Genomic DNA, 56,100 nt, shown 5'->3' with positions numbered 1-56,100 from the left:
TGACCTTTCTGTTCCTGATGCGGCACGGCTACCGCTGGGCGCGCACACTGCTCACCGGCGGCGCCGCGACCACGATTGTCTACGCCGTCAACAGCCTGTTCACCGTCGACCGTCCGGGGGTGGCCGCGTTCGTCTACGCGGTGACGGCGATCGTCGGTTCGGTGCTGATCGCCGGCGGTGTGTACCTGCTGCATCGCAAGGACGCGCAGGACTTCTTCGCCCGATGAGTCGCGGGGGCAGGACGGAAGCCGCTTTCGGCGGGTCCAGTAGTCTGACCCGACCATGTCAGCAACGCCGCCAATGCCGTCGGGTCGGCCCCGCATCGTCGACGGCGCTTTCTGGTGTTGGCTCGCCGCGGCCGTCCTCCTCGTCGCCTTCGGCATGTTGATGGCGACTCAACAGTCGGCAAGCATTGCGCCGTTCTTTCGAATCGTCGGAGTGTTGTTGGCGATCGTGGGATTGGCGCATGGGTACCTCGCGGGCCGCGCGCGCAGGCAGAACGGGCGCTTCGCCAGAGCGGGCGTGGGCCTGGCCATGGCCACGGTGGCACTGCTGACGGTATTGCTGCTGTTTGGCTCTTCGCTGCTGGGCATCCTCTTCGTCGCGGTGATCATGATCCTGATGATCACCGGTTCGGTGCTGATGCAGCGCGGGCCGGCCCAGGAGTGGTTCGAGGCAGGCCGGTGAGCGAGGAAGCGACGACGCAGGAGGACGAGATCCTGTTCAGCGAACCGGGCGCGTCCAAGCTGTGGCTGCTGGCCGGGCCCGGGGCGGGCCTGGCGATGTTGGCCATTCAGATCTCGAGTGGATACGGGCCGCAGCCGTGGGTGCCGCTGATCTTCCTGGTCCTCGTCACGGGATTCCTGGCCATTCAGGTCAAGGCCGCGCGCATCCACACGTCGGTCGAACTCACCCGCGAATACCTGCGCCAGGGCGCCGAGACCATCCGCATCGTGGAGATCGTCAGGGTCTATCCGGAGGCCGAGGGCGCCGAGGCGCCGAAGTGGCAGTCGGCGCGCGCCTTGGGCGAGCTGACCGGCGTGCCTCGGGGGCGGACGGGGATCGGCCTCAAGCTCACCAGCGACCGCACCGCGCAGGCCTGGGCGCGCAGGCACCGTGAACTGCGTGCGGCGTTGACCTCGCTGGTGGAGGAGTCGACACCGTGAGCAGCAGGCTCCGCGCGATCATCGAATTGGTGCTTGCGGCTGCGGCATTGGTCGGGTCCGTGCTGAGCTGGCTGGCGGCGAAGTCGACGGCCGACGTCGCGCCCGTCATTCCCGGCGAGCCGTCCAAGACCTCGATGGTCTACGACCCGACGCTCATCACACTGTCGCTGCTGTTTCTCACCGTCGCCGGCGTGTTGATCGTGATCGGTGTGGCGCACCTGCGCCGTGGCTAGCTGGCACCCGGTCACTCGCGGCGAGTCCGGCGCCGAGGTGTTCCGAAGTGCCGACGGCCTGCGCTACGCGAAGGTCGTTGGGCCGGACCAAGTCGACGTCCTCGCCGCCGAGCGCGACCGCATCGCGTGGGCGCACGGCCGCGGACTGCCGACACCAGCCGTACTGGATTGGCGCGCAACGGAACACGGCGCACGGCTCGTCATGACGGCCGTCGCCGGAGTGCCCGCGGACCAACTCTCGCCGGATGACTTCAGCCGGGCGTGGCCATCGATCGCCGACTCGGTGCGCGCATTGCACGACATCACGGGTGAGGAATGCCCGTTCCGCCGCGACCTGGACACCATGCTCGAGTTGGCGCGCGACGTCGTGAGCCGTGACGCGGTCAACCCCGACTTCCTGCCCGACGACGACAAGGCCGTCGCCGCGGCGGCACTGCTCGAGCGTGTCGAAGCCGAAGCCGAGGCGCGTCGGCAGCAGGAGCAGCACGACCGCGTCGTCTGCCACGGTGATCTGTGCCTGCCCAATCTGCTGGTCGACGGCGGCCGGTTCAGCGGTTTCATCGACCTGGGGCGCCTCGGTGTCGCGGACCCTCATGCCGATCTCGCGCTGCTGCTCGCCAACGTCGGCGACACCTACGGCGACCTCGCCCGCGTAGCGCGAGACGTCCTCGACGCGGGATATCCGCCGTCCATCGACGACGACCGCCTGACGTTCTACCTGCGGCTCGACCCCTTGACCTGGGGTTGAGCGGCGTCGACTGTGGTGCTCGCCACATCGCGTTGGTACAAAGTGCGAAATCTGTAACACTGTCTCTCATGACCGAACTCGCCGAGAATCCGCAGCAAGCGGACGCATTGCCCTTGGGGCCGGAGTCGCTGGTGTGGCGATACTTCGGCGACAACCGGATGTACCTGATCGGGCCGCGTCCGGCGGTCCTGCAGAACATGCTCGCCGAACTGGGCCAAGGCGTGCTCGACCACTCGGTGTTCTTCTCCGATACCGCGGCCCGGGTCAAGCGGTCGATCCCGCCGATCATGATGACGGTGTACGGGTCCGAGGACGACGGTGAGGGTCACCGGGTCCGCGACTTCCACCGCGACATCAAGGGCGACATGCCGGACGGCAGCCGCTACCACGCACTGGACCCGGATACCTACTACTGGGCGCACGCCACGTTCGTCGAGCAGGTGCTGTACTTCGCCGACACGTTCGTGAAGCGTCTGACCGAGGCCGAGAAGGAACAGATCTACCTCGAATCCAAGACCTGGTACCGCCGCTACGGCGTCAGTGAACGGCCGATGCCCGCGAATTACTCGGAGTTCCAACGGTATTGGGACCGGATGATGGACGAGATCGTCGTCGCCCACCCGACCGCGAAGTACGGCGTCGGCTACGTCACCAAGGGCTTCCCGCGCCCGAAGGGCGTGTCGCCGCTGGCGTGGCGCCTGGCGGCGCCGGTGTTCAACCCGGTGGCCGCGTTCCTCACCACCGGCGGCATGCCGCCACGCGCCCGCGACCTGCTGGGGCTGCCATGGAGTCCCGGCAAGGAGAAGGCCTACCAGGCGTTCGCTGCGCTGTGGCGGACGCGTCTGGTGAACTGGGCGTGGGATCGGTTGCCGATGCGGCTGCGCTACAACACGTTCGCGCAGGCAGGCTATGCGCGCGGCTGATCCGCAGGAGAGCATCCTCGACGCGGCACTGTTCGAGTTCGAGCGGCACGGTGTGCGCCGGGTCGCCCTCGACGACGTCGCGCGGCGAGCCGGTGTCAGCCGGACCACCATCTACCGCCGCTTCGCCAACCGCGACGACCTGATGGCCGCGGTCATCGAGCGGGAGAACGCCGTCCTCTACGCGGACATCGCCGAAGAGCTGAAGCATGCAGGGCCGCAATCGAATTACTACGTCGAGGCGTTCACCGCGTCGATCCTGCGGTTCCGTCGCCACCGGGTGCTCAACCAGATGATCACCGATGAGCCGGCCATGGCGCTGGAGCTCATGCACCGGCACTACGGCGCGGTGACCGAACGGATGGCCGAGGCGCTGCGGGTGATCTTCCCCAGCGGTTTCGCCGACCGGATCGGCGCGCAGGCCGTCAACGACCTCGCCGACACGATCCTGCGCTATGCGGCAATGGTGCTGCTACTTCCCAGCACACAACCGCTGGACACCGCCGACGACATCCGTGCGTTTGCAACGAGGCACTTCCTGCCCAGCCTGCCGGCCGTCCTGCGCGCCGCGCCGGTTTAGCTGGCACTGTTTCGTAGGTCACACATTCGGGCAGCCCATCGTCATGGCTACAGAACAACAGCAAGACCAACAACAGCAGGACCGCACCCCGAAGCCGGACGTCACCGACGAGCACCTGGCCGAGGCCAAGCGGATGAAGGACAGCTACGAGGAAGAACGCCCAACGGTCACCATGCCCGGCACTGCCGGGACCGTCGCGGGCACCGCCGTCAACGACTGGCTCGACGACGACGGCAACCCGAAGTACGGCGAGGTCAGCGCCGACGGTGGCGTCAAGCGCGAGGACACGATGGGCAAGCGAGAAAAGGGCATGGTCGACGAGTAGTGGTGTGCGCGCCCGGCGTGACTCGACTCGCGTCAATTCCTAGGCTGGGCGGATGTCTTCCCTCGAGCACATCGCGCCCGCGTTCGTCGACATGGCCCACTCGATCGTCTGGGCGTCGGTCACCACCGTCGACCGCGACGGCAAGCCACGCAGCCGCATCCTGCACCCGATCTGGGAGTGGGACGGCACCGACCTGATCGGCTGGGTCGCGACGGTGCCCACGCCGCTGAAGCATGCGCATCTGCACGCCCATCCCGAGGTCGCGGTGAGCTACTGGACCACCACTCACGACACTTGCAGCGCCGAGTGCACCGCGCAGCTGTACATGGACGATGACACGCGAAAGACCGTGTGGGACAAGTTCGCCAACGGCCCCGAGCCGGTCGGCTACGACCCGCACATCATCCCGATGTGGAGCGACGGCCCCACCTCCGAGCAGTTCGCCGCACTGCGGCTGGCGCCGTACCGGCTCCGCGTGATGCCCGGCACCGTGATGACGAAGGGCGAAGGCGAGCCCCTGCGATGGCAGGCCTGAACCTCGCGTCAGCCGGTGAACGAAATGCACGTAACACTGCGGTCATCGTGCCCACCCGGCCGCGTTACAACGCGGTCCTACCCTCCGGGGGTGGTAGCCGACTCCCAGGACCTGGCATGACCGGTCCCCGCTTGAAGCAGCACACCGTACACGCGGGCGGGATGACGTATGCCTTCAACGGCCTGGTGGAGTTGATGGCCAAGGCCACGCCGCTGCGGTCCGGCGACCAACTCGCGGGCTGCGCGGCGTCCTCAGACGCCGAACGTGCGGCCGCGCAATGGGCGCTCGCCGACACGGGCCTGGACGTGTTCCTCGAGGAGATGGTGGTCCCGTACGAGGACGACGAGGTCACCCGCCTCATCATCGACACCCACGATCGCGTTGCGTTTCAACGGATTTCGCATCTGACGGTCGGCGGCCTGCGCGACTGGCTGCTCGACGTCGCCGCCGGGCCCGATCCGTTGGCCGCTGCCGCAAGTCTCGCCGGAGTCTCGCGGGCGCTCACCCCCGAAATGGCCGCTGCGGTCAGCAAGATCATGCGCAACCAGGACCTCATCGCGGTCGCCCGCGCGATGACGGTGACGTCGGCCTTCCGCACCACCGTCGGACTGCCGGGAACGCTGGCCACCCGGCTGCAGCCCAACCATCCGACCGACGACCCCCGCGGCATCGCCGCGGCGACGCTCGACGGGTTGCTGCTGGGCTGCGGCGACGCCGTCATCGGCATCAACCCTGCGACCGATTCGCCGGAGGCCACGGCCGATCTGCTGATGCTGCTCGACGACATCCGCATGCGCTACGACATCCCGGCGCAGTCGTGCGTGTTGTCACACGTCACCACCACCATCGAGTTGATCGAGCGCGGCGCCCCCGTCGATCTGGTCTTCCAGTCGGTGGCAGGCACGCAGGGCGCCAACTCGGCGTTCGGCGTCGACATCGCGCTGCTGCGCGAGGGATTGGCCGCAGGACGGTCGCTGAACCGGGGCACCGTCGGCGACAACGTGATGTACCTGGAGACGGGGCAGGGGTCGGCGCTGAGTTCCGGTGCGCACCTTGGCATGGGCGGCCTGCCCGTCGACCAGCAGACGTTGGAGACCAGGGCGTACGCGGTCGCGCGGGACCTCGAGCCGCTGCTGGTCAACACCGTCGTCGGTTTCATCGGGCCCGAATACCTCTATGACGGAAAGCAAATCGTGCGCGCGGGCCTCGAGGACCACTTCTGCGGCAAGCTCCTGGGCCTGCCGATGGGCGTCGACGTCTGCTACACCAACCACGCCGAAGCGGACCAGGACGACATGGACGTCCTGGTCACCCTGCTTGCCGCCGCAGGCGTCGCGTTCGTCATCGCCGTGCCGGGCGCCGACGACGTGATGCTGGGCTACCAGAGCCTGTCGTTTCACGACGTGCTCTACGCCCGCCAGGTGCTCGGGTTGCGGCCCGCGCCTGAGTTCGAGGCGTGGCTGCGCGGTCTCGGGATGAGCGACGCGAACGGCCGCGTGATGCCGGTCGAGGTCGACCAGTCCCCGTTGCGCGCATTGACCGGCAGGGTCGGCGCGTGACAAGCCCAGCGGCGCAAGAGTTCTGGGACCGGCTGCGGCTGACGACCCAATCGCGCATCGGCCTCGGCCGTGCCGGCAATGCCCTGCCGACCACCCGGGTGCTGGAGTTCAGCGTGGCCCACGCGGCCGCGCGCGACGCCGTGCACATCCCGCTCGACGTGGCAGCGTTCGCGGAAAGGGTTGCGGCGGTTGGCATCGGCGAGCCAGCCGTCGTCGCAAGCCAGGCCGACGGCCGCAGCGAGTATCTGCGCCGGCCCGACCTCGGCCGGTTGCCCGCGAGCCTGGAGTCGGTGCCCGCCGGCGAGGCGGACATCGGCGTGGTCCTGGCCGACGGGCTGTCACCCCGTGCCCTGACCGCGCACGGCGTCGGCCTGCTGACCGCACTGGTGGCGGTGCTGGGGGAGCGGTATTCGATCGGCGTGCCGGTCATCGCCACTCAGGCGCGTGTCGCGCTCGGCGACCACATCGGGGAGCGCATGGGTGCCCGCACGCTGCTGGTCGTCATCGGGGAACGGCCCGGGTTGTCGGTCGCCGACAGCCTCGGGATCTATCTCACCCACCTGCCGCGGCCCGGCCGCACCGACGCGGACCGCAACTGCATCTCCAACATCCACCCGCCAGAAGGCCTCGGCTACGCCGACGCCGCCCGCGTGGTGGCGAGCCTCATTGCCGGTGCGCGCCAGTTGGGCCGCTCCGGTGTCGAGCTCAAGGACACCTCGCGTGCCGACGAGCTGGCGATGCGGCCGACGCTCACCCTGGAGTGACGCGGCACCGTCAGTCGGGTTCGCCGTACTCGTCGAACCAGTAGGCGAGTTTGCCGCGGCGGCTGACGGCACGCAGCCTGCGCTCGGCTGCCGCGCGCGTCTTGCTGGTCGTCACGATGAGCAGTTCGTCGCCGACCGCGATGCGCGTATCGGGCTGCGGCACGAATGTGTGGCCATCCCGGATGATCAGCGTGATCACACTGGGATCGGGTAGGCGCAGTTCGAGCACCGAGACGTTGTGCAGCCGGGACTTCGGCAGCACCGTCATCGTCAGGAGATCGGCCTCCAAAACGTCCAACGGCGCTGACTCCACCTGGATCTCGCGGGTGGCGTCCCGCGGTATCAGTCCCAGTCGGTGGGCGATCGGCCGCAGGCTTGGCCCTTGAATCAGGGTGAACACCACCACCAGGATGAACACGATGTTGAGGAGTCGACTGCTGCCGGCGACACCTGCGACGATCGGAAACGTCGCCAACACGATCGGGACCGCGCCACGCAGGCCGGCCCACGACAGGAAGATCTGCTCCCGCCACCGAACCCGGAACCCGGCCAGCGAGGCGAAGACCGACAGCGGCCGGGCGAGCAGCAGCAACACCAGACCGATCACGATCGCCGGCACCAGTTCGTGGCGGAGTTCACTCGGGTCGACCAGCAGGCCGAGGAGGACGAACAGCCCGATCTGGGCGAGCCAGCCGAGTCCTTCCGCGAACGACCGCGTGGCGGAGCGGTGGGGCAGTCCGGAATTGGCGAGGATCAAGGCGGCCACGTACGAGGCGAGGAAGCCGCTGGCATGGACCGTCCCCGCCGCGGCGAAGGCGACCATCGCGAGGCCGAAGATCGCCAGGGGGTAGAGGCCGGAGGCGGGAAGGGCGATGCGGCGCAACGTCATTGCCCCGAGCAGCCCGCAGGCCACACCGATGGCTGCGCCGACGCCCAGCTCGTAGACCAACTCGGCGAACGCGTGCACCGGCGCCAGTTCGAGCGGCATCACGCTGAACATGAGCACGAGGATGACGGCAGGCGCATCGTTGAAGCCGGACTCCGCTTCGAGCAACCCGGCGACGCGCCGTGGCAACGGCAACACCCGCAATACCGAGAACACGGCGGCGGCGTCGGTGGAGGACACGATCGCGCCGAGCAGCAAGGCGAGTTGCCAGTCGATGCCGAGCAACAGGTTCGCCCCCGCAGCCGTCACGACCATGCTGACGCCTACGCCGAAGGTGGCTAGTACAGCGGCGGGTGCCAGCACGCTGCGCACGTCGGCGAACCGCGTCGTCAGGCCGCCTTCGACGAGGATGACGGCCAGCGCGACGGTGCCGAGATCCCGGGCCAATTGAACGTCGTCGAACTCCAGCCCCAGCCCGTCCTCGCCGAGCAGGACACCGACGCCGAGGAACAGCAGCAGGCTGGGCAACCCGACCCTGGTGGCCACCCGGGTCGCGATGATGCTGGTCAGCAGCACGACCCCACCGGCGAGCAGCGCCAGGTACAGCTGCTGCAAGCTCATTTCCCCACCGTTCGGGCGTGCGTAGGTTTGACGTGACCGGGCTCCCGAGGTCGCCGCATGGGTCAGTATGACTTCGTGTTCCGAGTCAGAAGACGGTCCGCCCGCATCTCGGCGCGTCCGGACGAGCACCGGCGGGGTGCGGAGGGCGGCGCGATGCGCATCGCCGTCGCGGGTGCTGGAGCGGTCGGCCGATCCGTCGCTCAGGAACTGCTCGACGACGGCCACAAGGTCTTGCTCATCGAGCGCAACCCGTCGCACTACGAACCTCAGTCGGTTCCCGAAGCGGATTGGCTGCTTGCCGATGCCTGCGAACTGTCCTCACTCGAGGAGGCCGGAGTGGAGACGTGCGACGTGGTGATCGCCGCGACGGGCGACGACAAGGTGAACCTCACGACGGCCATGCTGGCGAAGACCGAGTTCGCGGTGGACAGGGTGGTGGCACGCGTCAACGAATTGCGCAACGAATGGCTGTTCACCGAGGCCTGGGGCGTCGACGTCGCCGCCTCCACACCGCTCGCCATGGTCGCGGCAATCGAGGGTGCCATCGACATCGGCCACCTGGTGCGGTTGATGGGACTGAGGCAGGGCCAGGTGAACCTGGAGAAACTGACACTGCCCGACGACAGCCCGCTCGTCGGTCAGCAGGTGCGGGAGTTGGTGTTGCCGTCGAACAGCGCGCTGGCCATCGTGGTTCGGGCCGGCAAGGTCATCCTGCCGCAGCCCGACGACGTACTCGAGGCGGGCGACGAGTTGCTGTTCGTCGCAGGCGGTTCGGCCGAAGACCCGGTCCGGGGCCTCGTCAACGGTGCCACGCGCCCACGCGCCGATTGAACCGGGCCAGCCATTGCGGCAGTTGCATGGAAACCACCAGACTCGTATGTCATGGCCTACCTCAAGCCTCCATGGTTCACCCGCGCCGTCTTCAACAAGATCGCGATGGCCACCGGCATCGGCCACAGCGAGACGCTGACGGTCACCGGACGGGTCAGCAAGCAGCCGCAGCAGATTCCCGTCGTCGTCTCCGAGGTCGGCGGGGTGAAGTACCTGGTGTCCACCCGCGGCGAAACCGAGTGGGTGCGCAACGTCCGCGCCGATCCCAACGTGCTGGTCGGCAAGGTCGGATACGTCGCGGCTGAGGTACCCGTCGAGCAGCGCGCTCCGATCATTGCCGCCTACAAGCCGAAGGCGGGCAAGATCGTCGACGGCTACTGGCGCCAGTTGCCCGACGACGCCGACCACCCCGTCTTTGCGCTTAAGCCGGCGACGTAGCGTTCGGCGATGCAAGCTGGACTGACACTCGCGTGAATTGGAGCAGCCACATCGTCGAACCGCCCAACCCCCAACAAGCCGGCGACACCATGGTCGCAACGCCCGACGTCGGGGCATTGCCGCTGGTGCCGAGGAATCCGCTGTCCATCGGACAATTGCTGAAGGCGGTACGCAACCTCGACGCGGGGCAGGAGGTGTTGCGCGACGCGGGCGGCTCGATCACCCGGGTGCAATACGGACCGAAATGGTTGATTCCCCCGCTGGTGGCGGTCTTCTCACCGGACGGAATCCGCGACGTACTGGGGCGAAACGACGCCTTCTCGGAGCGATGCATCGTCCACGAGGAGGTCCAGAACGCGGCAGGGGACAGCCTCTTCGTCCTGCCCAACGAGCAATGGCGCCCACGCAAGCGGGCATTGCAACCGGTGTTCACCAAGCAGAACGTTCGCAGCTTCGGCGGCCACATGTCCCGGGCGGCCCAGACGTTCGTCGAGCACTGGCGCGACGGCGGCGACGTCGACCTCGACGTCGAGTGCCGCAGGCTGACCATGCAGTCGCTCGGCCGTTCGGTGCTGGGCATCGACCTCAACGAACGCGCGGACGTGATTGCCGAACACATGCACGTCGCGTCCTCCTATACCGCCGATCGGGCGCTACGGCCGGTGCGTGCGCCGCGGTGGTTGCCGACGCCTGCGCGGCGCCGCGCTCGGGCGGCCGTTTCGGCGATGCGCGAGGTCACCGACGACATTCTGCGGGCATGCCGGGCGGATCCGACGCGTGACGCACCCCTCGTTCATGCCTTGCTCGCGGCCACCGACCCCGAGACCGGGCAGCCGATCTCCGACGCCGACATTTCCAACGACCTGCTGATCTTCATCCTGGCGGGCCACGACACGACCGCGACGGCGCTCACGTACGCGTTGTGGGCGCTGGGACACCATCCCGAACTCCAGGATCGGGTGGCCGCAGAGGTCGCTGAGATCGGTGATCGCGAGCTGACCCCCGACGACGTGCCGCGGCTCGGCTACACGGTGCAGGTGTTCCACGAGGCGTTGCGGCTGTGCCCGCCGGCGGCGGGGGTGGGGCGGTTGGCGGTGCGCGACATCGCGGTCGGCGGCTACCGCGTTCCGGCCGGGACGCTGCTGGCCGTGGGAATCTATGCGCTGCACCGGGATCCCGCCCTGTGGGAGGACCCGCTGGTCTTCGATCCCGACCGGTTCAGCCCGGAGAACTCAGCGCGACGCGAGCGCTGGCACTTCGTCCCGTTCGCCGGCGGGGCGCGTTCGTGCATCGGTGAACACTTCGCGCGGTTGGAGACGACCCTCGCGTTGGCCACCATCATCCGGTCCATGAAGGTTCAGTCGTTGAGCGACGACTTTCCGGTCGACGTGCCGTTCACGACGGTCGCGAAGGGGCCGATCTCGGCACGCCTGACACCGCGGAGCTAGACGCCCTCGCCGGTCCCCACTACACCCTGTAGTTGACGCATGCGCCGCGGCTGGGACACTGAGGCCATGCGTGCTGACCAGACGGCGCCCGATATCGCGGGCACCGAAGCTTCGGCGCGGCTGTTCGCCGATGCGGCCGCCGTGATCCCGGGTGGGGTGAATTCGCCGGTCCGGGCCTTCGCGGCCGTCGGCGGGACACCGCGCTTCATCACCAAGGCCAGCGGCTGCTGGCTCACCGACGCCGATGACAACCGCTACGTCGACCTCGTCTGCTCGTGGGGGCCGATGATCCTGGGCCACGCCCACCCGGCGGTCGTCGAGGCCGTGCAGCGGGTGGCCGCTGACGGACTCTCGTTCGGTGCCCCGACGCCCGCGGAGACCGACCTGGCCCGCGAGATCATCGGCCGCGTCTCCGCCGTCGAGAAGATCCGGTTGGTGAACTCCGGCACCGAGGCGACCATGAGCGCGGTGCGGCTGGCTCGAGGGTTCACCGGCCGCGCGAAGCTGATCAAGTTCTCCGGCTGCTACCACGGCCACGTCGACGCGCTGCTCGCCGACGCCGGTTCGGGAGTCGCGACGCTCGGCCTGCCGTCGACGCCGGGCGTCACCGGGGCCACCGCCGCCGACACGATCGTGTTGCCGTACAACGACGTTGCCGCCGTCGAGGATGCCTTCGCCCGGTTCGGCGACGAGATCGCCTGTGTCATCACCGAAGCCAGTCCGGGGAACATGGGCGCCGTGCCGCCGCTGCCGGGTTACAACGCCGCACTGCGCCGCATCACTGCCGAGCACGGCGCGCTGCTGATCCTCGACGAGGTGATGACGGGCTTCCGGGTCAGCCGCGCCGGCTGGTACGGAATCGACCCCGTGGAAGCCGACCTCTTCACCTTCGGCAAGGTGATGAGCGGTGGTCTGCCCGCTGCCGCGTTCGGTGGTAGGGCCGAGGTAATGGACCGGCTGGCCCCGCTCGGGCCGGTGTATCAGGCGGGCACCCTGTCGGGTAACCCGGTGGCCATGGCGGCCGGGCTGGCCACGCTGCGCGCCGCCGACGACGCGGTCTACGCGACACTGAACGCCAACGCCGACAGGCTCTCGGCGCTGCTGACCGGCGCGCTGACCGAAGCCGGTGTGGCGCACCAGGTTTCCCGCGGAGCGAACATGTTCAGCGTGTTCTTCTCCGACGACCCGGTGACCGACTTCGCCTCCGCGCGGGCCACCGAGACGTGGCGCTTCCCGCCGTTCTTCCACGCTCTGCTGGCCGCGGGCATCTACCCGCCGTGCAGCGCCTTCGAGGCGTGGTTCGTCTCCGCCGCGCTCGACGACGACGCGTTCGAGCGAATCGCCGCCGCCCTACCCACCGCGGCGCGCGCTGCCGCCGCAGCCGAACGGCCCCAGATCTGATGACCGACAAGACGATCGTGCACGTGATGCGGCACGGTGAGGTGCACAACCCCGACGGCCTGCTCTACGGCCGACTCCCGGGCTATCACCTGTCGGAGCGGGGCAAGGAGCAGGCCGCGGCGGTCGCCGACTGGCTCGCCGACCGTGACATCGTCTACGTCGTCGCGTCGCCGCTGGAACGGGCGCAGGAGACGGCCGCCCCCATCGCCGCGCGCCACGACGTCCCCGTCGACACCGACCCCGAACTCATCGAGTCGATGAATGTCTTTGAGGGGCAACGTGTCTCACCAGGAGACGGCGCCCTTCGCGACCCGCGCAACTGGAAGCACCTGCGCAATCCGCGCACGCCGTCGTGGGGCGAGCCGTACACCGAGATCGCCGCGCGGATGACCGCGGCGGTGCACCGGGCGCGCGCCAAGGGCGCCGGTCACGAGGCGCTGTGCGTGAGCCACCAACTGCCCGTCGAGACGCTGCGCCGCGCGATGACCGACAAACCCCTGCACCACTTCCCGACCCGCCGGATGTGCGGCCTCGCCTCGGTGACGTCGTTCTACTTCCACGACGACGCGCTCGTCGGCTGGGGTTATGCGGAGCTGGCCGGCAAGTGAAACGGCTCGTCACCGTGGCGGTGGTGCTGGCGGCGTTGGTCGCCGGCTGCTCCACCGGTGACGACGCGGTCGCGCAGGGCGGCACCTTCGAGTTCGTCGCCCCCGGCGGCAAGACCGACATCTTCTACGACCCGCCCGACCAGCGCGGCAAACCGGGACGGATTTCCGGACCCGAGTTGACCGACCCGTCGAAGACTCTGTCTCTGGACGACTTCGCTGGCCAGGTCGTCGTCATCAACGTGTGGGGCCAGTGGTGCGGACCGTGCCGGTCCGAGATCCCCGAGCTGCAGAAGGTGTACGACGCGACGCGGTCGAAGGGGGTTGCCTTCCTCGGCATCGACGTGCGCGACAACAACCGCGACGCCGCCGTCGACTTCGTCGTCGACCGCAAGGTCGCGTTCCCGTCCATCTACGACCCGGCGATGCGGACCATGATCGCGTTCGGCGGCAAGTACCCGACCACCGTGATCCCGTCGACCGTGGTGCTGGACCGCCAACATCGCGTCGCCGCGGTGTTCCTTCGGGAACTGCTCGCCGAGGACCTCCAGCCCGTCGTGGAACGCCTCGCCGTCGAAAAGGGCACTGCCGCATGACCGGCTTCGCCGAAACCGCGGCCGCCGGGCCACTATTGGTGGCAGTGGGCATCTCGATGCTCGCCGGACTGGTCTCTTTCGCGTCCCCGTGCGTCGTGCCCCTGGTGCCCGGCTACCTGTCCTACCTGGCGGCGGTCGTCGGCGTGGACGAGGACGCCAAAACCGATGAGCCGGGAGCCGTCGCCGTCCACACGGCCCGGCTACGCGTCGCGGGCGCCGCGGCGTTGTTCGTCGCGGGTTTCACCGTGGTGTTCCTGCTGGGCACCGTGGCCGTCCTCGGCATGACCACCACGCTGCTCGCCAATGAGCTTCTGCTGCAACGCATCGGCGGTGTCGTCACGATCGTGATGGGGTTGGTGTTCGTCGGCTTCATCCCCGCGCTGCAACGCGACACCAGGTTCACGCCGCAACGGGTGTCCACCATCGGCGGCGCGCCGCTGCTCGGCGCGGTGTTCGCCCTGGGCTGGACGCCGTGCCTCGGCCCGACGCTGACCGGGGTGATCGCGGTGGCGTCGGCGACCGAGGGGGCCAACATGGCCCGCGGCATCCTGCTCGTCCTCGCCTACTGTCTCGGACTGGGAATCCCGTTCGTGCTCTTGGCCTTCGGGTCCGCGCGTGCGATGAACGGGCTGGGCTGGCTGCGCAGGCACACCAGGGCCATCCAGATCTTCGGCGGCGTGCTGTTGATCCTGGTCGGCACCGCGCTGGTGACCGGTCTGTGGGCCGACTTCATCTCCTGGGTGCGCGACGCCTTCGTCAGCGACGTGAGGCTGCCGATCTGATGCGCGTTTCCCCGGTCGCGCTGGTGCGCAACACCTGGCGCACGCTCACGTCGATGGGCACGGCGCTGGTGCTGCTGTTCCTGTTGGCGCTCGGGGCGATTCCCGGCGCCCTGCTGCCGCAGCGCAGCCTCAACGAGTCCAAGGTGCAGCAGTACATCGCCGCGCACTCGTTGATCGGCCCGTGGCTGGACCGGATCCAGGCGTTCGACGTGTTCTCCAGCTTCTGGTTCACCTCGATCTACGTGCTGCTGTTCATCTCGCTGGTCGGCTGCCTGACGCCGCGGCTGCTCGAGCACGTGCGCAGCCTGCGCGCGATGCCGGTGCCGGCGCCGCGGAACCTCGCTCGGCTGCCCAAGCACCACGAGGCCGAGGTACCCGGTGACGTCGACACCGTCGCGGCCGACGTCACGCAGCGGCTGCGGGGTTGGCGGAAGGTCACACGGCAAGAAGGCGATCATGTCGAAATCTCCGCCGAGAAGGGATATTTCCGCGAGTTCGGCAACATCGTGTTCCACTTCTCGCTGCTGGCCCTGTTGGTGGCGGTCGCCGTCGGCAAGCTGTTCGGGTACGAGGGCAACGTCATCGTCATCGCGAACGGCGGCCCCGGGTTCTGCACGGCATCCCCGGCGGCGTTCGACTCGTTCCGTGCGGGCAACACGGTGGACGGCACTTCGCTGCATCCACTCTGCCTGCGCGTCAACGACTTCGACGCGAAGTACCTGCCGAGCGGTCAGGCGCTGTCATTCGTGGCCAACGTCGACTACCAGGCCGGTGCAGACCTGAACACCGACACCTGGCGGCCGTACCGGCTGGAGGTGAACCATCCGCTGCGCCTCGGCGGCGACCGCATCTACCTGCAGGGCCGCGGTTACGCGCCCACGTTCACCGTCACCTTCCCCGACGGCAAGACCCGCACCTCGACCGTGCAGTGGCGCCCGGACGATCCGTTGACGTTGCTGTCGTCGGGCGTCATCCGCGTCGACCCGCCCGGCGGCACGTATCCCGATGCGGGGGAGCGCCGCAAGAACCAGATCGCCATTCAGGGGTTGTTCGCGCCGACCGAGCAGCTCGACGGCAAGCTGCTGTCGTCGAGCTTCCCTGCGCTCAACGACCCCGCCGTGGCGGTCGACGTCTACCGCGGTGACACCGGGCTGGACACCGGCCGACCCCAGTCGCTGTTCACGCTCGACTCGCGGCTCATCGAACAGGGCAGATTGACCAAGCAGGCCAGGGTCAACCTGAGGCAGGGTGAATCGACCCGGCTGAACGACGGCACCACGGTCCGGTTCGACGGCGCCGTGCCGTTCATCAACGTGCAGGTTTCGCACGATCCCGCGCAGGTGTGGGTGCTGGTGTCGGCGCTGACGATGATGGCCGGTCTGCTGGTGTCGCTGGTGATCCGACGGCGCCGAATCTGGGTTCGTATCACGCCTGCCGGGCCGGGTACGGTTAGCGTCGAAATGGGCGGCCTCGCGCGCACCGACAACTCCGGCTGGGGCGACGAGTTCGAGCGGATCGTCGGGCGGCTGTTGGAGGGCCGAGAGCCGCTCAAGGAAGAGAAGGGCGCTTCGTGAACACCGATCACATCGACATCGGCCTGGCGCGGTACTCGGACTGGGCGTTCACTTCGTCGGTGGTGGTGCTGGTGATCGCGCTGCTGCTGCTCGCCGTGGAACTGGCCTACAGCCGCGGCCGCCGCGTGGAGCAGCGCGAACTGGTGGCCGCGGGCGGCGGAACCATCGCCTCCGACGGACCGGGACGCGTGGTCGACGCGCCGAAGCGCCCGATCGACGAGCGCGTCGGGCGGTCCGGGCTCGCGTTGGTGTACGTCGGGATCGCCATGCTGGCGGTCTGCATCGTGCTGCGCGGCGTCGCCACCATGCGGGTGCCGTGGGGCAACATGTACGAGTTCATCAACCTGACCTGCATGTCGGGTCTGGTAGCCGCCGCCGTCGTGCTGCGCCGCCCGCAGTACCGGGCGCTGTGGGTGTTCGTGTTGGTGCCGGTGCTGATCCTGCTGACGGTGTCGGGACGCTGGCTCTACACCAATGCCGCGCCGGTGATGCCCGCACTGCAGTCGTACTGGCTGCCGATTCACGTCTCGGTGGTGAGCCTGGGTTCGGGTGTCTTCCTCGTCGGTGGCGTGGCCAGCATCATGTTCCTGGCGAAGATGTCGCCGTTGGGTGATCCGGGCCGTGAGGGCACGCTCGCCCGCATCGTGGCGCGGCTGCCCGACGCGCAGTCGCTGGATCGCATCGCGTACCGGACGACGATCTTCGCGTTCCCGGTGTTCGGTTTCGGCGTGATCTTCGGCGCGATCTGGGCCGAGGAGGCGTGGGGCCGCTACTGGGGCTGGGATCCCAAGGAGACGGTGTCGTTCATCGCCTGGGTGATCTACGCCGCCTACCTGCACTCCCGGTCGACCGCGGGCTGGCGCGACCGCAAGTCCGCCTGGATCAACGTCGCGGGCTTCATCGCGATGGTGTTCAACCTGTTCTTCATCAACCTGGTCACCGTCGGGTTGCACTCGTACGCCGGGGTGGGCTGATCTTGACTCCTGTGCCGGGCGCAGGGCCGGCGGCTGACCAGCCGCCCGGATTCCGAGCGCAGCAGCGGTTCAGGGATCCAGCGGAGACCGTGCCTCCCGAGTGGACGGCGACGACACCGCCGAACGGATTTCCGGTGGTTCGGCCCGCACCGCAGGAGCCGGTGCCGGACGTGGTCATGCCACCGCCGGCGCTCGACCTGTCCACGGTGGCGCTGCTCGGCCAGCCGAAGCGCAAGCCGTCGGCGGGTTGGCGGCGGTGGCTGTACCTGGCGACGGGCACGCTGGTCAATCTCGGCGACGGGTCCAAGGAGGTTCAGCGCAAGAGCCTCACTGCGCAGGTCAACCGGCCGCTGCGCGGCTGCTACCGGATCGCGCTGCTGTCGCTGAAGGGCGGCGTCGGCAAGACGACGATCACCGCGACGCTGGGTGCCACGTTCGCGTCGATCCGCGGCGATCGGGTGATCGCCGTCGACGCCAACCCGGACCTCGGCACGCTGAGCCAGAAGGTGCCGCTGGAGACGCCGTCGACGGTGCGCCATCTGTTGCGCGACGCCGAGGGCATCGAAAGCTACAGCGACGTCCGCAACTACACGTCGCAGGGTCCGAGCCGCCTGGAGATATTGGCGTCGGAGAGCGACCCCGCGGTGTCGGAGGCGTTCAGTTCGGACGACTACACCCGCACTCTCGAGGTACTGGAGCGCTTCTACAGTCTGGTGCTCACCGACTGCGGGACGGGCATGTTGCACTCGGCGATGTCGGCAGTGCTGAGCAAGGCCGACGTGCTGATCGTGATCAGCTCCGGCTCGGTGGACGGGGCCCGCAGCGCCTCGGCCACGTTGGATTGGCTTGACGCGCATGGCTATCAACGGTTGGTCAGCAATTCGATCGCGGTGATCAATGGTGTGCGTCCGCGGTCGGGCAAGGTCGACATGCGCAAGGTGGAGGACCACTTCTCACGGCGTTGCCGGTCGGTGCAAACGGTGCCGTTCGATCCGCATCTGGAGGAAGGCGCCGAGATCAGCCTCGACCGGCTCAAGCCGGAAACCCGCGACGCTCTGATCGAGCTCGCGGCGACGGTGGCGAACGGATTCCCGGGGTCCCGCTAAGGCGGGTCAGCGCACGTCGGGGTCTCCGTGGCCGAGGCGACGGAGAAAGTCCGGATCATCGTCGGGTCCGATCGTCCGGGTCTTCGGACGACTGTTCATGACACGCATCAAACGCCAGGCCGCGTAGCCAAGTCCGACGAGGACGACGATGAGGAGCAGATACTGCACGCAAAACCTCCTTGTCCTGAATATACGCGTCGTCGGTAGGCTCGGGCCCGTGGTTGACGAGCAGGGCAAAAGCGGGGCGACGGGGCGGCCGGGCGCGCGGATGCTGACGGATGTGGTGGTCTACGCGCTGGCGCGGCTGTTGTTGGTGGCGGTGTTGACCGCGGTGATCTTCGGTGTGGCGCATCTGGCGGGCATCGCCGAGTTCCCGTTGGTGGTGGCCCTGCTGTTCGCGATCGTCATCGCATTGCCGTTGGGTATCTGGGTGTTCGCGCCGCTGCGCAGGCGCGCCACGGCCAGCATGGCGGTGTTCGACGAACGGCGCCGCACCGACCGGGAACAGTTGCGTGCCCGGTTGCGTGGCGAAGAGCCGTCCTCGGAGTGAGCATGCGACACGCGTTCGGGGCGGACTTCACCGGCGCCGCGGGCTTCCTGAACTCCCCGACCTACGGACTGCCGCCGACGTTTCTCGTCGACGAACTCCGCACGTGCATCGACGCCTGGCAGGCGGGAACCATGAGTGCCCCGGACTTCGACGAGTCGGTGCGACGCGGCCGCGCGGCGTACGCGGCACTGGTGGGGGTGCCTGTCGAGTCGGTGGCGATGGGCGGCAGCGTGTCGGCCGTGCTGGGTCTGGTGGCGGCAGCGATTCTCGACGGCGCCCGCGTGGCCACGCTGCCCGGCGAATTCACCAGCACGACCTTCCCCTTCGCGGCGCAGGAGAAGCGCGGCGTCGTGCTGACGGAGCTGACGCCGGAGGAGTTGGTCACGACGGCCGGCGACTACGACGTGGTGGCGGTGAGCCTGGTGCAGTCCGCCAACGGTGCGGTGCTCGACGTCGAGGCGTTGCGTGCCGGGCTGGCGGGCGCCGACACGCTGACCGTGATCGACGTGACGCAGGCGGTCGGGTGGAAGCGCCTTGACCTCCGTTGGGTCGACGTCACCGCGTCGGGGGTCTACAAGTGGTTGCTTGCGCCGCGGGGAACGGCGTGGATGTCCTTGAGCGACAGGGTGTCCGGCCTGATGACGCCGCATGCGGCCAATTGGTATGCCGGTGAGGACCCGTGGTCGACGATCTACGGTTTGCCGACGCGGTTGGCCGCCGATGCTCGGCGCTTCGATGCGTCGCCGGCGTGGTTCGGGGTGCTGGGGTCGGGGCTGACGATGCCGTGGCTGGCGTCGCTGGACGCGGGTGCCGTCGAGGCGCACTGCGTGGGGCTGGCGAACCGGCTGCGCGCCGAACTCGAACTGCCGCCGAGTGATTCGGCCATCGTGTCGCTGCCCGTCCCGGATGCCGCCGACAAGTTGCAGCGTGCAGGCATTCGCGCGTCGGTGCGTGTGGGTGCGGTGCGGGTGGGCTTTCACGTGTACAACACCGACGACGATCTCGACCGGTTGCTCGACGCGCTGCGCTGAACCGTCGACTCTGCGCTGACAATCTCCATCCGCCGAATGTGAAGTTGTGTGCGAGTTTTCAGCTATATTTCGAACATATGTTCACACTCGGCGTGAAGCCTAGCTCCCGAACGCCAGCGCCGCCGCCACCGCGACCGACCACACCAACATGGTCAAGCCGGTGTCGCGCAGCACGGGAATCAGTTCCTTGCCGCCGAGGCCGCGGCGCACCGGGCCCGTCGCCCGCACTGCGAACGGCGCGGCCACCAGACCGACCGCGGCCCACGGCGTCGCCAGCATCAACACCAGGGTAAGGACGAACGCCAGCACCACCAGCGCCTGATACAGCAGGCGGGTGCGGGCATCGCCGAGTCGCACCGCGAGCGTGATCTTGCCCGATTCCTTGTCGGTCGGAATGTCGCGAAGGTTGTTGGCCACCAATACCGCTGACGACAATGCACCCGTCGCCACCGCGAGTGCGGCGCCCACCCAATCGATCCGCATCGCCTGCGTGTACTGCGTGCCGAGCACCGCGACCAGGCCGAAGAACACGAACACCGCGACCTCGCCGAGGCCCGAGTAGCCGTAGGGCTTCGAGCCTCCGGTGTAGAGCCACGCGCCTGCGATGCACGCGACGCCGACCGCGATCAGCCACGGTTGGCTCACCACCGCCAGCGCCAGCCCCGCCGCAGCACCGACGGCGAGGCTCACCACCGCCGCGGTCAGCACGGCTCGCGGAGTCGCCAGCCTCGACCCCACCAGCCGCAGCGGCCCCGCGCGCACGTCGTCGGTACCGCGGATGCCGTCGGAGTAGTCGTTGGCGAAGTTCACGCCGACGATCAACGCCAGCGAGACGGCCAACGCCAGCAGCGCCTTCCACCACACCGCAGAGTCCAGCCATGCGGCGGCTCCGGTCCCTGCGATGACGGGCGCGATGGCGTTGGGCAACGTCCGCGGGCGGGCGCCCTCTACCCACTGCGCGAAACTGGCCACGCGGTCATCGTCGCACGCGCTGTTCAGTGCCCGAAGCCCAGCAGGCTCGCGACGAGATTGATGGTGATCGCGAGCACGATCGCCCCGAGCAGGAACGAGAGCAATGCGTGGCGCAGCGCGGCCATCCGGATCGGGCGGTCGCGGATGTCGGTGTCGGAGACCTGATAGGTCATGCCGAGCGTGAAGGCCAGGTACGCGAAGTCGGCGTAGTCGGGCTCGTCGGTCTGGTGGAAGTCGATGCCGCCCTCCTCGCCGGTGTAGTAGAGCCGCGCGTAGCGCAGCATGTAGACGGTGTGCACGGTCACCCACGCCGCCACCACGCTCAGGGTGCCGACGACGGCGGCGCCGACGTCGCCGCCCGTCGATCCCGCGACGAGCAGATACCCGACGCCACCAAGGCTGGCGACGCTGGCCACCAGGAGCGCCAGATCGAGGATCCACGGGGTCGAGTCGTCCTCGGAGTATCTCGTCGCGTGTGCCCGGGTTCCCGCGGAGTCCAGACGCGCGACGATCAGCCACGTCCACGTCAGATAGACCGCGGCTCCCACGATCCATCCCGTCGCGGGTGCGGCAGGCCACCCCACCGTCGAACCGACCAGGACGGCCGCGCCGACGCCGAGCGGCACCGCAACGGCGAGTCGCACGCCGATCGGTGCGTCGGGCACTGCCACGGCGTGAGTCAAACACAGCCGTGATCGAGGCGGCCAGGCCATACCGGACAATGAACGGATGCTCGGAGTCATCGGTGGCAGCGGCTTCTACACGTTCTTTGGTCCCGACGCGCGCAGCGTCAGCCTCGACACCCCGTACGGCGCGCCCAGCGCGGCCATCACCGTGGGCACCGTCGGTAACCACGAGGTCGCGTTCCTGCCGCGCCACGGCGTCAACCACGAATTCTCGCCGCACACCGTGCCGTACCGCGCCAACATGTGGGCGCTGCGCGCCCTGGGGGTGCGGCGCATCTTCGGGCCCTGTGCGGTCGGCAGCCTGACCCCCGACTTGGGGCCGGGCGCGATGGTGGTGCCCGATCAACTCGTCGACCGCACCAGCGGCAGGGCGGACACGTACTTCGACTCCGGCGGCATCCACGTCGCTTTCGCCGACCCCTACTGTCCGACGCTTCGCGCCGCGGCCTCCGATCTGCCCGGCGTCGTCGACGGCGGCACGATGGTGGTGATCCAGGGTCCCCGGTTCTCCACCCGCGCCGAAAGCCGGTGGTTCGCGAACCAGGGCTTCACGTTGGTCAACATGACCGGGTACCCCGAGGCGGTGCTGGCCCGTGAGCTCGAGATGTGTTACGCGGCAATCGCATTGGTGACCGATCTGGATGCCGGCATCGAAGCCGGTGCGGGTGTCACGGCCGTTGACGTATTCGCGGAGTTCGAGAAGAACCTGGTGCCGTTCAAGAAGCTGGTGCACGAGGCCATCGACCAGGTCGCGGTCGAGCGCACCTGCACGCACTGTCTGGCGCACCAGGGCGTGACGCTGCCGTTCGAGCTGCCGTGAGGGTTCTCGTCACGGGCGCTGCCGGCTTCATCGGCACCCGGGTGTGTGCGGCGCTGACCGCCGCAGGGCACGACGTGGTCGCCGTCGACGCGATGCTGGCCGCCGCGCACGGTGCGACGTCCGTCCCGCCCGAGGGCGTACTCGAGGTCGACGTCCGCGACGCCTCGAGGTTGAGGACGCTGCTGCCGGGCATCGACGTGGTGTGCCATCAGGCCGCGGTGGTGGGCGCAGGCGTCGACGCGGCCGACGCGCCGTCGTACGGCAGCCACAACGACTACGGCACGACGGTCCTGTTGGCGGAGATGTTCGCCGCGGGGTGCCGACGGCTGGTGCTGGCGTCATCGATGGTGGTCTACGGCCAGGGCGCCTACGAGTGTCCGGTGCACGGCGCCGTCGACCCGCTGCCGCGTGCACGCGCCGACCTGGACGCTGGCATCTTCGAGCACCGCTGCCCGGTCGGCGGGGAGCCGCTCGAGTGGCGGTTGGTCGGCGAGGATGCGCCGCTGCGGCCGCGCAGTCTGTACGCGGCGAGCAAGACCGCGCAGGAGCACTACGCGCTGGCATGGGCCGAGGCGACGGGCGGCTCGGTGGTCGCCCTGCGCTACCACAACGTGTACGGACCGTTCATGCCGCGCGACACGCCGTATTCGGGTGTCGCGGCGATCTTCCGGTCCGCCATCGAAAGAGGCGAGGCGCCAAGGGTTTACGAGGACGGCGGGCAGATGCGTGACTTCGTGCACGTCGACGACGTCGCGGCGGCCAACGTCGCGGCGGTCGCCTACGAGGCCGAGGGTTTCGCGGCGTTCAACGTCTGTTCGGGCAGGCCGGTCTCGATCATCGAGGTCGCCAGCCGGCTGGGGGAGGTGCGCGACGGCGCCACGCCCGTCGTCACGGGCGAGTACCGCAGCGGCGACGTCCGCCACATCGTCGCCGACCCCGCGAGGGCGGCCGACGTGCTCGGCTTCCGAGCCGCCATCGACTGGCGTGACGGGCTGGCCGACTTCGCGTACGCCCCGCTGCGCGGATAGTTCAGCGGCCCAATAGGCAACCAAAAGGTTGCGTCTCACCGCAGTAGCCGCTATCGTGATAGGCAACCAGGAGGTTGCATATGAATACCGATCGAATCGAGAAGGAAGTAGTGCTGAGGGCCCCGCTGGAACGGGTCTGGCGGGCGATCAGCGATGCCGAGGAATTCGGGCAGTGGTTCGGTGTCCGCTTCGACGGGCCGTTCGTGCCCGGCGAGTCGGTCACCGGCGTGATCACCCCGACGACGGTCGACGACGACGTCGCGAAGGCGCAGGAGCCGCACGCAGGCAAGGCCGACACCTGGCAGATCGTCGCGGTGGAACCGAAACGTCGCCTCGCCTTCCGGTGGCACCCGTACGCGGTCGAGTCGGGCGTCGACTACTCGGCAGAGCCGACCACGCTGGTCGAGTTCACTCTGGACGAGGTCGCCGACGGTGTGAAGCTGAGCATCGTGGAATCCGGCTTCGACGCGATACCGGCCGAGCGTCGGGCATCGGCGTTCGAGTCCAACAGCGAGGGCTGGGCCGCACAAACCGAACTGGTGCGCAAGTACCTCGCCCTCAGCGAAAAGGTGTGAGCGGTTCGGCGGTGGTCGCCAAGGCGCCGCTGTTTGACGCCCTTGGCGACCCCAACCGCCTGCGCATCATCACCTGGCTGTGCGACGGTGGACCCCGCTCGACATCGCAAGTCACCGAAGTCATCCCGGTCAGTCGGCAGGCCGCGACCAAGCATCTGCTGTTACTGGAGGCGGTGGGTTTGGTGAGCAGTGAACGGCGCGGCAGGGAACGCATCTGGCGGGTGCAGCCCGAGCCGCTCAGCGATGCGAGTGACTACCTCGACACGCTGTCGCGGCGCTGGGACCGCGCGATCGACCGGTTGCGTGCCCATGTCGAGGACGGCTAGCGGATTCGGAGTCGATACTGGCATCCGTGAAACCAGCCATCTGTGAGCAGTTCGGCATCGACTTCCCGCTGTTCGCCTTCAGCCATTGCCGCGACGTGGTCGCCGCCGTCACCAATGCCGGCGGTTTCGGGGTGCTCGGCGCCACGGCGTACACCCCGGAGCAGCTCGACCAGGAACTGTCCTGGATCGACGACCACGTGCACGGCAAGCCGTACGGCGCCGACATCATCGTGCCTGCCAAGTTCGAGGGCAAGGGCGAGAAGTTGTCGAAGGAGGATTTGGCCGGTCGGATTCCCGACGCCCAGAAGGAGTTCGTGGCGGGGTTGCTGACCGCGCATGGCATCGAGCCGGAGGCCTCGCCGCGGCTGGGCAGTTCGATGCTGTCGGGCGATACCGGCCAAGAGCTGCTCGACGTGGCGATGAGTCACCCGATCAAGCTCATCGCGAATGCCCTTGGGGTGCCACCGGATTACATGATCGAAGCGGGTCGGGAACGCGGCATCCCGGTCGCCGCATTGGTCGGTGCCAAGGAGCATGCCGTCAAGCAGGTCGCCGCCGGCGTGGACCTGATCGTCGCGCAGGGCACCGAGGCCGGTGGGCACTGCGGCGAGGTGACGACGCTGGTGCTGATCCCCGAAGTCTTGGAGGCTTTGGCGGGGATCGGCAGCTCGGTGCCCGTGCTGGCCGCGGGCGGCATCGTCACGGGCAGGCAGATGGCCGCGGCCGTCGCGATGGGCGCCGACGGCGCCTGGACGGGTTCGGTCTGGCTGACCACCGAGGAGGCCGAGACCGCACCGCACACGGTGCAGAAGATGCTCGCGGCGACGTCACGGGACACCGTGCGGTCGGCGGGACGCACGGGCAAGCCTGCGCGCCAACTGGTTTCGGAGTGGACGGACGCCTGGCTGCCGAACGATGGCGGGCAGCGGCCGTTGCCGTTGCCGCTGCAGTCGATGCTGTGCGAGCCCGTCATCCGCCGCGTCGACGCGCTGGCCACCCAGGGGCATCCCGGAGCGCAGGCGCTGGCGACCTACTTCGTCGGCCAGGGCGTCGGGTTGATGAACAAGGTGAAGCCGGCCCGCGACGTGGTGCTCGAGTTCATCGAGGACTACCTGGCCGCTGCCGAGCGGCTGAGCGGCTCGCTGCCGGACTGAGCCGCGGTGCCGGCTGAGCCCGCCGCCTGAGCCCGTCCCATCAAGCGCGGGCTCGGACGGTCGTGGATTTGCCCGCCTATCAGCGACATTCGGGATTCTGATCTCGTCGGACGGCGAGAAGTCGCTGATAGGCGGGCAAACGGTATTCCTTCCGCGTCGGCGACGGGGTGTGGCGAGTGCGGCGCGGGGTGCGGTGGGCTCGGGGTGTGGTGGGTGCGACGCGGCGTGCCGGGTGCGACGCGGGGTGCGACGCGGCGTGCGACGGTTCCCGTTGCGGCGCCATCACGACCGCACGAGGCTAACGTCGTCGGGGTGAACGCGTGCCGGGTCACCGTGGTGCTGCCGTGTCTGAACGAGGCGGAGTCGTTGCCCGGCGTGCTGTCCGCACTCCCCGTGGGTTACACGGCCCTGGTGGTCGACAACAACAGCACCGACGACACCGCCGACGTGGCCCGGCAGTGCGGCGCCCAGGTGGTCAGCGAAACCCAACCCGGTTACGGCGCCGCCGTACACGCGGGCATCGTCACGGCGTCGACGCCGATCGTCGCGGTACTCGACGGCGACGGGTCGATGGACCCGGCAGACCTGCCCCGCCTCGTCGCCGAATTGGACCGCGGCGCCGACATGGCCGTCGGCCGACGCAGGCCCGCGCCCGGCGTGCGGTGGCCGTGGCATGCGCGGCTGGGGAACGCGGCGGTGTGCTGGCGGCTGCGCACCCGCCACGGCCTCGCCGTGCACGACATCGCGCCCATGCGCGTCGCGCGCCGCGACGCCGTCCTGGCACTGGGTGTGGCCGACCGGCGATCGGGGTATCCGCTGGAGCTACTGGTTCGGGCGGCCGCCGCGAACTGGCGGGTGGTCGAGCGCGACGTGGCCTACGGGCCACGAACCGGGGGGAAGTCCAAGGTCAGCGGCTCTCTTCGCGGCAGTTTCATTGCGGCCCTGGATTTTTGGCGGGCAATCTCGTGATCTCGGTGGCGGTGCTGGTGGTGGCCAAGGCTCCGGTGCCCGGGCTGGCGAAGACGCGCCTGGCCGCCAGCATGGGCGACGACGCCGCCGCCGACCACGCCGCCGCCGCCCTGTTGGACACGTTGGACGCCGTGGCCGCCGCCCCGGTCGCGGCTCGCGTCGTCGCACTGACCGGAGACCTCGCCGCCGCCAGTCGCAGCACCGAACTCACGGCCCGGCTCGCCGACTTCACGGTCATCGAGCAGCGCGGCGCCGACTTCGCCGACCGGTTGGCCAACGCACATGCCGACGCCGCGGCCGCCGCAGGCGGACTGCCGGTCCTGCAGATCGGGATGGACACCCCGCAGGTGACGCCCGCGCTCCTCGCCGATTGCGCGGCCACGCTGACCAAAGCCGACGCGGTCCTGGGAATGGCGTGCGACGGCGGCTGGTGGGTCCTTGGCGTCACCGATCCGGCAATGGCCGGATGCCTGCGCGACGTGCCGATGTCGACCCCGGACACCGGCGCCGTAACGCTTCGCGCGCTACGCGACACAGGGGTAGACGTGCGGCTGGTTTCCGAGTTGGCCGACGTGGACACCATCGACGACGTCGCCGTCGTCGGCCGAGCCTGCCCGCCGAGTAGCCGATTTCATCGGCTCGCCTTGGCAGAAGGAGCATGACGTGCTGGGAAGCCTCTACGACCGGGCGCTGACGGGCGAGCGATGTTGGCTGCGCCACGAAGACGGCAGCGTGCACGGCCTCCCGGTCCACAGCTGGCTGGGCCGACGGAGATCCGACCACACGTTCGACCAGGCGATGGTCGGCTTGTGCGACGGCCCCACCATCGATCTCGGCTGCGGTCCCGGACGCCTGGTCGCCCACCTGGTGGCGCGCGGAGTGCCCGCCCTGGGCATCGATCAGTCGGCCACGGCGGTGGAACTGGCCCGGCGCAGCGGCGCGCCCGCACTGCGTCGCGACGTGTTCGGCCCGTTGCCGGGCGCGGGCCGGTGGTCGACGGTGTTGTTGGCCGACGGCAACGTGGGCATCGGCGGTGATCCGTGGCGCGTAATGTTCCGGGCCGGCGAGCTGTTGCGCGCGGGCGGCCGCTGCGTCACCGAATTCGATTGTGCAACAAAGGGTGTACAGGACAGGTGGGTGCGGCTGGAGTCGGCGCAGACCGTCGGCCCGTGGTTCAGGTGGGCCACGGTGGGTGTCGACGGCGCCCGCCGGCTGGCGGGTGAGGTCGGTTTGACCATCACCGCGATGCACGTGTTCGGCAACCGGGCGCTGGCGACGTTGGCCGCCGCGTGAAGACCTCCGCGCTGCGCGGCACGCCCGTCACCGCGCGAGTCGGCGTGGCGCTCGGCGTGGCGATCACCGTCTGCTTCCTCACCGGCCTGATCAGCCACTTCATCCAGCATCCGCAGCCGTGGTTCTTCTGGCCCACCCGGCCGGTCTGGCTGTACCGCGTGACGCAGGGCCTGCACGTGATCTCCGGCATCGCGGCCATCCCGCTGCTGGTCGTCAAGCTGTGGTCGGTGTGGCCGAAACTGTTCGCCCGGCCGATCCTCGGGGGCCCGGTGCGGGCCATCGAGCGGCTGTCGATCCTGGTGCTCGTCGCCTCGATGCTGTTTCAGCTCAGCACCGGCCTGCTCAACACCGCGCAGTGGTATGTGTTCAAGTTCTTCTTCACTACGAGCCATTACGCGATGGCGTGGGTCGCCTTCGGCGCCATCCTCGTACACGTCGGCGTGAAGCTCCCGGTGATCCGGCGCGCGCTCGGCGAACCGCTCGACGACGTCGCGGCAGGCGGTCCGGTGGGCCCGAGCCGACGCACGGTGCTGGTCGGCACCGGCCTCGCGGTCGCGCTGGCGACGGTCGTCACCGCCGGGCAGACCATTCCGCTGCTACGCAAGGTGTCGGTGCTCGCGCCGCGCTCCGGCGAAGGCCCGCAAGGTGTTCCGGTGAACCGGTCGGCCGCAGCCGCTCGCGTCCTGCGCAGCGCGCGTGCGCCGGACTACCGCCTCACCGTCACGCACGGCGCGACGACGCGGACGTTCACCGTCGCCGACCTCGCCGCCATGCCGCAGGCCACCTACCGGCTGCCCATCGCGTGCGTGGAGGGGTGGAGCGCCAGTGCGGAGTGGACGGGCGTTGTGCTCGCCGACCTCGTCGCCGCCGTCGGCGCATCGCCCGATTCCGACGTGCGGATGATCTCCCTGGAGCCGCCGGGGCCGTACTCGCGCACGGTCCTGCCCGCCCGGCACGTCCGCGACTCACAGACCCTGATCGCGTTGCGGCTCAACGGCGACGTCCTCGACCTCGACCACGGCTATCCCTGCCGCTTGATCGCGCCGACGAGACCCGGTGTGTTGCAGACGAAGTGGCTGTCGCGAATCGAGGTGGTCTGATGCGCTGGCTTCTGATCGTCGTCGGCGTCGTGATCGGCGGCTACGGCGGGGTGCTGCTGTTGGACAACCCGCCCGTCATCATCATGCGGATTCTGGTGTGGGCGGTGGTTGCGGCCGTCGTGCACGACTTCGTCTTCGCCCCGGTCGGCGCGGCCATGGGGTTCACTGGTCGCCGGCTGATTCGGAGCCGATGGTGGGCACCGGTGACGGTGGCGGCATTGTGCACGGTCGTCCTGGTTCTGCTCGCCATTCCGGTGTACGCCAAGCCTGGGCTGCGGCCCGACAACCTGACGGTGCTGAACCGCGATTACCCGCTGGGCCTTTGGGTTTCGGTCACCGTGGTGTGGGCGTGCGTGCCGCTCTACTACCTGATCACCCGGCTGCTACCAGTTCGTCAGGATCAGGTGGTTGAGCGCGAGGGCGCCGACGACGTTGGCGGCCAGCCACCAGCGGTGTGAACGCGGTGGCAGCAGGGCAGCGGCGGCGGTCAGCCAGATCGTGAACGGCAGCCAGATGCGCTCGGTCTCGGCCTTGCTCAACATGCTCAGGTCGGCACACAGAATCGCCAGCAGCGCGGCGAGCACCACCAGGTGCAGTCCAGAACGCCGCTTGATCGCCGCGACGTCGAAGGCCCTGGTGACCCCGGCGACGGTGCCAAGACCGATCGCGCACACCACCGAAGCCAGGTTCGCCCACACCCAGTACTGGAACGGGCGATTGAGGGCGATGCCCTGCCAATAGCGTTCCTGCACCAGGGTATAACCGTCGAACCACCAGAACCCGGCGGCGGCGAATACGCCCACCACTGCGATCGCGACGAGTACTGCGGGGATCAACGCCCGCAGGGCCGACCGTAGGTCGCGTGCGGAGATCAACACCGCGACGGCCGGTATCGAGATGAGCGCCAACCCGTAGTTCAGGAAGACCGCCCACCCCAGCATCAAACCGGCCCCCGCGGCCATCAGCACCGGCAGGCGCGTCGTTCCCCGCGCCGCGATCGCCAGCAGCGCGACGCCCCACGCCGCGACGCCGGCGAAGTAGCCGTCTGCCGACACGGCGATCCAGATGGCCGTCGGGGCCACCGCGACGAACGGCGCCGCCAGCCGGGCGGTCGGCTCGTCGGACAGCGCGCGCACGGCGACGACGATCGCGGCCGCGGCGCTGGAGCCGATCAGCAGGACGAACAGGCCGGCCCACGCGCCACCGCCGAGCCCGATGCGGTCGAGCCACACGAACGTCAACAGCGCTCCCGGCGGGTGACCGGAGACGTGGGTGATCCACGAATTGGGTTGAAAGTCAAGGATTCTGCTGGCGAACGTGCGGACGGCATCGGGGATGTCGGTGATGGTCGGGATCTGTCGCAGGTACTCGTGGCGTGCGGTCAGCCGGCCGGCGAAGCCGCGCTGCCAGCCGTCGACCATCGCCAGCGCGAACGCCCACCCGCACGCCGTCGCCCAGGTCACCCACGGCACCGCTCGCCACGGCAGGCGTTGGGCGACGCCCTGGCCGAAGAGCACGGCGGCCACGCCGATGACGATCGCGGGAACCGTGCCCCAGCCGACGTGCGCGTTCCACCAGCCGAAGATCGGCGCGGTCTGCGCCAAGTCGTGGATCTGCCGTGGCGTGCTGTTGATCAGCGGCGCGACGGTGCCGAGGTGCAGGTGTGGCACCACGAACGCCGCCGCCACCAGAACCACCGCACAAGTGACGGCAACGCCTTCTCGGGGGAAACGGCTGCCGGTGGGCGTCACGCCTACCCACACTATGGCGTCGGGCCGGTCAGCCCGCCGCGGTGCGCAGCAGTGTCACCACCGCGTCGTCGAGTCCCTCGGCGACCGCCGACGCCTCCGCACCCTCGTACGGCGCGATCGCGCTCGCCACGCGGTCGTAGGACAGCGTCACGCCGTCGGACCGCTCGGTGATCAGGACCGTCACCGGAGCGTACGAACCGGCGTCGGGCACTGTGGCGGTCATCCTGCTCATCGTGACGGGGTTACCCGCGATGATCCGCAGCATCCGACGGCTGCGGGCCGGGTCACGGGTTGCCAGGACGCCGCCGAGGTCGAGCGTCAGGAACTCGATCAGCCCGCTGCTGCCCGTGACGGGTTCGACGACCGCGTCGAACTCCTCGCGGCTGTGGGTCTCACCCAATTGCCGCACGAACTCGCCGAAGTTCGGCACCCGGCCAAGGCCTGCATAGACGTCGGCGACGACGTCGTCGAACGGCCGATCGGACGTCACCGTGACACGCCGAACCTCGACGGTCGACTCGCGGATACTCATGCGCCGTCACGCCATTCGATCATCTTCTCGAGTGTACTGAAGTCGTAACCCGCTGCGGTGGGATGCATCTGGCTGACGAACAACGTGACGCCGGCGTCGCGGTAGGCATCGGCATCGCCGGCGTTCTCCCACACCGACGAGCGCTCGATGTCACCATCCTTGCGGCCGTTGGCCTCCGCGAGTTCGCCGACCACCGCGCTGGCCCGGCGGAAGTCGTCGGCGGGCAGGAAGCTGTGCCACATGTCGGCGTGCCGGGCCACAGCGGGAATGGTGCGTTTCGCGCCAGAGCCGCCGATCAGGATCGGGATCTTGCGGACCGGCGGTGGTATCAGTCGTTCGAGTCGATCCGCGACGCGTTGCAAGCCCTCGTCGAACAGGCCCATCCGCGACTTCAGCGTCCCGAAGTCGTAACCGTATGTGGTGTAGTCCTTTTCGTACCAGCCGGCACCGAGTCCCAGGATTGAACGGCCACCGCTGATGTGGTCGACCGTGCGCGCCATGTCGGCCAACAGGTCGGGGTTGCGGTACACGATGCCGGTGACCAGCAGGCCGATCTCGGCGCGCGACGTGATCTCGCCCCACGACGCCAGGGCGGTCCACCCCTCGAAGTTGTTCACGTCGGGCTGGACTTCGGCCAGGATCGGCCAGCCATCCACGATGCCCTCCATCTCGGGCCGGTGGAAGTGGTCGTAGCCCAGAATGACGTCGGTTCCGAGCTCCTCGGCGCGGATGACGGCCTGGCGCCAACTGCGGTAGTCGGGTGCTCCACCGGGGGTGATTTGAACGCCGACGCGGACTGGTCGGGTCATGGGGTCGCTCCTTCGAGTTCGATGGCCATCACGGGGCACAAGTAACGTTCTATACCGTTTATTCCAGAACTCGTAGACTGGTGTGGTGGCCCGGCCCCGCACGTTCGACGAAGACACGGTGGTGGCGGCCGCCCGCGACCGGTTCTGGACCGGCGGTTACGCCGCGACGTCGGTCGACGACCTCTCGGCTGCCACTGGCCTTGGCAAGGGCAGCCTGTACGGCGCGTTCGGTGACAAGCACGCCCTGTTCGTGCGGGCACTCGACGGGTACTGCGCCGACGCGATCGATAAGGCCGTCGCAGAGCTGACCCAACCCGGCATGGCCGCGTACGACCGCCTCGCCGCGCACGTTCGCGCGAGGGCCGACGCCGTCGTGGCCGACGTCGACCGCAGGGGTTGCATGATGTCGAAGAGTGCGGCCGAACTGGGCGCGACGGACCCCGACGTCGACCGTGTGGTGGGTCGGTCCCTGAACCGGTGGTGGCAGGCCCTCGTCGACTGTGTCGCCGAAGCTCAGGGGGACGGAATGGTCACTGCCGGCGCAGATTCCGAGGCGCTGGCCACCCTGCTGCTCGGCGTGCTCCGCGGGTTCGAGACGTTGTGGAAGGGTGGCGTCGAACCGGGCCGCATCGTGGCAGCCGCGGAAGCCGCATTGGTGCTCGTCGCGGGCTGAAAACTCGTCCTCGCCAGACCGCTCCGGGTGTGTTCCACTTGGGTGTCGGCCGTTGAGGGGAGCTGACATGAGAACAGACATCGCCCGCGAGCTGGCCTCCTTGGTCGAGGCGCTACTGAAGAACGTCCAGCGCACCGAACCGGCCGACATCGACGCCGCCCTCGGCGACCTGACCGCGGCTGCCGTGCAGGCCCTTGGCGTCGCCGAGTACGCAGGCATCACCGTGGCCACGCGCGACGGTTCGGTGCGCACGGCGTCGTCGGTGGGCCCGTATCCGGCGTTGCTCGACGACATTCAGCAGTGCCACCACGACGGACCGTGCCTGAGCGCCGCCTGGGAGCAACACATGGTGCGCATTCCCGATCTCCGGATCGAGACTCGGTGGCCGGCCTACTGCCGGGATGCGCTAACCCACACTCCGGTGAAGACCGTGATGTCGTTCCAGTTGTTCGCCGACCACCGGACGATGGGCGCGTTGAACTTCTACGCCGAGCACCCGCACGTCTTCGACGACGAGGCGGTGGAGCTCGGTTGGATGCTGGCCACCGACACCGCGCTGGCGTGGAATCTGCTGCGCCGCGACCACCAGTTCCGCAGCGCGCTGGGCACCCGCGACCTCATCGGGCAGGCCAAGGGGCTGATCATGGAGCGCTTCGGCGTCGACGCGGTGCAGGCGTTCGATCTGCTGCGGCAGCTTTCTCAGGACTCCAACACGCCCGTCGCCGAAGTCGCCGCGCGGCTGGTGAAGGACCACGAGTCGCGGCGGGGTGCCCGAAACTAAGCCCCAAGCTAAGCCGGAAGCACCTCCATCAGCAGCATCGCGCCCTGCACACTGCTCTCCGAGGCCCGAAACGACGAGCACGTCACGCGCAACCGGATCGACCGGCCCCGGCGGTTCACGACGTCGACGATGGTCTCGCCGACACTGTCCGGGTCGACGAACGCGGTTCCGATCAACGGTCGCACCGCGTCCATCGGAAGACCGATGTCCAATGACGTGAGCGGGGCTCCGGTCGCCTCGTCGGCGCGCAGCCCCCACAGCTCCTCACAACCCTTGTTCCACACCACGACGCGCATCTGCTGATCGACGATGGCAACGCCGAAGCGGATCGAATTCACCATCGCATCGGTGAACGTTCGCGCCTCGTCTAGCTCGATGCTGCGCTCGTTCAGGGTGTCGTTGATGGCGTGCAGTTCATCGTTGGTGGACTGCAACTCGGCGTTCATCGTCTCGAGTTCTTCGTTGGTGGATTGCAGTTCCTCGTTTGTGGTTTCGAGCTCCTCGATCGTGGATTGCAGTTCTTCGTTGGTGGTTTCGAGCTCCTCGTTGGTGGACTGCAGCTCTTCGTACGCGGCTTCGAGTTGGGCGTTGGTCTGGACGAGCTTGTCCAGCAGCGCCCGGGTCGCGGTCACGTCGAAGAACGCGATCGAGACGCCGATCAGCCCATTCTGCGCGTCGACCAGCGGGTTGACGTGAACGTCGAACCACGTCGTATCCGAGCCGGGCCGTTGCCAATTGACGTCCTGGATGCGTGCGGACCGCCGCTCGATCTTGGCCTGTTCGACGTACGCCCGCAGCTCCACCGGCCGGTAGGAAACCTCTAGATCCCGCAGCAGCCGCCCGATGTCGCGCGCCGAGAGGCCAAATGTCGTCTCCGCCTGGTGGTTGATCATCGCCACGGTGTCGTGTCCCGTCACCACGATCTGCGCGACGGGGCTGGCGCGGAACGCGAGTTCGCGCATTGCCGTGGTGCCGGGCAGTTCGCCGTGCCGGTCGCCACCGGGAACCGCCACGCCCAGATGCTCGATTCCGGTGTGGGACCCGATGGCCTTCCCGAAGATCCGGTTCTTGAGTTCGATGGGCGTGAAGCGGTCGCGGTGGCTCAACAACATCTCGGCATGGCCGAGGAAGAGGATGCCCTGGCGGCCGAGGGCAAAGTGCAGCCGCCCCAAAACGGTTCGCTGGGTTTCGGCGTTGAGGTACATGAGGGTATTGCGGCAGACCAGTAGATCGACCCGGGAGATGGGCGCGTCCTTGACCAGATCGTTGCGGCCGAAGATCACCGCGCGACGCAGGTCCTTGTGAAAGACGAAGCGCCCCTTCACTTCTTCGAAGTAGCGCGCCCGCAGGTCGGGCGGCACCGATTCAAGGTCCTTGGCGTCGTACGTCGCCGCACGCGCCTGGCTGAGCGCGCCCTCGTCGACGTCGGTGGCGTAGATCTTCACGCGGTGCCGGAATCCCTCCTGGCCCAGTGCCTCCGCCAGCAGCATGGCGAGGGTATACGCCTCCTGACCCGAGGCGCAGCCGGCGCTCCACACCCTCAGGGGATCGTTGGGTCCCCGCTGCGCAAGGAGTTGGGGGATGACGTTCGACGCGACGTACTCCCAAGCTTCCGGGTCGCGGAAGAACGAGGTGACGTTGATCAGGATGGTGTTGAAGAGGGCGGCGAATTCCTCGGAACTCGTTTGCAGCAGGTCCAGGTACTCGTCGAAGGTCGTGCATCGGACGTTGTCCATGCGATGGCGGATGCGGCGTTCGAGCGACGCGCGCTTGTAGCCGGTGAAGTCGAAACCTCGCGAATCCCGCAGGTAGCGCAACAGCGCTTCGAAGGAGTCGTCTCCTGCGTCGTCCATTGCTTCCATCCCCTCGAACCGCGTCTGCATCGGCAGACTACTCGCGGCTAGAGGCGATTCTCCGGACCGATGACCGCCCAGACGGTCTTGCCGTTCGGTGTTGACGAGCTACCCCAGCTCCTGGACAGGGCGGCGACGATGGCCAATCCCGAGACGACGTCGGCGCCCAGCAGGGGATCTTCCCGGCGCTGGGGGATGGCCGCGCTGGTGTCCTCGACGGCGACCGTCACCACGTCGCCCGAGTTCTCGAGGATAAGCACGGGCGCACTGACGGTGTGTACCAACGCATTTTCGACGAACACGGTCGTGACCGTCGCCGCGACCGGGATGAGTTCGCGCAGCTTCCAGACCGTCAACCAGTCGTTCACCAGGCGCCGGGACTGCCTCAGGGTGCCGAACGCCGGCGCGAGTTCGGCACGGGCGCGGCGGCGGGTCGGCTGGGACCGGTCGTCGAGCGCGTGCACCGCAGCCCCGACGTCGGCGAGCACCGGCACGTAGCGCGTGATGCCGCTGCGCCGGATGGCTTCCCTGCCTTCCCCGTGCGCGCAGACCAACAGCACCGGCACGTCGGGCCAGGTGCTGACCTGCCAGCGCGCGCTGGTGAACACCGACCATGCCGACGACGCGGGAACCATCAGTGCGGTGACGTCGACGATGACGCCTCGGGGCTCGGCGAGCGCGGCCTTCACGACGGCGTCGCGCAACCCGAGATACGTCGACCCGTCCAGCACGCCCTCGGTGAAGAGCACGGAGGAGCCCGAACCGTCGGCGACGGGTTCGGTGACCTGCAGCGCGCTAGCCATCGGCCGTGCTGCCGACCGGCGGATCGACGCTGGACAGGCGATCGGCCAGCACCGACAGCGCGTGTTCGGCCTCTTCGGCCTGGTCGCTGTATCGGCGGGAGCGCGGTCCGGCCCCGACGTTCGCTGCCATCCGACGGGCGAGCTTCGCCTTCTCCTGCAGGCTGCGCACGGCCACCCACAACGCTCCCTCGACTTCATCGTCGCGGGCGTTCAACAGTGCTTCGGCGGTCCAGGCGTGGCCCACGTGGCAGCGGTAGTGGCCGTCCCCGACGGATGCCAACGAGCCGTTGCAGTCGGGGCACGTGTAGCCCGACGGCGGTCCCAACTTCTCGCTGTCGAATTCGATGGCCGAGTGCCCGCCCATCGCGATGTGGTTCTCGAGCTCCATTCGAGGGTCGATTTCCATCTGGATCTCCTCGATTTCGCGTCTGGTCAAGTCCTTGAGCAGGGTGCCGAGGTCGGCGGCGGGAACCTCGTGGTCGACCACTCCTGCGGCGCAGGCGTTGGCCGGCATCGCGGGGAACAGGGCGTCGTCGCGGCTCTGGCAGACGGTGGTTCCGCCGCGGGCCTTTATCGCGGCCAGGCCCAGCACACCGTCGTCGAGCACGCCTGACAGCAGCACTCCGATGGCGCGCTGGCCGAACGCCGTCGCGGCGGAGCGGAAGAGCGCGTTGATCGCGGGCCGGTAGGCGTTCTCGGTCGGACCGCGAGTCAGGAGCACGCGGTGGTCGTAGACCATCAGATGCCGGTCCGGAACACCGACGTAAATCCGGCCCGGCTCGAGGTGCGTGCCATTCTCGGCGGTGCCCGCCGGCATCGGGCCCGCACGATCGAGGATTTGTGCCAGGACACTCGGCGACCCCGCGGGGACGTGCAGTACCACCAGAATTGGGCATGGCAGGTCGATGGGCAGGTGAGCGGCCATGTTCCGAAGCGCCTCTACGCCGCCGGCGGAGGCGCCTACGACGACCACACCGCTCATTCGCTCGTCGCTCACCATGGCTGCCATTCCTTTGGTCTACCCTCCATCGTCCTCGTCAACCGGGCCTGCGACCAGAGCCGAACGCGATCTCTTGGATGTCCGCGATGCGAAAGACGGTCCGGGGGGCGAACACTTTGGCGTACTTCGTTTTGGCTGCGACCGAAATTGGGACTTCTTTAAGTAATGCGCCGTGTCTCTTCGGCGCCGGACTTGGGAGGTGGAATGAAGGTCGCAATGGTCGGGGAGCACAACCCCCCGATTCCATTCATCGACGAGGCCATGACATCGGCTCCCACGACCGCGTCACTGGCAGCGTCCCTGGTACGGCTCGGCCACCGCGTCACCGTCTACACAGTCGGCGACCAAGTCGACGACGTCGAACGCATCGATACGGCGTATGGCTACCGGGTGGTGCGCGCCCCGGCGGATGCCGATGCCTCAGGTGTCTCAGCCGAAGTCGCGCCCTTCGTCGGCGATCTCGCCCGCTTGCTGGTTGAGGAGTGGACCGTGGACCGGCCGGACGTCGTCCACGCGCTGACGTGGACACATGGCATCGCCACCCAACTTGCCGGCAACCGTCTCGGCCTGCCAACCGTTCAGACGCTCCCCGTACTCAGCGCGACGGCGCGACGCAGGCAGCACCGCCCCCGCGCGGCGGTGAGCAGGGAACGCATGGAGGTGCTGCTGGCGAGGAACGCGGCGTGCGTGACGGCAGCGTGCACCGAGGACGTCGACGAGCTGGTCCGGCTCGGTTGTTCCAGAAGCCGGGTATCGGTGCTGCCGCGCGGCATCGACGTCGATCTAGTGGGTGCCGTCCAGTCACCCACCGAGGAAGGACACCATCGTCGGATCGTAGCCGTCGCACGAAAGCTGCGACCCGACAAGGGTTTCGACGTACTCATCCGTGCGATGACGAAGTTGCCGGACGCCGAACTGGTGATCGTCGGCGGCCCGCCGGCCGACCAGCTCAGCCATGACGAGGAGGCGTGCCGGCTGAGGCGCCTGGCCGAAGGGCTCGGCGTGCTCGACCGCGTCCGGTTGACAGGCGAGCTGCCACACCTGGCCGTATTGGAGGTGCTGCGGTCGGCCCACGCGTTCGCGTGCCCATCGCGGTACGAGCCCGTCGGGTTGCCCGTCCTGGAGGCGATGGCATGCGGGCTGCCCGTGGTGGCATCGGCAGCGGGCGGAATGCTGGACACCGTCGTGCACGAGGTGACCGGCACGTTGGTGCCTCCTGGTGACAGCGCGAGGTTCATCCTCGCTCTGCGCGAGATGCTCGGTCAGGACACCCTGCGCATGGGAATGGGATTGGCCGGTCGCGACAGGGTGCGGTCGCGCTACAGCTGGGACCGGGTGGCGGCGGACGCCTCGACGACCTACGAACATGCCGTGGCCCGGTCGGCGACCCTGGCAGCCGGGCGGTCACCGGCGAGGCCACCGACCCACTCGATTCTCACCCCCCCCTGACCCGTATCTGGGCGAATCCGACGAATCGCCGGTAGAATCGCCAGGTCCGGCTGGGTCCGCGCAGGCGAAGTCGTCGCCTCGGTCAGCCGAGCGGACCGAACATGAAGAACGTCGACGTGGAAACCGGCCATCCCGGGAGCCGATCGGCCCACCGGGCAGTGACGGTCGCGGGTAACGGGCGACGGAGTCGAGAATCGCCGAAGCTCGTGAGCACTTCGACGGCCGAGTCTCGGACTGACCAACCCGCCGCGATCCGCCGCCAGTCCTTCCACGGTGCCGACCCGATGACGGTCGACGGCGTCATCGACCTCGCCTACGCCGGATCCGTGAAGATCACGGCGCTGGCCGATGGCCGGCCAATTCAGCACGCTCGCTACGTCGGCCGGGAATTCCTGCTCGACGAAGTCGTCTTCGCCGGCCGTTACCGCCTCGACGTCGAACCGGAGCGGGGCGCCCTGGTCGTGCAGATCATCGGCGGGACCGCCCGCTACACCGGACCCGACGACGAGGTCGATCTGCACCCCGGCCAGCCGGTGCTGGTGGCTGCCGAACTGCCGTGCTCCCTCGACGTGGAGCACGCGCGCCTTCGGTTGACGGCCGTCGACCGACCCTTGCTGCGACGGGTCGCCGCCGAGCATCCCGGCTCCGCGGTCGGGAAGATCCAGTTCGCCGCGAGCCGAACACCGAACGCGGCAAAGGCCGACGCCTGGAATCACGCGCTGCGCTTCGTCACCGAATCGGTGTCGGGAGCGGACGCAGCGTCACGCTCGTTGATCACCGACGCATGCGCGCGCGTCTTGGCCGCGTCGGCGCTGACGTGCTTCCCGAACAATGCGGTGGCGACGTCCTCGGACGGCGCATCCGATGCAGACGCGCCGCACCAGCTGCGGAGGGCGATCTCGTTCATCGACGAGAACGTCGGCGCCGACATCGGCGTGAACGACATCGCCGCGGCGGTGCACCTGTCACCGCGCGCCGTGCAGTATCTGTTCCGTCGGCATCTCGACCTCGCCCCATCGCAGTACGTTCGCAACGTTCGCCTCGACCGCGCCCATCAGGACCTGCTCGCCAGCGACCGATCGACGACCACCGTCAGTGACGTGGCGGCCCGCTGGGGTTTCGGCCACACCGGCCGGTTCGCCGTGCTGTATCGGCAGACGTACGGGCAGAGCCCTCACGTCACCCTTCGGGAATGAGGCACCGTCCGTCGTGAACGGCGCATCGGTATCAGCTCGGCGCCGTCGTGCTCGGCAGGTTCCGAACGGTGCACGTTGCGCAGGATGCCGTCGAAGCGGTCGCCGTCCTCACCGTTGAGGACGGTAGCGGCGGCGACGCGGTCCACGAAACGCTGGGCGATCGTGCGCAATTTGACGTTGGCATGCTGCGACAGTGCGGTGAGAACGTCGAACGCCTGACTGGCGCTGACGCCGTGCCGGAGCATCAGCATGCCCATCGCCTGGTTGATCACGGCCCGCTGCTCGGTGATCGTCGCCAGCGCGTCGGTCAGCGACGTCTGGAAGTCGGCGTCGAATTCTTGCGTGATGTCGACGTAGTAGCCCTCGGTGCCCGTGACGGTGCCCTCACCGTCGACCAGCCGGTCGCCAACGACCACGACGACGTGGACCTTGCCCGCGGTGTCGATGATCCGGTGTCGGCTGGAGAAGGCGGCGCCCTTGCGGCGGACGTTGTCGATGACCTCCGCGACATTGGGCATGTCATCGGGATGCTTGTGCGACAACAGCAATTCGGTGGTTGGTGCCACGCTGCCGGGCGCGTAGCCGTGCATGGCCGCCACCTCATCCGACCACTCCCAGCGATCAGCCGCGCTGACGTAGCGGAACTTGCCCACCTTCGGCCAGCGCGCCGCCGGCACGCCTGACTCCTCACCCACATCACCACGGTAGGCCGCAAATTCGCGGCTGAGTCGGGGGGGCTCGAGCTTTTCGCGAGATGGATGACGGTGCCGAAAAGCGAAGTGCGGGTGCAGGTCGCGGGCAAATTGACGTCGACGCCGAGGTCGCGTTTCGATGCGATGGTCGCGGGTAGTCGCGTGGCGATCGACCGTGGCGCGACGAGAGCGCGCGCGGCCCAGAAGCGGATGGAGGCGCGATGAAGGCAGTGACTTGGCACGGCAGGCGCGACGTGCGCGTCGAGACCGTGCCGGATCCCAAGATCGAAGAAGGAACCGATGCGGTCATCGAGGTGACGTCGACCAACATCTGCGGATCGGACCTGCACCTCTACGAAGTGCTGGGCCCGTTCATGCATCCCGGCGACGTCCTCGGCCACGAGCCGATGGGCATCGTGGCCGAGGTGGGCTCCGAGGTGTCGAATCTGAAGGTCGGCGACCGCGTGGTGATTCCCTTTCAGATTTCGTGCGGACACTGCTTCATGTGTGACCGTCAGCTGTACACGCAGTGCGAGACCACGCAGGTTCGCGAGCACGGCATGGGTGCGGCGCTGTTCGGATATTCGGAGCTGTACGGCGAAGTACCGGGCGGACAGGCAGAGCTGCTGAGGGTGCCGCAAGCGCAGTTCACCCACATCAAAGTGCCTGACGGGCCCCCTGATTCGCGGTTCGTCTACCTGTCCGACGTCCTTCCCACGGCATGGCAGGCGGTCGCCTACGCCGATGTTCCCGACGGCGGCTCCGTGACGGTGCTTGGTCTCGGCCCGATCGGCGACATGGCCGCGCGCATCGCGCATCACCTCGGCTACCGGGTCATCGCGGTCGATCTCGTGCCCGAACGGCTGGCCCGTGCCACAGCCTTCGGCATCCGGACCCTGGACCTGAGGGCGCTCGACGGTTCGGTGGGCGACGCCATCCGCGACCTGACCGATGGACGGGGCACGGACTCGGTGATCGACGCCGTCGGCATGGAGGCACACGGGTCGCCGATCGCCAAGGCCGCACACATGGCCACGTCGCTGCTGCCCGACGCCATCGCCAAGCCGTTGCTGCAGAAGGCAGGAGTGGACCGGCTGGACGCGCTCTATTCCGCGATCGACATCGTCCGCCGCGGCGGCACCATCTCGTTGATCGGCGTGTACGGCGGCATGGCCGACCCGATGCCGATGCTCACGCTGTTCGACAAGCAGGTGCAGATTCGGATGGGGCAGGCCAACGTCAAGCGGTGGGTCGACGACATCATGCCGCTGCTGACCGACGACGACCCGCTCGGTGTCGACGGCTTCGCCAGCCACGTGCTGCCGCTCGACGACGCCCCACACGCATACGACATCTTCCAGAAGAAGCAGGACGGTGCGGTCAAGATCATGCTCACGCCCTGATCCGACCATTCCAATTCAATACCTCGTCGACCGCTGCCGGTCGCGCCTCCGGCTGTCGTATCGCGAAACATGCTGTTACCAGCAGTCTTTGGTGGAAAACCAAGGGCAGGAACTTCTCAGGAAGAACCGGTTTATCGAATCCTCTTAAGGGTATTCGCGCGGCCATGACTTCTCCGGGGACCGGCCTCGACGTGCTGGTGTGGCACGTGCACGGGTCCTGGATGGACGCGTTCGTCGCGGGTCGGCACTCCTATCTGGTGCCCCATACGGGCGACGAGCGCGGACGCGGATTGTGCGGACGCGACTGGCCGAACGCGGTCGAGGTGGCGGCTGAGGAGCTCGCCGAACGACGGGTCGACGTCGTGGTCCTGCAGCGCCCGGAGGAACTCGACCTGGCGGCCGAGTGGCTGCACCGGCGTCCAGGGATCGACGTCCCGGCCGTCTACGTCGAACACAACGCGCCGCGACCCCACCCGGTCGACAGCGTCCATCCGATGGCCGAGCGCACCGACATCCCGGTGGTCCACGTCACCGACTTCAACCAACTGATGTGGGACAACGGCTCAGCACCCACCCGCGTGATCAACCACGGCGTGCCCGACCCCGGACAGCTCTACGTCGGTGACGTCTCGGCAGCGGCCACGATGATCAACGAACCGGTGCGGCGATGGCGAACGGTCGGCGCGGACCTGCTTGCCCCGCTGAGCTGCCACGTCCCGATCGACGTGTGGGGCATCGGCTCCGAGGACCTGAACGCGGAACCGCATCGGGTGGAACGCGTCGTCGGCCGGGGTGACTTGCCGTCGCAGCGGCTGATGAAGGAGGTGGCCCGGCGGCGGGTGTATCTGCATACCGCGCGCTGGACGTCACTGGGATTGTCACTACTGGAGGCGATGTTCCTTGGCATGCCCATCGTCGCAATCGCCTCCACCATGACGCCACTGGTGGTCCCGCCGGAGGCCGGCGTGGTGAGCGCCGATCTCACGACCCTGGCCCTGGCCGCCGAGGCGTTCTGCGTCGATCACGGTTCCGCGATGGCGGCAGGCAAGGCCGCACGTGAATACGCGACGGCGCATTTCGGCGTGGACCGATTCCTTGCCGAATGGGACCGACTGATCGAGGAGGTGTGCACATGACGGCGACGGCACTGCCGAAACCAATTCCACTGCGGGTCGCGATGATATCCGAGCACGCCAGCCCGTTGGCGCACCTTGGGGGCGTCGACGCGGGCGGGCAGAACGTCGCGGTCGCGGAGCTGTCCGCGGCACTGGCACGGCGCGGCCACGAGGTCGTGGTCTACACCCGCCGCGACGACCCCGACCTGCCGGACCGGGTCGACACCGAGAAGGGGTACGCGGTGGTCCACGTGCCCGCCGGGCCCGCATGCGGGCTACCCAAGGACGAACTGCTGCAGTACATGGGAACGTTCGGCCGATACCTCGGCATGAGCTGGAACGACTGGCGTCCCGACGTGGCGCATGCCCACTTCTGGATGTCCGGGCTGGCCACCATGCCTGCGGCCGCCATGCACGACGTGCCGGCAGTGCAGACGTTTCACGCGCTCGGGGTGGTCAAGAGAAGACACCAGGGGGTCGACGACACCAGCCCCGACGACCGGGTCCGGCTGGAGACACTCATCGCCCGCAAGACCGACTGGGTCGCGGCGACCTGTTCCGACGAGGTCGACGAACTGGTCCGGATGGGTAGGCCACGCTCGGCCATCTCGGTGGTGCCGTGCGGCGTGGACGTCGACGAGTTCACTCCGCGCGGACCGACGGCCCCACGCGGGAAGCCTCACCGCATCGTATCGGTCGGAAGGCTGGTGCCGCGCAAGGGTTTCGACACGATGATCCGCGCGATGCGGCTCATCCCCGACACGGAGCTGGTCATCGTCGGCGGCCCCGACAAGTCAGGACTCGACGACGACGCGGAGGCGATGCGGCTGCAACAGTTGGCCGCGCGGATGGGCGTCGCTGACCGGGTGCACCTCTACGGGTCCGTTGCCCGCGAGGAGATGCCGATGCTGCTGCGCTCGGCCGACGTGGTCGCCGCGACCCCGTGGTACGAGCCGTTCGGCATCGTGCCACTGGAGTCGATGGCGTGCGGTGTGCCCGTCGTCGCCTCGGCCGTGGGCGGCATGCTGGACACCGTCGTCGACGACGGCACGGGACGACTGGTGCCGCCGAAGGACTTCCGCGCGCTCGCCGCCGCAATCAACCCCATCCTGCGGGACAAGCGAATTCGCGCCACCCTGGGCGCGGCCGGCCGAAGGCGGGTCTGTGCCCGGTACACGTGGGACAAGGTGGCCGACGACTCCGTCGGCGTCTACAGCCACCTGGCGGAAACTGGTCATCGCATTCCGGTGTACGCGCGGGGCGCCAGATGATGGCTGCGCCGTCAGCCGTCACCGAGCAGGGCCAGCGACCGCTCGACGTCCGCCGGAAGGCGTCGCCGCTCGCGCACGACCGCGGGCAACCTGCCAAGGGCCTCGGCGCACGCCCTCGCGTGGGCGACGTCCGCGGTGGCGGCATAGCCGAGCCTGGCGGCGGCCCGCAGGCAGTGCCCGAGCGGTCGCCGCAGCCACGTGGTCAACACGGCGTTGCGCATGCTGCGGGCGTCCTGCACCGCGTTGGGCGGCCGCGTCGGCGAGGGCTGGTGGTACGCCACCAGTTCGGGGCAGAAGCACAGGTCCCAGCCGTTGGCCGCGAGATCCCATGCCAGCAACTGCTCCTCACCGCGGAAGTGCAAGATCGGGCTGAATCCGCCGACGGCTTCGAACGCGTCCTTGCGCACCATGGAGGAGCAGGACAAAAAGCCGAGTATCGAGGGTCCCGGCAGCGCGGGATCGCGGCCGAGCGGGCTGGCCGCCATCACCGCGGACAGCGGATCGTCGCGTTCGTCCGGCCAGACCACGGTGCGCGCGGCCAGCACGGCGACGCTTGGGTTCGCGGCGAAGATCGACTCGGCGATCGTCGGGGCGTCGGGATGCCACCACGAGTCGTCGTCGCAGAACGCGACGAACGGTGTGCTGGCGCGCGCAACGCCGACGTTGCGGGCCACCGCACCGAGGTTGTCCTGCAGTGCTACCACCTCCAGTCGGTCCGTCGCCCTATCGGCCAACCGGCGTACCGCGCGCACCGAGTCGTCCCGGGAACCGTTGTCGACCACCACGATCGGGCAATGGGTGGTCTCCAACAGCCGCTCCACCACCGCGACGAGTTCGTCGCAGCGGTCGCGGGTGGCAATGACGAAAGAGGTGAGTGACTTGAGTGACTCAGTGGCCATGACCGATGCCTCTACCCCAAGGCCATCCCGCCAAACCCGGTTTCATGACGAGTCGGCGGGGTACCGCTCGCCGGTGTCCCGACTCTCCCGCATCCTGGTCACCGGCGGCAGTGGCTTCCTCGGCGTTCACCTGTGCGAGGCCCTACTCGACCGCGGCGCCGACGAAGTCGTCTGCGTCGACGACCTGTCGACCAGTGCCCCCGCAGCCCACACCCGGCTCGACGGACGGCCCGGCTACCGCTTCGTGCGGCACGACATCAGCGAGCCACTGCCGCAGGAGTTGCGCGACAAGACCTTCGACTCGGTCTTCCATCTCGCGTCGCCCGCCTCGCCCGTGGACTACCTGCGGATGCCGACGGCGACCCTGCGCACCGGTGCCAACGGCACGGCCAATGCGCTTGACCTCGCGGAGCGGTGTGGTGCGCGCTTCGTGCTGGCGTCGACCAGCGAGGTCTACGGCGATCCGTTGGAGCATCCGCAGCGGGAAGGCTACTGGGGCAATGTCAATCCGATCGGGCCGCGCAGCGTCTACGACGAGGCCAAGCGGTATGCCGAGGCGTTGACGTTCGCCTATTCGCGTGAGCGCGGCGTGTCGATCGGGGTGGCGCGGATCTTCAACACCTACGGCCCGCACATGCGCGCCGACGACGGCCGGGCGGTGCCCGCCTTCTGCAGTCAGGCTTTGAGCGGAGCGCCGATCACCGTGGCCGGAACGGGTAGCCAGACCCGGTCACTGTGCTACGTCGACGACACCGTCGGTGGCCTGATCGCATTGGCATGCAGTGACTTCGAAGGGCCGGTCAACATCGGAAACCCCGAGGAGCTTTCGGTGTTGCGCATCGCGGAGTTGATCCGCGAGTTGGCGGGAAGTGACTCACCGATCGAGTTCGTGCCGACCCCGACCGACGATCCGCAGCGCCGCTGCCCGGACATCACGCTGGCCCGCGAGCGGCTGGGCTGGTCACCCGCGGTGAGTTATGTCGACGGCCTGGCCGCCACGGTCGAGTGGTTCCGGGTCGGTTCCAGTCATCCAACGTCCGCACCGGCAGGAGGTCGCTGATGCGAATTCTGGGAATCAACGCGGTATTTCACGATCCGGCCGCCGCACTGATCGTCGACGGCCAGGTGGTGGCCGCTGCCGAGGAGGAGCGGTTCAGCCGCCGCAAGCACGGCAAGCAGGCGGTGCCGTTCTCGACGTGGGAACTGCCGACCGCCGCGGCCAAGTGGTGCCTGGCCGAGGCGGGGCTCGAACCCGCGGACATCGATGCCGTCGGCTACTCCTACGACCCGACGCTGATGGAGGGTGAACCGGACGACCTGCCCGGCCTCGACGCGCAATGGGAGTATCTGCGCACGCTGTATGCCCAACGCGCACCGGGTTTCCTGGCCACCGCACTGCCCGGCCTCGACCCGGCCGTCGTGCGGCACGTGCGCCATCACGTCGCGCACGCGGCGTCGACGGCGCTGGCCTCGCCTCACCCCGATTCCGCGGTGCTGGTGGTCGACGGCCGCGGGGAGCGCACCTCGATGTTGTCGGGGGTGTACCGCGACCACAAACTCGACGTGCTGGCGTCGCAGTCGCTGCCGCACTCGCTGGGTCTGTTGTACGAAGACCTCACCCAGCACTTGGGTTTCAAGCGGTCCAGCGACGAATACAAGGTGATGGCGATGGGGTCCTACGGCCGCCCGCGCTTCGCCGACTACCTGCGCGCACGCGTATACGCATGCGGCGACGGTGGATTCCGCACCGAGCCGATCGACTGGGAATCGTTGGCGCCGCCTCGACGTCCGACGCCCACCGACCAGATCTCCGCGCTGGCCCGGCCGGAGGAGGTGCACGCCGACCTCGCCTGCAGTGTCCAACTGGTCGTCGAGGAGGTGCTGCTCGACCTGGTGGCGTGGCTGCGGGAACGCGTCGACACCGATCAGCTCTGCCTGGCGGGCGGCGTCGCACTCAATTGCGTTGCCAACACTCGGATCCACGCCGAGAGCGGCTTCTCCGACGTGTGGGTGCAGCCGGCCGCGGGTGACTCCGGCACCGCACTGGGCGCCGCGCTCGCGGTGGCCGCGGAACTGGGGGAGCCCATCAGCCCGATGCCGTCGGCGCAACTGGGCCGCGGCTGGAGCGACGAGCAGATCGCCGCCGCGCTCGACGACGCGGCCATCCGGTACGAGCGGCCCCGCGATCTGGCCACTGCGGTCGGCGACGCGCTGGCCGACAACCAGCTGATCGGCTGGTTCCAGGGGCGGTCGGAGTTCGGGCCGCGGGCCCTTGGCGGGCGCTCTCTGCTCGCCGACCCGCGCCACCTCGATAACCTGGAGCGGCTCAACGTCGTCAAGGGCCGCGAGCAGTTTCGGCCCGTCGCCCCGATGGTGCTCGCCGATCGCGCCGCCGAAATCTTCACCAGGGGACCGCTTCCCAGCCCGTACATGCTGTTCGTGCACGACGTCGTCGAATCGTGGCGTGAGCGGATCCCCGCCGTCACCCACGTCGACGGCACCGCGCGCATCCAGACCGTGGACCAGTCGCAGACGCCGCTGTACGGGACCATCGCCCGCTTCGCCGAACTGACCGGCGTGCCCGTGATCGTCAATACCAGCTTCAACACCGCCGGCAGGCCCATGGTCGACAGTCCGCGCGACGCGTTGGAGTGCTTCGGCAGTTCGCCCATCGACGTGTTGGCCATCGGCCCCTACCTGGTACGGCGGCCGCGATGAAGTTGGATTGCGCCATCGTCGTGCCGACCATTGGACGAGAGTCGTTGCAGCGCTTGCTATCTGCGCTCGACGAAGAGCGCGGGGCCGCACTCGACTGTGTCGTCGTGGTCGACGACCGCGCCGATCCGAGACCGCCACTGGTGCTGGACACCCGGCTGCCGGTCACGCTGTTGCGCAGCGGCGGACGCGGACCCGCCGCCGCCCGCAACGTCGGGTGGCGCGCCACCACCAGCCGTTGGGTCGCGTTCCTCGACGACGACGTGGTGCCGCAGCCGGGCTGGCTGTCGCGCCTCGCCGACGACCTGACCGCGGCCGAGGCCGCGCGGGCAGCGGGGTCACAGGGACTCTTGGTGGTGCCCACCGCAACGGAGCGGCGGAGCACCGACGACGAGCGTCGAACGCAGCGGCTGGCCACCGCACGCTGGATCACGGCCGACATGGCGTACCGGCGCGACGTTCTGGTCACCGCAGGCGGATTCGACGAACGGTTCCCCCGCGCCTACCGCGAGGATTCCGACCTGGCGCTGCGGATCGTCTCCTCCGGCCACCGCATCGTCGGCGGCACCCGTCGTGCCACGCATCCCGTCGCGGCCTCGACGGCGCTGAGCAGCGTGCGCGCTCAGATCGGCAACCGTGACAACGCGTTGATGCGGCGCAAGTTCGGCCGCGGCTGGCGACGCCAGATCGGGGAGGGGCCCGGCCGGATGCCCGCCCACGTGGCAACCACCGCCGTGGGAACGGCGGCCCTCCTTGCGGCGCTTGCGGGGCGGCGTCGGACGGCGGCCGCGATGGCCTTCGGCTGGTTGGCGCTGACGACGCAGTTCACCGTGCGCCGCTTCCTGCCCGGTCCGCACTCCGTGGCTGAGGCGGCGCGGATGGCGCTGACGTCGGCCCTTATCCCGCCTGCCGCGGTGTGGCACCGGCTGGTCGGGGAGTGGACGCATCGGCGGGCCGTCCGGGAACCGGTGCTGGCGGTGCTGCTCGACCGCGACGACACCATCATCGAAGACGGCCCATTCCTCAACGACCCCAACGGTGTTCGCCCGGTTTCCGACGCGGCGCACGCGCTTGGCCGGCTGCGGGAGCGTGGTCTGCTCCTGGCGATCGTCACCAACCAGTCCGGTGTGGCGCGCGGCTTGATCAGTCCCGACCAATTGGTCGCCGTCAACGCCAAGGTCGACGCCGAGCTCGGACCGTTCGACGCCTGGCAGGTCTGCGTGCATGACGACGACGACCGGTGCGCGTGCCGCAAACCGCAACCGGGGATGGTGCTCGCGGCGGCCGATGCCCTGGGCGTGCCCCCGGACCGGTGCGTGATGATCGGCGACACCGGCGGTGACGTGAACGCGGCTCTGGCCGCAAACGCGCGCGCCGTGCTGGTGCCGACCGAGCGGACCCGCGTCGAGGAGATCACCGACGCGCGGGACCGGGCGAAGGTGGCCGCGAGCCTGACGGATGCGGTGTCGATGGTGCTGCGGGAGTCGCGATGAGTACGGCGTTGGTGGCACGTCTCGACAGCGCGGGTGACGTGCTGATCACAGGGCCGGCGATACGCGCGGTTGCCGCGGCACACGACCGGGTGGTGATGCTCGCCGGGCCGCGCGGCAGGGCCGCCGCCGAGCTGTTGCCGGGTGTCGACGAGATCATCGAATGGCAGGCGCCCTGGGTCGACTTCGACTCACCCGAACTCACCGCCGGTCACGTCGAGGCGCTCGTGAAGCAGCTGCGCGACGTGGCCGTGGATCGGGCGTTCATCTTCACGTCGTTCCACCAGTCGCCGTTGCCGTTGGCGCTGCTGTGCCGGATGGCCGGGGTGGGGTGGATCGGTGCGGTCTGCGAGGACTATCCGGGCACCCTGCTCGATTTGCGCCATCACGTCGAGGACGGCGTGCCCGAGCCACTGCGTGCCCTTTCCCTCGCCGAGGCAGACGGGTGTCTGCTACCCGACGGCGACGACGGGGCACTGCGCATCCGCGAGGTCGACGCCATGCCCGACGACGTTGCACGGCGGGTTGGGGACGAACCGTTCGTGGTGTTCCATCCCGGTGCGGCGGTACCCGCACGCCGGCCGACGGCTGCGCGCAGCGCGGCCATGGTCGCGGCGTTGCGCCGCACTGGTTATCGGGTGGTCGTGACGGGCGGCGACTCGGAGCGGGCGCTCACCGCGGAAGTCGCCGCTGGCAAGGCGGTCGACCTGGGCGGCCGGACCGGCCTCGCCGAACTGGCCGCGGTGTTCGCCGCAGCGCGAGTGGTGGTGGCGCCCAACACCGGACCGGCTCACCTCGCTGCGGCGGTCGGCACGCCGGTGGTGTCGCTGTTCGCACCCGTCGTGCCCGCATCGCAGTGGAGTCCTTACGCGGCGGCCGTGACGGTGCTGGGAGATCAGAACGCGCCATGCCGGGCCACCCGCGCCCGGCAGTGCCCGGTCGCGGGACACCCGTGCCTGGACGGCATCACCGATGCGGCCCTGGTGGCCGCGGTGCATCAGTGGGGAGGAGAACCATGATTGCAACACATTTCGATGCGCTCATCGATGCGGTCGGTCGAACCGCGGCCGACGTCGACCGAGTCACTGCGTGGGGCACCCACCTAGCAGGCGTCCTTGCCGGCGGCGGCCGGCTGTTGGCGTGCGGCAACGGTGGAAGTGCCGCGGAGGCACAGCATTTGACCGCCGAATTGGTCGGAAGGTTCCGCGACGAACGCGTCCCGTTGTCGGCCATCTCGCTGCACGCCGACACCTCGGCGCTGACCGCGATCGCCAACGACTACGGCGAGGAGGAGATGTTCGCCCGCGGAGTGCGGGCGCACGGTCGGTCCGGTGACGTCCTGGTGGCGTTGTCCACCAGCGGGACCAGCCGCAACGTGCTGTCCGCCGTGAAGGCCGCCAACGACGTCGGCATGGTGACGTGGGCGCTGGCTGGCCGGCCGCCCAACCCGCTGGCGGATACGTGTCACGACGCCATCTGCGTCGACGCCCCGACAACCGCCACCGTGCAGGAGGTGCACCTGCTGTTGGTGCACGCCCTGTGCATGGCCGTCGACGACGTGCTGCTCGGATCGGGGCAATCATGAGCCGGGGGCCGCTGGTCATCGTCGGTGACGCGATGCTCGACGTCGACGTGGAGGGCTCGGCGACCCGCCTCAGCCCCGAGGCGCCGGTACCGGTCGTCGACACCGAACGCGTCTGGCACCGGCCGGGCGGCGCGGGTCTGGCCGCGCTGCTGGCCGCCCGCCACGAAGACGACGTCGTGTTGGTCGCGGGTATCGCCGACGACGGCGGCGGTCGCCAGTTGCGGGAGTTATTGCACGACAGCGGGGTTCGTGTCGCCGCTCTGCCCATGACTGGCGCCACCGTCACGAAGACGCGGGTGCGGGCGCGCGGCCAGTCGGTGCTGCGCATCGACCACGGCGATGCGGTGACGGTGCCCGGCCCGCTGCCTTCCGACGTCGACGCCGTTCTCGCGGAGGCGCGGGCGATCTGCGTCGCGGACTACGGTGCGGGAGTGACGGCGCTGCCTGCGCTGCGCGCCGCGCTGACGACGGCCGCGCAACGGGTACCCGTGGTGTGGGATCCCCATCCCCGGGGTTGCACCCCGACGCCGGGATGTGCGCTCGTGACACCCAATGAGACGGAGGCGCAGCACTTCTGCGGCGGCGGCGGTTCAGCCGAGGCGCTGCGGGAGAAGTGGCGTGCCCGCGCGGTGTGCGTGACTCTCGGTGCGCAGGGCGCACGGGTGTTCCCACGTGATGCGGCGCGGTGCCACGTCGGCGTACCGGAGCTTCCGGCCGCCGGCTCGGTCAGGGCCGACGTGTGTGGGGCGGGGGATCGTTTTGCGGTAGCCGCAGCGGTTGCGCTCGGCGGCGGCGCCGACCTGCGCGCCGCGGTGGTGGCCGCAGTGGACGCCGCTGCCCGGTTCGTCGCCGCGGGAGGCGCGGCGGCGGTCTCCACACCGGCGCCGGTGTCCGACTTCGGCTCGCGGGCAACGGCATCCGACGACCCCGTCGTCACCGACGTGATCGCACTGACCCGCAAGCTGCAAGCCGAGGGCCGCACGGTGGTGGCCACCGGCGGATGCTTCGACCTGCTGCACACCGGCCACGTCCGGCTGCTTCGGCAGGCGCGTCAACTCGGTGATGCGCTGCTCGTGCTGATCAACTCCGATGACTCGGTGCGGGCACTGAAGGGAGAAGGCCGCCCGATCGTGTCGGCGGCCGACCGCGCCCGCGTGCTGGCGGCCCTGGCCTGTGTCGACGCGGTCGCCGTCTTCGACGAGCCGACGCCGGAAGCGCTGTTGCAGCGGCTGCGGCCGGACGTCTGGGTCAAGGGCGGCGACTATGCGGTCGACGACCTGCCCGAGGCCGACGTCGTTCACCACCACGGTGGCGAGGTGGTCATCATCCCCACCGTCGCCGGCTACTCCTCGTCCAACTTGATCGCCGCAGCGCGATCCCACGAAACCCCGGAAGGGACATGACATGACGGCATCCTCGACCACTTTGGGCCACGTAATCATCACCGGCGGCGCGTCCGGCCTCGGCGCGGCCACCGTCGACGCGGTGACCCGCCATGGCGGCACGCCACTGGTCATCGACAAGAAGCCGCCGAAGGGCGACGTCGCCTACGCATTGGCCGACCTCGCCGACACCGAAGCGGTACACGCCGCGGTGAACACTCTCGCCGACGAGGCCGACGGACCCATCACCGGCGTCTTCACTGCCGCCGGAATCGACTCCTGTGGCGCGCTCGAGGACGTGCCCGCCAAGGAGTGGGAGCAGGTCGTGCTCGTCAACCTTCTCGGCACCGCGGCCGTGGTGCGGTCGGCGCTGCCACACCTGAAGGCCAGCGGGGGTCGCATCGTAACGGTGGCATCGACGTTGGGCATCAAGGCCGTCGGTGACGCCACGGCCTACTGCGCATCGAAGTTCGGCGTGGTGGGGTTCACCCGCGCACTGGCTGCCGAACTCGCGGGCGAGGTGGGCGTGACACTGCTCATCCCCGGCGGAATGCACACGGCCTTCTTCGACGGACGCACCGAGCAGTACAAGCCGCCGCCGGACGCCAAGCTGAACCAGCCTGAAGACGTCGCCGAAACGGTGGTCTTCGCGCTGTCCCAGCCGGCCGGTTGCGAGGTGCGCGAGATGGTGGTGTGCGCGTCGACGGAATCGTCATGGCCATAACGGATCCGGGCGCGACCGAGGTCGTGTACGTGCTGCGGGCCTTGGGTCTTGGGGACCTGCTGACCGGCGTTCCCGCGTTGCGGGGGCTGCGTCGGCACTTTCCGGATGCCCGGCTGGTACTCGCCGCACCGGAGGCGTTTCGGGAGCTGGGAATGCTCACCGGCGCGGTCGACGAACTCGCACCCACCGCGCGACTGGGTGATGTCCAGCGGTTGGACCGGCGCCCCGACCTCGCGGTCAACCTGCACGGCAGCGGCCCGCAGAGCCTGGATCACCTGATCTCTCTCGACCCAGCGGCCGTCTTGACGCACCGTCATCCGCGCCATCCCGAGCTGCCAGGACCGCGCTGGCGTAGCGACGTGCACGAAGTGGATCGGTGGTGCGCGCTGCTGGAGTGGGCCGGGATACGTTGTGATGCCGATGATCTCGGGATCGACCGGCCGGAGGGCTACCCGGACTTCTCCGGGGTTGTGGTGGTGCATCCCGGGGCAGCGGCGCCTGCACGACGGTGGCCGGTGGACCGGTTCGCAGCCATCGCCGCGGAGTTGCGCGGCGACGGCCACGAGGTCGTCATCACCGGGTCGGCCGACGAACGGGATCTCGCACTCGCGGTCGCCGGTGGTGCGGGACTTCCCGAAAGTGCCGTGCTGGCAGGGAAACTGGATCTGCTGGGGCTGGTCGCCCTGATCAGTGACTGCCGGCTGGTGGTGTGTGGTGACACGGGCGTGGGTCATGTCGCGACCGCGACGGGGACACCGTCGGTGCATCTGTTCGGGCCGACGCCGCCGAGCCGGTGGGGCCCCCGCGGCGCCGGACGTCACCTCACGCTGTGGGCCGGAGACGTCGGCGATCCCCACGCCGACAGGCCGCACGACGGGCTGCTGCTGCTGACCACCTCGCGGGTACTTCAAGCCAGCCGCACGATTTTGGAGGAGTGCGCATGAGTGCTGATGCGAACGACATCCGGGTCGGCGTCGTCGGCGCGGGTTACGTGGGCTTGACCACTGCCGTGTGTTTGGCCGAGCGTGGCCTCGACACGGTGGGCGTCGACGTGGACCTCGGCAAGCTCGACAGGCTCAACGCGGGCATCGCGGTCATCGACGAGCCGGAACTGCAGGACGTGTTGCGCAGTGGGCTCTCGCGCGGCAATCTGCGGTTCACCGCCGACTACTCGGTGCTGGCGGATCGGGACGTGGTATTCGTGTGCGTGCCGACGCCGAGTGGTGCTGATGGAGCCGCCGACCTGGGCGCGGTCGACGCGGTGGTCGATCGCCTGGGGTCGGTGTTACGTCCGGGCGCCGTGGTGGCGCTCAAGTCAACGGTTCCGGTGGGGACGACCCGCAGGACCCATGAACGCGTGTCCGGCAGGGGAATTCGCGTGGTGTCGACGCCGGAGTTCCTTCGCGAGGGTCATGCGGTGCGCGACTTCCGCCATCCCGATCGGTTGGTGATCGGCGCGTTGGGTGACGCGGAAGTCGATGTAGTCCGTCGGGCATACGGACACGATTCGGTGCCCACGCTGTGCATGAGCCCGGAGAGTGCGGAGTTGGCGAAGTACGCCAGCAACGCGTTCCTCGCGGTGAAGCTGTCGTACGCGAATTCGTTGGCGGAGTTGTGTGCGCACGTTGGCGCGGACGTTGCCGATGTCACCCGCTGCATGGGTGCCGACGAGCGGATCGGTGGCTCCTTTCTGCAACCGGGCCCCGGGTGGGGTGGGTCGTGTCTGCCGAAGGACACGGCGGCGTTGGTTCACACCGCCAAGTCGCATGGCGTCGCACTCGCGGAGGTGGAGGCGTGTCGCGCCACCAACGCCGCGCAGGCGGAGCGTGTCGCGGTGGCGTTGCGGCGGGCGCTCGACCGACCTCTGTCGTCGGCGCGAATCACCGCTCTGGGCCTGACGTTCAAGTCGGACACCAGCGACACCCGGGACTCGCCAGCCCTGGCGGTGTGTGCGCATCTGGCGGCGCACGGTGCGCAGGTCTGTGGGTACGATCCGCAGCTGCACGCGATCGACGGGGGTGTGCTGCATGCGGCGAAGGTGACCGGCGTCGACGATCCGTACCGGGCAGCCAAGGCTGCTGATGCCATCGTGGTGCTGACTGAGTGGCCTCAGTTCGTCGACCTCGATTGGCCTGCGATCGCCGAGCAGGCGCCCGACGCGGTGCTGCTCGATACCCGGAATCGATTGGATCCCACCGTGATCGAGACTGCCGGGCTCACCTATCTCGGCAACGGCAGGCCATCGGGCTTCTAACCCGCGCTTCCGCGACCGATCGGTCGTCCGGTCAGCGGGGCGTCAAGCCGCTTTGTCGTCGGGCGGACCTGGGCCGCCGGGTTCGCGGCTCCTGTTGTCGTCGTTGGTGGTTGACCCGTCGGGTGGGGTCGGGTTGTCGGGAACCCAGGCATCGCCGCCGTTGATCGCTGGCGCGTCGGCTGCCGGCGGGTCGTGCGGGCTGCAGGTCTGATCGGGTGCTGACGGTTCGTAGGCTGCCCACGCGTCGATCCAGTCCTGTGTGGTGATCGTGCGGTCGGGTGGGGTCGGTTCTTCCACCGCGTGCTCATTGTCAGCTGGCGGCTCGCCCGGGCGCTCGTCGTCGGGTACTGGGGGTGTCCATGCGTCCACCGGGGGTGGGCGGAGTTTTTCGGGTTGGTGGTAGTCGTTGATGCGCGCTTGGCCGGTGTCCAAGTCGGGGGGTGGGATCCACTCCACTTCATGCTTTTCGTTGATGCGGGTAGTCCAGCCGCCTGGGGCGACCATCCGGTTGTCGCAGCCACAGGCCAGGCCGTTGTCGTTGACGTTGGTGAATCCGCCCTCGGTCCAATCGAGGACGGCGTGATGCACCTGACAGCCATAGGCGGAAACCGTGCAGTGCGGTTTGGTGCAGCCGCCGTCACGCGCGATCAACATCAGGCGTTGGGCGACCGACGCGGTGCGCCGGGCCCGGAACAGGTCCAACGCGGAGCCGGTCGCTTGGTCGAACACCGCCAGGTAGTGGTGGGTGTTGTTTTGTGCGGCGAGGTTGAGGACGTCGCTGACCGGAAGCAGGGTGCCGCCGCCGGTGACGCCGATCCCCGCCCTCGATTCGAGGTCTTGCAGGGTGGTGCGCACGATGATCGTGGTGGGTAGCCCGTTGTGTTGTCCGAGTTCGCCCTTGGTGAGGGCTTGGCGGCCGATGTAGGCCATCGCGTCGTGGCGACGCTGCGCCAGGGTGCGGGTGTCGGAATCGATCTGCTCTTGGGTCGGGGTGCCGGAGGTGCAGGGGTGTTCGTCTGTGGGGTTGCACATGCCGGGGGCGGCGAACTTCGCGTAGAGGGCTTCCCAGGTCGCCCATGCGGCGGGGGTGAAGTCGGCGGTGGCGTGGATCATGCCGTTGGGTTGTT

The 56,100-nt window shown here is 68.8% G+C and carries 62 protein-coding genes (1 of these 62 only partly in view); 49 read left to right on the top strand and 13 right to left on the bottom strand.

Annotation, left to right across the window (positions count from 1 at the left end):
* The 11 genes from N536_RS0136120 to eutC form a co-directional block, all read left to right on the top strand.
* On the top strand, positions 1-227 hold the 3' portion of the coding sequence (locus N536_RS0136120; RefSeq protein WP_029118057.1) for a hypothetical protein. 169 nt of this gene lie to the left of the window's left edge; only the last 227 of its 396 coding nucleotides appear in the window; the start codon falls outside the window, past its left edge; the stop codon is at positions 225-227.
* Positions 228-282: 55 nt separating this feature from the next.
* Positions 283-687, top strand: a complete 405-nt coding sequence (locus tag N536_RS0136115) for a hypothetical protein (protein ID WP_029118056.1) — start codon at positions 283-285, stop codon at positions 685-687.
* On the top strand, positions 684-1,166 hold the full coding sequence (locus tag N536_RS0136110) for a hypothetical protein (protein WP_029118055.1): 483 nt from the start codon (positions 684-686) through the stop codon (positions 1,164-1,166). The genes N536_RS0136115 and N536_RS0136110 overlap by 4 nt, the downstream gene beginning before the upstream one ends.
* The gene (locus N536_RS0136105) at positions 1,163-1,399 is read left to right on the top strand and encodes a hypothetical protein (RefSeq protein ID WP_029118054.1); all 237 of its coding nucleotides are present in this window, start codon (positions 1,163-1,165) and stop codon (positions 1,397-1,399) included. The genes N536_RS0136110 and N536_RS0136105 overlap by 4 nt, the downstream gene beginning before the upstream one ends.
* Positions 1,374-2,147, top strand: a complete 774-nt coding sequence (locus tag N536_RS0136100; RefSeq protein ID WP_029118053.1) for an APH(3'') family aminoglycoside O-phosphotransferase — start codon at positions 1,374-1,376, stop codon at positions 2,145-2,147. Before N536_RS0136105 ends, N536_RS0136100 begins: the two co-directional genes overlap by 26 nt.
* Positions 2,148-2,215: 68 nt before the next feature.
* Entirely contained in the window at positions 2,216-3,070 is an 855-nt protein-coding gene (locus N536_RS0136095; protein WP_029118052.1) for an oxygenase MpaB family protein, read from the top strand.
* Positions 3,057-3,647: a TetR/AcrR family transcriptional regulator gene (locus N536_RS0136090; RefSeq protein ID WP_029118051.1), complete on the top strand. Its 591-nt coding sequence runs from the start codon at positions 3,057-3,059 to the stop codon at positions 3,645-3,647. The genes N536_RS0136095 and N536_RS0136090 overlap by 14 nt, the downstream gene beginning before the upstream one ends.
* A gap of 43 nt (positions 3,648-3,690) precedes the next feature.
* Positions 3,691-3,972, top strand: a complete 282-nt coding sequence (locus tag N536_RS40530) for a hypothetical protein (protein WP_051575026.1) — start codon at positions 3,691-3,693, stop codon at positions 3,970-3,972.
* Positions 3,973-4,024: 52 nt separating this feature from the next.
* Positions 4,025-4,507 (top strand): pyridoxamine 5'-phosphate oxidase family protein, encoded by a 483-nt coding sequence (locus N536_RS0136080; RefSeq protein WP_029118050.1) that lies wholly within the window; start codon positions 4,025-4,027, stop codon positions 4,505-4,507.
* A gap of 116 nt (positions 4,508-4,623) precedes the next feature.
* Positions 4,624-6,066, top strand: a complete 1,443-nt coding sequence (locus N536_RS0136075; RefSeq protein ID WP_231514737.1) for an ethanolamine ammonia-lyase subunit EutB — start codon at positions 4,624-4,626, stop codon at positions 6,064-6,066.
* Positions 6,063-6,830, top strand: a complete 768-nt coding sequence (eutC, locus tag N536_RS0136070; RefSeq protein WP_029118048.1) for an ethanolamine ammonia-lyase subunit EutC — start codon at positions 6,063-6,065, stop codon at positions 6,828-6,830. Before N536_RS0136075 ends, eutC begins: the two co-directional genes overlap by 4 nt.
* A 10-nt stretch (positions 6,831-6,840) precedes the next feature.
* Here eutC and N536_RS0136065 read toward each other — a convergent pair whose 3' ends face one another.
* A complete protein-coding gene (locus tag N536_RS0136065; protein ID WP_029118047.1) occupies positions 6,841-8,337 on the bottom strand; it encodes a potassium/proton antiporter in 1,497 nt (498 codons plus the stop codon).
* 153 nt (positions 8,338-8,490) lie between these two features.
* Between N536_RS0136065 and N536_RS0136060 the strand changes: the two genes are divergently transcribed.
* From N536_RS0136060 to N536_RS0136015, 10 genes are all read left to right on the top strand, one after another.
* On the top strand, positions 8,491-9,168 hold the full coding sequence (locus N536_RS0136060) for a TrkA family potassium uptake protein (protein WP_029118046.1): 678 nt from the start codon (positions 8,491-8,493) through the stop codon (positions 9,166-9,168).
* A 51-nt stretch (positions 9,169-9,219) separates the two neighbouring features.
* Positions 9,220-9,606, top strand: coding sequence for a nitroreductase/quinone reductase family protein (locus N536_RS0136055; protein WP_029118045.1), 387 nt, complete (start codon positions 9,220-9,222; stop codon positions 9,604-9,606).
* Positions 9,607-9,695: 89 nt separating this feature from the next.
* Entirely contained in the window at positions 9,696-11,054 is a 1,359-nt protein-coding gene (locus N536_RS0136050; RefSeq protein WP_029118044.1) for a cytochrome P450, read from the top strand.
* Between the two features lie 66 nt (positions 11,055-11,120).
* Positions 11,121-12,455: a glutamate-1-semialdehyde 2,1-aminomutase gene (gene hemL / locus N536_RS0136045; RefSeq protein WP_029118043.1), complete on the top strand. Its 1,335-nt coding sequence runs from the start codon at positions 11,121-11,123 to the stop codon at positions 12,453-12,455.
* Positions 12,455-13,063, top strand: a complete 609-nt coding sequence (locus N536_RS0136040) for a histidine phosphatase family protein (protein WP_029118042.1) — start codon at positions 12,455-12,457, stop codon at positions 13,061-13,063. Before hemL ends, N536_RS0136040 begins: the two co-directional genes overlap by 1 nt.
* Positions 13,060-13,656: a TlpA disulfide reductase family protein gene (locus N536_RS0136035; protein ID WP_029118041.1), complete on the top strand. Its 597-nt coding sequence runs from the start codon at positions 13,060-13,062 to the stop codon at positions 13,654-13,656. Before N536_RS0136040 ends, N536_RS0136035 begins: the two co-directional genes overlap by 4 nt.
* Positions 13,653-14,438 carry a cytochrome c biogenesis CcdA family protein gene (locus N536_RS0136030; protein ID WP_029118040.1) on the top strand — a complete coding sequence of 262 codons (786 nt, stop codon included), beginning with the start codon at positions 13,653-13,655 and terminating at the stop codon, positions 14,436-14,438. Before N536_RS0136035 ends, N536_RS0136030 begins: the two co-directional genes overlap by 4 nt.
* Positions 14,438-16,012 (top strand): cytochrome c biogenesis protein ResB, encoded by a 1,575-nt coding sequence (locus N536_RS0136025; RefSeq protein ID WP_029118039.1) that lies wholly within the window; start codon positions 14,438-14,440, stop codon positions 16,010-16,012. Before N536_RS0136030 ends, N536_RS0136025 begins: the two co-directional genes overlap by 1 nt.
* Positions 16,009-16,986 (top strand): c-type cytochrome biogenesis protein CcsB, encoded by a 978-nt coding sequence (ccsB, locus tag N536_RS0136020; protein WP_029118038.1) that lies wholly within the window; start codon positions 16,009-16,011, stop codon positions 16,984-16,986. Before N536_RS0136025 ends, ccsB begins: the two co-directional genes overlap by 4 nt.
* 2 nt (positions 16,987-16,988) lie before the next feature.
* Positions 16,989-18,092: a MinD/ParA family protein gene (locus N536_RS0136015; protein ID WP_197040319.1), complete on the top strand. Its 1,104-nt coding sequence runs from the start codon at positions 16,989-16,991 to the stop codon at positions 18,090-18,092.
* A 6-nt stretch (positions 18,093-18,098) separates the two neighbouring features.
* Here N536_RS0136015 and N536_RS42780 read toward each other — a convergent pair whose 3' ends face one another.
* Positions 18,099-18,260, bottom strand: coding sequence for a hypothetical protein (locus N536_RS42780; RefSeq protein ID WP_197040318.1), 162 nt, complete (start codon positions 18,258-18,260; stop codon positions 18,099-18,101).
* A gap of 100 nt (positions 18,261-18,360) precedes the next feature.
* Here N536_RS42780 and N536_RS0136005 point away from each other — a divergent pair, with 100 nt between their 5' ends.
* Positions 18,361-18,642: a DUF4229 domain-containing protein gene (locus N536_RS0136005; protein ID WP_029118036.1), complete on the top strand. Its 282-nt coding sequence runs from the start codon at positions 18,361-18,363 to the stop codon at positions 18,640-18,642.
* Between the two features lie 2 nt (positions 18,643-18,644).
* The gene (locus N536_RS0136000) at positions 18,645-19,673 is read left to right on the top strand and encodes an aminotransferase class V-fold PLP-dependent enzyme (RefSeq protein WP_036438927.1); all 1,029 of its coding nucleotides are present in this window, start codon (positions 18,645-18,647) and stop codon (positions 19,671-19,673) included.
* 99 nt (positions 19,674-19,772) lie between these two features.
* Here the strand turns inward: N536_RS0136000 and N536_RS0135995 are convergent, their stop codons facing one another.
* Together N536_RS0135995 and N536_RS0135990 are read right to left on the bottom strand one after the other, a co-directional pair.
* On the bottom strand, positions 19,773-20,645 hold the full coding sequence (locus tag N536_RS0135995; protein WP_029118034.1) for a 1,4-dihydroxy-2-naphthoate polyprenyltransferase: 873 nt from the start codon (positions 20,643-20,645) through the stop codon (positions 19,773-19,775).
* 23 nt (positions 20,646-20,668) lie between these two features.
* Positions 20,669-21,316, bottom strand: a complete 648-nt coding sequence (locus N536_RS0135990; protein ID WP_029118033.1) for a DUF1345 domain-containing protein — start codon at positions 21,314-21,316, stop codon at positions 20,669-20,671.
* A 58-nt stretch (positions 21,317-21,374) separates the two neighbouring features.
* Here N536_RS0135990 and N536_RS0135985 point away from each other — a divergent pair, with 58 nt between their 5' ends.
* The 10 genes from N536_RS0135985 to N536_RS0135940 all read left to right on the top strand — a co-directional run bounded on the left by N536_RS0135985 (position 21,375) and on the right by N536_RS0135940 (position 29,054).
* Entirely contained in the window at positions 21,375-22,151 is a 777-nt protein-coding gene (locus N536_RS0135985; protein WP_029118032.1) for an S-methyl-5'-thioadenosine phosphorylase, read from the top strand.
* Complete coding sequence (locus N536_RS0135980; RefSeq protein WP_029118031.1) at positions 22,148-23,179, top strand: NAD(P)-dependent oxidoreductase; 1,032 nt, start codon at positions 22,148-22,150, stop codon at positions 23,177-23,179. The genes N536_RS0135985 and N536_RS0135980 overlap by 4 nt, the downstream gene beginning before the upstream one ends.
* 80 nt (positions 23,180-23,259) lie before the next feature.
* Entirely contained in the window at positions 23,260-23,754 is a 495-nt protein-coding gene (locus tag N536_RS0135975) for an SRPBCC family protein (RefSeq protein ID WP_029118030.1), read from the top strand.
* Complete coding sequence (locus tag N536_RS0135970; protein WP_029118029.1) at positions 23,751-24,080, top strand: helix-turn-helix transcriptional regulator; 330 nt, start codon at positions 23,751-23,753, stop codon at positions 24,078-24,080. The genes N536_RS0135975 and N536_RS0135970 overlap by 4 nt, the downstream gene beginning before the upstream one ends.
* A gap of 26 nt (positions 24,081-24,106) precedes the next feature.
* Positions 24,107-25,234 (top strand): nitronate monooxygenase, encoded by a 1,128-nt coding sequence (locus N536_RS0135965; RefSeq protein ID WP_029118028.1) that lies wholly within the window; start codon positions 24,107-24,109, stop codon positions 25,232-25,234.
* 312 nt (positions 25,235-25,546) lie between these two features.
* On the top strand, positions 25,547-26,203 hold the full coding sequence (locus tag N536_RS0135960; protein WP_051575025.1) for a glycosyltransferase family 2 protein: 657 nt from the start codon (positions 25,547-25,549) through the stop codon (positions 26,201-26,203).
* Entirely contained in the window at positions 26,200-26,865 is a 666-nt protein-coding gene (locus tag N536_RS0135955; protein ID WP_029118026.1) for a DUF2064 domain-containing protein, read from the top strand. The genes N536_RS0135960 and N536_RS0135955 overlap by 4 nt, the downstream gene beginning before the upstream one ends.
* A 1-nt stretch (position 26,866) precedes the next feature.
* Positions 26,867-27,496: a class I SAM-dependent methyltransferase gene (locus N536_RS0135950; protein ID WP_029118025.1), complete on the top strand. Its 630-nt coding sequence runs from the start codon at positions 26,867-26,869 to the stop codon at positions 27,494-27,496.
* Complete coding sequence (locus tag N536_RS0135945) at positions 27,493-28,596, top strand: molybdopterin-dependent oxidoreductase (protein WP_029118024.1); 1,104 nt, start codon at positions 27,493-27,495, stop codon at positions 28,594-28,596. The genes N536_RS0135950 and N536_RS0135945 overlap by 4 nt, the downstream gene beginning before the upstream one ends.
* The gene (locus N536_RS0135940) at positions 28,596-29,054 is read left to right on the top strand and encodes a hypothetical protein (RefSeq protein WP_029118023.1); all 459 of its coding nucleotides are present in this window, start codon (positions 28,596-28,598) and stop codon (positions 29,052-29,054) included. Before N536_RS0135945 ends, N536_RS0135940 begins: the two co-directional genes overlap by 1 nt.
* Here the strand turns inward: N536_RS0135940 and N536_RS0135935 are convergent.
* From N536_RS0135935 to N536_RS0135925, 3 genes are read right to left on the bottom strand one after another with little or no spacing between them, the layout of a single operon-like run.
* Positions 28,980-30,347 carry a hypothetical protein gene (locus N536_RS0135935; RefSeq protein WP_029118022.1) on the bottom strand — a complete coding sequence of 456 codons (1,368 nt, stop codon included), beginning with the start codon at positions 30,345-30,347 and terminating at the stop codon, positions 28,980-28,982. The genes N536_RS0135940 and N536_RS0135935 overlap by 75 nt on opposite strands.
* A gap of 28 nt (positions 30,348-30,375) precedes the next feature.
* Positions 30,376-30,879: a DUF302 domain-containing protein gene (locus N536_RS0135930; protein WP_029118021.1), complete on the bottom strand. Its 504-nt coding sequence runs from the start codon at positions 30,877-30,879 to the stop codon at positions 30,376-30,378.
* Complete coding sequence (locus tag N536_RS0135925) at positions 30,876-31,688, bottom strand: LLM class F420-dependent oxidoreductase (RefSeq protein ID WP_029118020.1); 813 nt, start codon at positions 31,686-31,688, stop codon at positions 30,876-30,878. The genes N536_RS0135930 and N536_RS0135925 overlap by 4 nt, the downstream gene beginning before the upstream one ends.
* Positions 31,689-31,773: 85 nt before the next feature.
* Between N536_RS0135925 and N536_RS0135920 the strand changes: the two genes are divergently transcribed.
* Positions 31,774-32,361 carry a TetR/AcrR family transcriptional regulator gene (locus N536_RS0135920; protein ID WP_029118019.1) on the top strand — a complete coding sequence of 196 codons (588 nt, stop codon included), beginning with the start codon at positions 31,774-31,776 and terminating at the stop codon, positions 32,359-32,361.
* 67 nt (positions 32,362-32,428) lie between these two features.
* A complete protein-coding gene (locus N536_RS0135915) occupies positions 32,429-33,142 on the top strand; it encodes a GAF and ANTAR domain-containing protein (RefSeq protein WP_036438921.1) in 714 nt (237 codons plus the stop codon).
* Positions 33,143-33,150: 8 nt separating this feature from the next.
* Here N536_RS0135915 and N536_RS0135910 read toward each other — a convergent pair whose 3' ends face one another.
* The 3 genes from N536_RS0135910 to N536_RS0135900 are packed head-to-tail and all read right to left on the bottom strand — an operon-like array spanning position 33,151 to position 36,807.
* Complete coding sequence (locus N536_RS0135910) at positions 33,151-35,004, bottom strand: CheR family methyltransferase (protein ID WP_029118017.1); 1,854 nt, start codon at positions 35,002-35,004, stop codon at positions 33,151-33,153.
* A gap of 38 nt (positions 35,005-35,042) precedes the next feature.
* Positions 35,043-35,798: an STAS domain-containing protein gene (locus N536_RS0135905; protein WP_051575024.1), complete on the bottom strand. Its 756-nt coding sequence runs from the start codon at positions 35,796-35,798 to the stop codon at positions 35,043-35,045.
* A complete protein-coding gene (locus N536_RS0135900; RefSeq protein WP_029118015.1) occupies positions 35,791-36,807 on the bottom strand; it encodes a chemotaxis protein CheB in 1,017 nt (338 codons plus the stop codon). Before N536_RS0135900 ends, N536_RS0135905 begins: the two co-directional genes overlap by 8 nt.
* Positions 36,808-37,002: 195 nt before the next feature.
* Between N536_RS0135900 and N536_RS40525 the strand changes: the two genes are divergently transcribed.
* Positions 37,003-38,247 (top strand): glycosyltransferase, encoded by a 1,245-nt coding sequence (locus N536_RS40525; protein WP_051575023.1) that lies wholly within the window; start codon positions 37,003-37,005, stop codon positions 38,245-38,247.
* 206 nt (positions 38,248-38,453) lie between these two features.
* Positions 38,454-39,443, top strand: coding sequence for an AraC family transcriptional regulator (locus tag N536_RS40520; RefSeq protein ID WP_231514736.1), 990 nt, complete (start codon positions 38,454-38,456; stop codon positions 39,441-39,443).
* Here the strand turns inward: N536_RS40520 and N536_RS40515 are convergent.
* Entirely contained in the window at positions 39,422-40,138 is a 717-nt protein-coding gene (locus tag N536_RS40515; RefSeq protein ID WP_064751625.1) for a PAS and ANTAR domain-containing protein, read from the bottom strand. The two genes, N536_RS40520 and N536_RS40515, sit on opposite strands and share 22 nt — an antisense overlap.
* Before the next feature lie 218 nt (positions 40,139-40,356).
* On the opposite strand from N536_RS40515, the gene N536_RS0135870 reads away from it, so the two are divergent.
* From N536_RS0135870 to N536_RS0135860, 3 genes are all read left to right on the top strand, one after another.
* Entirely contained in the window at positions 40,357-41,538 is a 1,182-nt protein-coding gene (locus N536_RS0135870) for a zinc-dependent alcohol dehydrogenase (RefSeq protein ID WP_029118013.1), read from the top strand.
* A 164-nt stretch (positions 41,539-41,702) separates the two neighbouring features.
* Positions 41,703-42,674, top strand: coding sequence for a glycosyltransferase (locus N536_RS0135865; protein WP_051575021.1), 972 nt, complete (start codon positions 41,703-41,705; stop codon positions 42,672-42,674).
* Positions 42,675-42,703: 29 nt separating this feature from the next.
* Positions 42,704-43,924 (top strand): glycosyltransferase, encoded by a 1,221-nt coding sequence (locus tag N536_RS0135860; protein WP_029118011.1) that lies wholly within the window; start codon positions 42,704-42,706, stop codon positions 43,922-43,924.
* 11 nt (positions 43,925-43,935) lie between these two features.
* Here the strand turns inward: N536_RS0135860 and N536_RS0135855 are convergent, their stop codons facing one another.
* The gene (locus tag N536_RS0135855; protein ID WP_029118010.1) at positions 43,936-44,823 is read right to left on the bottom strand and encodes a glycosyltransferase family 2 protein; all 888 of its coding nucleotides are present in this window, start codon (positions 44,821-44,823) and stop codon (positions 43,936-43,938) included.
* On the opposite strand from N536_RS0135855, the gene N536_RS0135850 reads away from it, so the two are divergent.
* The 9 genes from N536_RS0135850 to N536_RS0135810 are packed head-to-tail and all read left to right on the top strand — an operon-like array spanning position 44,822 to position 54,973.
* Positions 44,822-45,883, top strand: a complete 1,062-nt coding sequence (locus tag N536_RS0135850; protein WP_081809530.1) for a UDP-glucuronic acid decarboxylase family protein — start codon at positions 44,822-44,824, stop codon at positions 45,881-45,883. The genes N536_RS0135855 and N536_RS0135850 overlap by 2 nt on opposite strands.
* Positions 45,883-47,541 carry a carbamoyltransferase C-terminal domain-containing protein gene (locus N536_RS0135845; protein WP_029118008.1) on the top strand — a complete coding sequence of 553 codons (1,659 nt, stop codon included), beginning with the start codon at positions 45,883-45,885 and terminating at the stop codon, positions 47,539-47,541. Before N536_RS0135850 ends, N536_RS0135845 begins: the two co-directional genes overlap by 1 nt.
* Entirely contained in the window at positions 47,538-49,031 is a 1,494-nt protein-coding gene (locus tag N536_RS0135840) for an HAD-IIIA family hydrolase (RefSeq protein ID WP_029118007.1), read from the top strand. Before N536_RS0135845 ends, N536_RS0135840 begins: the two co-directional genes overlap by 4 nt.
* Positions 49,028-50,047: a glycosyltransferase family 9 protein gene (locus tag N536_RS42775; protein WP_036438918.1), complete on the top strand. Its 1,020-nt coding sequence runs from the start codon at positions 49,028-49,030 to the stop codon at positions 50,045-50,047. Before N536_RS0135840 ends, N536_RS42775 begins: the two co-directional genes overlap by 4 nt.
* The gene (locus N536_RS42770; RefSeq protein WP_029118005.1) at positions 50,044-50,613 is read left to right on the top strand and encodes an SIS domain-containing protein; all 570 of its coding nucleotides are present in this window, start codon (positions 50,044-50,046) and stop codon (positions 50,611-50,613) included. Before N536_RS42775 ends, N536_RS42770 begins: the two co-directional genes overlap by 4 nt.
* Positions 50,610-52,016: a D-glycero-beta-D-manno-heptose 1-phosphate adenylyltransferase gene (gene rfaE2 / locus N536_RS42765; protein ID WP_036438915.1), complete on the top strand. Its 1,407-nt coding sequence runs from the start codon at positions 50,610-50,612 to the stop codon at positions 52,014-52,016. Before N536_RS42770 ends, rfaE2 begins: the two co-directional genes overlap by 4 nt.
* Position 52,017: 1 nt before the next feature.
* Entirely contained in the window at positions 52,018-52,719 is a 702-nt protein-coding gene (locus N536_RS0135820; RefSeq protein ID WP_029118003.1) for an SDR family oxidoreductase, read from the top strand.
* The gene (locus tag N536_RS0135815; protein ID WP_029118002.1) at positions 52,710-53,663 is read left to right on the top strand and encodes a glycosyltransferase family 9 protein; all 954 of its coding nucleotides are present in this window, start codon (positions 52,710-52,712) and stop codon (positions 53,661-53,663) included. Before N536_RS0135820 ends, N536_RS0135815 begins: the two co-directional genes overlap by 10 nt.
* On the top strand, positions 53,660-54,973 hold the full coding sequence (locus N536_RS0135810) for a UDP-glucose/GDP-mannose dehydrogenase family protein (RefSeq protein ID WP_036438912.1): 1,314 nt from the start codon (positions 53,660-53,662) through the stop codon (positions 54,971-54,973). The genes N536_RS0135815 and N536_RS0135810 overlap by 4 nt, the downstream gene beginning before the upstream one ends.
* Positions 54,974-55,015: 42 nt before the next feature.
* On the opposite strand, the gene N536_RS40510 is transcribed toward N536_RS0135810, so the two are convergent.
* Positions 55,016-56,100 (bottom strand): DUF222 domain-containing protein (locus N536_RS40510; protein ID WP_036438909.1); only part of this gene is annotated, 1,085 nt, incomplete at its 5' end.

This window comes from Mycobacterium sp. URHB0044 (genome assembly GCF_000620625.1).
Taxonomy (GTDB): domain Bacteria; phylum Actinomycetota; class Actinomycetes; order Mycobacteriales; family Mycobacteriaceae; genus Mycobacterium.
Note: the sequence above shows the minus strand (reverse complement) of the source record. Positions and strands in the feature narration are given on the sequence as shown.

Coding starts and splice junctions, on each gene's coding strand:
- N536_RS0136115 (WP_029118056.1), top strand. CDS start 283: ATGTCAGCAACGCCGCCAATGCCGTCGGGTCGGCCCCGCATCGTCGAC.
- N536_RS0136095 (WP_029118052.1), top strand. CDS start 2,216: ATGACCGAACTCGCCGAGAATCCGCAGCAAGCGGACGCATTGCCCTTG.
- N536_RS0136090 (WP_029118051.1), top strand. CDS start 3,057: ATGCGCGCGGCTGATCCGCAGGAGAGCATCCTCGACGCGGCACTGTTC.
- N536_RS40530 (WP_051575026.1), top strand. CDS start 3,691: ATGGCTACAGAACAACAGCAAGACCAACAACAGCAGGACCGCACCCCG.
- N536_RS0136080 (WP_029118050.1), top strand. CDS start 4,025: ATGTCTTCCCTCGAGCACATCGCGCCCGCGTTCGTCGACATGGCCCAC.
- N536_RS0136075 (WP_231514737.1), top strand. CDS start 4,624: ATGACCGGTCCCCGCTTGAAGCAGCACACCGTACACGCGGGCGGGATG.
- N536_RS0136065 (WP_029118047.1), bottom strand. CDS start 8,337: ATGAGCTTGCAGCAGCTGTACCTGGCGCTGCTCGCCGGTGGGGTCGTG.
- N536_RS0136060 (WP_029118046.1), top strand. CDS start 8,491: ATGCGCATCGCCGTCGCGGGTGCTGGAGCGGTCGGCCGATCCGTCGCT.
- N536_RS0136055 (WP_029118045.1), top strand. CDS start 9,220: ATGGCCTACCTCAAGCCTCCATGGTTCACCCGCGCCGTCTTCAACAAG.
- N536_RS0136050 (WP_029118044.1), top strand. CDS start 9,696: ATGGTCGCAACGCCCGACGTCGGGGCATTGCCGCTGGTGCCGAGGAAT.
- hemL (WP_029118043.1), top strand. CDS start 11,121: ATGCGTGCTGACCAGACGGCGCCCGATATCGCGGGCACCGAAGCTTCG.
- N536_RS0136040 (WP_029118042.1), top strand. CDS start 12,455: ATGACCGACAAGACGATCGTGCACGTGATGCGGCACGGTGAGGTGCAC.
- N536_RS0136030 (WP_029118040.1), top strand. CDS start 13,653: ATGACCGGCTTCGCCGAAACCGCGGCCGCCGGGCCACTATTGGTGGCA.
- N536_RS0136025 (WP_029118039.1), top strand. CDS start 14,438: ATGCGCGTTTCCCCGGTCGCGCTGGTGCGCAACACCTGGCGCACGCTC.
- N536_RS0136005 (WP_029118036.1), top strand. CDS start 18,361: ATGCTGACGGATGTGGTGGTCTACGCGCTGGCGCGGCTGTTGTTGGTG.
- N536_RS0136000 (WP_036438927.1), top strand. CDS start 18,645: ATGCGACACGCGTTCGGGGCGGACTTCACCGGCGCCGCGGGCTTCCTG.
- N536_RS0135985 (WP_029118032.1), top strand. CDS start 21,375: ATGCTCGGAGTCATCGGTGGCAGCGGCTTCTACACGTTCTTTGGTCCC.
- N536_RS0135975 (WP_029118030.1), top strand. CDS start 23,260: ATGAATACCGATCGAATCGAGAAGGAAGTAGTGCTGAGGGCCCCGCTG.
- N536_RS0135940 (WP_029118023.1), top strand. CDS start 28,596: ATGCGCTGGCTTCTGATCGTCGTCGGCGTCGTGATCGGCGGCTACGGC.
- N536_RS0135930 (WP_029118021.1), bottom strand. CDS start 30,879: ATGAGTATCCGCGAGTCGACCGTCGAGGTTCGGCGTGTCACGGTGACG.
- N536_RS0135925 (WP_029118020.1), bottom strand. CDS start 31,688: ATGACCCGACCAGTCCGCGTCGGCGTTCAAATCACCCCCGGTGGAGCA.
- N536_RS0135915 (WP_036438921.1), top strand. CDS start 32,429: ATGAGAACAGACATCGCCCGCGAGCTGGCCTCCTTGGTCGAGGCGCTA.
- N536_RS0135910 (WP_029118017.1), bottom strand. CDS start 35,004: ATGGAAGCAATGGACGACGCAGGAGACGACTCCTTCGAAGCGCTGTTG.
- N536_RS0135905 (WP_051575024.1), bottom strand. CDS start 35,798: ATGGCTAGCGCGCTGCAGGTCACCGAACCCGTCGCCGACGGTTCGGGC.
- N536_RS0135900 (WP_029118015.1), bottom strand. CDS start 36,807: ATGGCAGCCATGGTGAGCGACGAGCGAATGAGCGGTGTGGTCGTCGTA.
- N536_RS40525 (WP_051575023.1), top strand. CDS start 37,003: ATGAAGGTCGCAATGGTCGGGGAGCACAACCCCCCGATTCCATTCATC.
- N536_RS0135870 (WP_029118013.1), top strand. CDS start 40,357: ATGAAGGCAGTGACTTGGCACGGCAGGCGCGACGTGCGCGTCGAGACC.
- N536_RS0135865 (WP_051575021.1), top strand. CDS start 41,703: ATGACTTCTCCGGGGACCGGCCTCGACGTGCTGGTGTGGCACGTGCAC.
- N536_RS0135850 (WP_081809530.1), top strand. CDS start 44,822: ATGACCGATGCCTCTACCCCAAGGCCATCCCGCCAAACCCGGTTTCAT.
- N536_RS0135855 (WP_029118010.1), bottom strand. CDS start 44,823: ATGGCCACTGAGTCACTCAAGTCACTCACCTCTTTCGTCATTGCCACC.
- N536_RS0135845 (WP_029118008.1), top strand. CDS start 45,883: ATGCGAATTCTGGGAATCAACGCGGTATTTCACGATCCGGCCGCCGCA.
- N536_RS0135840 (WP_029118007.1), top strand. CDS start 47,538: ATGAAGTTGGATTGCGCCATCGTCGTGCCGACCATTGGACGAGAGTCG.
- N536_RS42775 (WP_036438918.1), top strand. CDS start 49,028: ATGAGTACGGCGTTGGTGGCACGTCTCGACAGCGCGGGTGACGTGCTG.
- N536_RS42770 (WP_029118005.1), top strand. CDS start 50,044: ATGATTGCAACACATTTCGATGCGCTCATCGATGCGGTCGGTCGAACC.
- rfaE2 (WP_036438915.1), top strand. CDS start 50,610: ATGAGCCGGGGGCCGCTGGTCATCGTCGGTGACGCGATGCTCGACGTC.
- N536_RS0135820 (WP_029118003.1), top strand. CDS start 52,018: ATGACGGCATCCTCGACCACTTTGGGCCACGTAATCATCACCGGCGGC.
- N536_RS0135815 (WP_029118002.1), top strand. CDS start 52,710: ATGGCCATAACGGATCCGGGCGCGACCGAGGTCGTGTACGTGCTGCGG.
- N536_RS0135810 (WP_036438912.1), top strand. CDS start 53,660: ATGAGTGCTGATGCGAACGACATCCGGGTCGGCGTCGTCGGCGCGGGT.